The organism is Calothrix sp. CCY 0018 (genome assembly GCF_963920925.1).
GTDB lineage: Bacteria > Cyanobacteriota > Cyanobacteriia > Cyanobacteriales > Nostocaceae > Rivularia.
The window spans coordinates 1-48,636 of record NZ_CAWUDI010000057.1; the positions used below are offsets into that span (position 1 = coordinate 1).

43 protein-coding genes and 1 tRNA gene are annotated in these 48,636 nt (G+C 37.6%); 12 read left to right on the top strand and 32 right to left on the bottom strand.

Annotated features, from left to right (window positions below; all coding sequences use genetic code 11):
* Positions 1–1,428 (bottom strand): DNA N-6-adenine-methyltransferase (locus tag ACM03V_RS29560; protein WP_414624381.1); only part of this gene is annotated, 1,428 nt, incomplete at its 3' end.
* Between the two features lie 287 nt (positions 1,429–1,715).
* Between ACM03V_RS29560 and ACM03V_RS29565 the strand changes: the two genes are divergently transcribed.
* A complete protein-coding gene (locus tag ACM03V_RS29565; RefSeq protein ID WP_414624382.1) occupies positions 1,716–2,063 on the top strand; it encodes a hypothetical protein in 348 nt (115 codons plus the stop codon).
* 35 nt (positions 2,064–2,098) lie between these two features.
* Here ACM03V_RS29565 and ACM03V_RS29570 read toward each other — a convergent pair whose 3' ends face one another.
* The 16 genes from ACM03V_RS29570 to ACM03V_RS29645 form a co-directional block, all read right to left on the bottom strand.
* Complete coding sequence (locus tag ACM03V_RS29570; RefSeq protein WP_414624383.1) at positions 2,099–3,700, bottom strand: AAA family ATPase; 1,602 nt, start codon at positions 3,698–3,700, stop codon at positions 2,099–2,101.
* A gap of 26 nt (positions 3,701–3,726) precedes the next feature.
* Positions 3,727–5,130 carry a hypothetical protein gene (locus ACM03V_RS29575; protein WP_414624384.1) on the bottom strand — a complete coding sequence of 468 codons (1,404 nt, stop codon included), beginning with the start codon at positions 5,128–5,130 and terminating at the stop codon, positions 3,727–3,729.
* A complete protein-coding gene (locus tag ACM03V_RS29580; RefSeq protein WP_414624385.1) occupies positions 5,130–5,450 on the bottom strand; it encodes a hypothetical protein in 321 nt (106 codons plus the stop codon). The genes ACM03V_RS29575 and ACM03V_RS29580 overlap by 1 nt, the downstream gene beginning before the upstream one ends.
* Before the next feature lie 56 nt (positions 5,451–5,506).
* Positions 5,507–7,330, bottom strand: coding sequence for a type IV secretory system conjugative DNA transfer family protein (locus ACM03V_RS29585; protein WP_414624386.1), 1,824 nt, complete (start codon positions 7,328–7,330; stop codon positions 5,507–5,509).
* A gap of 118 nt (positions 7,331–7,448) precedes the next feature.
* Complete coding sequence (locus ACM03V_RS29590) at positions 7,449–9,275, bottom strand: hypothetical protein (protein ID WP_414624387.1); 1,827 nt, start codon at positions 9,273–9,275, stop codon at positions 7,449–7,451.
* On the bottom strand, positions 9,259–9,936 hold the full coding sequence (locus ACM03V_RS29595) for a hypothetical protein (RefSeq protein WP_414624388.1): 678 nt from the start codon (positions 9,934–9,936) through the stop codon (positions 9,259–9,261). The genes ACM03V_RS29590 and ACM03V_RS29595 overlap by 17 nt, the downstream gene beginning before the upstream one ends.
* Positions 9,937–10,007: 71 nt before the next feature.
* Complete coding sequence (locus ACM03V_RS29600; protein ID WP_414624389.1) at positions 10,008–11,834, bottom strand: TrbI/VirB10 family protein; 1,827 nt, start codon at positions 11,832–11,834, stop codon at positions 10,008–10,010.
* A complete protein-coding gene (locus ACM03V_RS29605) occupies positions 11,831–12,625 on the bottom strand; it encodes a hypothetical protein (RefSeq protein WP_414624390.1) in 795 nt (264 codons plus the stop codon). Before ACM03V_RS29605 ends, ACM03V_RS29600 begins: the two co-directional genes overlap by 4 nt.
* Positions 12,626–12,639: 14 nt before the next feature.
* Positions 12,640–13,662, bottom strand: coding sequence for a hypothetical protein (locus ACM03V_RS29610; RefSeq protein ID WP_414624391.1), 1,023 nt, complete (start codon positions 13,660–13,662; stop codon positions 12,640–12,642).
* A 15-nt stretch (positions 13,663–13,677) separates the two neighbouring features.
* Positions 13,678–14,388, bottom strand: a complete 711-nt coding sequence (locus ACM03V_RS29615; RefSeq protein ID WP_414624392.1) for a hypothetical protein — start codon at positions 14,386–14,388, stop codon at positions 13,678–13,680.
* A gap of 22 nt (positions 14,389–14,410) precedes the next feature.
* Positions 14,411–17,137, bottom strand: a complete 2,727-nt coding sequence (locus ACM03V_RS29620; RefSeq protein ID WP_414624393.1) for a hypothetical protein — start codon at positions 17,135–17,137, stop codon at positions 14,411–14,413.
* The gene (locus ACM03V_RS29625) at positions 17,134–17,472 is read right to left on the bottom strand and encodes a hypothetical protein (protein WP_414624394.1); all 339 of its coding nucleotides are present in this window, start codon (positions 17,470–17,472) and stop codon (positions 17,134–17,136) included. Before ACM03V_RS29625 ends, ACM03V_RS29620 begins: the two co-directional genes overlap by 4 nt.
* A 75-nt stretch (positions 17,473–17,547) precedes the next feature.
* A complete protein-coding gene (locus ACM03V_RS29630) occupies positions 17,548–18,135 on the bottom strand; it encodes a hypothetical protein (protein ID WP_414624395.1) in 588 nt (195 codons plus the stop codon).
* Between the two features lie 388 nt (positions 18,136–18,523).
* Positions 18,524–19,864: a hypothetical protein gene (locus ACM03V_RS29635; protein WP_414624396.1), complete on the bottom strand. Its 1,341-nt coding sequence runs from the start codon at positions 19,862–19,864 to the stop codon at positions 18,524–18,526.
* A gap of 55 nt (positions 19,865–19,919) precedes the next feature.
* The gene (gene dnaB / locus ACM03V_RS29640; RefSeq protein WP_414624422.1) at positions 19,920–21,266 is read right to left on the bottom strand and encodes a replicative DNA helicase; all 1,347 of its coding nucleotides are present in this window, start codon (positions 21,264–21,266) and stop codon (positions 19,920–19,922) included.
* A 48-nt stretch (positions 21,267–21,314) separates the two neighbouring features.
* Positions 21,315–22,037, bottom strand: a complete 723-nt coding sequence (locus tag ACM03V_RS29645) for a hypothetical protein (protein WP_414624397.1) — start codon at positions 22,035–22,037, stop codon at positions 21,315–21,317.
* A 321-nt stretch (positions 22,038–22,358) separates the two neighbouring features.
* On the opposite strand from ACM03V_RS29645, the gene ACM03V_RS29650 reads away from it, so the two are divergent.
* Positions 22,359–22,685 (top strand): hypothetical protein, encoded by a 327-nt coding sequence (locus ACM03V_RS29650; RefSeq protein WP_414624398.1) that lies wholly within the window; start codon positions 22,359–22,361, stop codon positions 22,683–22,685.
* A 119-nt stretch (positions 22,686–22,804) separates the two neighbouring features.
* On the opposite strand, the gene ACM03V_RS29655 is transcribed toward ACM03V_RS29650, so the two are convergent.
* Positions 22,805–22,945 carry a hypothetical protein gene (locus tag ACM03V_RS29655; protein ID WP_414624399.1) on the bottom strand — a complete coding sequence of 47 codons (141 nt, stop codon included), beginning with the start codon at positions 22,943–22,945 and terminating at the stop codon, positions 22,805–22,807.
* Between the two features lie 1,093 nt (positions 22,946–24,038).
* Here ACM03V_RS29655 and ACM03V_RS29660 point away from each other — a divergent pair.
* Positions 24,039–24,266, top strand: a complete 228-nt coding sequence (locus ACM03V_RS29660) for a hypothetical protein (RefSeq protein ID WP_414624400.1) — start codon at positions 24,039–24,041, stop codon at positions 24,264–24,266.
* A 44-nt stretch (positions 24,267–24,310) separates the two neighbouring features.
* On the opposite strand, the gene ACM03V_RS29665 is transcribed toward ACM03V_RS29660, so the two are convergent.
* Entirely contained in the window at positions 24,311–25,447 is a 1,137-nt protein-coding gene (locus ACM03V_RS29665; RefSeq protein WP_414624401.1) for an integrase, read from the bottom strand.
* A gap of 252 nt (positions 25,448–25,699) precedes the next feature.
* Positions 25,700–25,771 (bottom strand) — tRNA-Cys (locus tag ACM03V_RS29670).
* Positions 25,772–26,215: 444 nt separating this feature from the next.
* Here ACM03V_RS29670 and cpdA point away from each other — a divergent pair.
* A complete protein-coding gene (gene cpdA, locus ACM03V_RS29675) occupies positions 26,216–27,007 on the top strand; it encodes a 3',5'-cyclic-AMP phosphodiesterase (protein ID WP_414624402.1) in 792 nt (263 codons plus the stop codon).
* A 58-nt stretch (positions 27,008–27,065) separates the two neighbouring features.
* Here cpdA and ACM03V_RS29680 read toward each other — a convergent pair whose 3' ends face one another.
* Entirely contained in the window at positions 27,066–27,656 is a 591-nt protein-coding gene (locus ACM03V_RS29680; RefSeq protein WP_414624403.1) for a chromophore lyase CpcT/CpeT, read from the bottom strand.
* Between the two features lie 190 nt (positions 27,657–27,846).
* Between ACM03V_RS29680 and ACM03V_RS29685 the strand changes: the two genes are divergently transcribed.
* Entirely contained in the window at positions 27,847–29,067 is a 1,221-nt protein-coding gene (locus tag ACM03V_RS29685) for a tetratricopeptide repeat protein (protein WP_414624404.1), read from the top strand.
* 84 nt (positions 29,068–29,151) lie between these two features.
* On the top strand, positions 29,152–29,379 hold the full coding sequence (locus ACM03V_RS29690) for a hypothetical protein (RefSeq protein ID WP_414624405.1): 228 nt from the start codon (positions 29,152–29,154) through the stop codon (positions 29,377–29,379).
* A 141-nt stretch (positions 29,380–29,520) separates the two neighbouring features.
* Here ACM03V_RS29690 and ACM03V_RS29695 read toward each other — a convergent pair whose 3' ends face one another.
* Positions 29,521–30,318 (bottom strand): PEP-CTERM sorting domain-containing protein, encoded by a 798-nt coding sequence (locus ACM03V_RS29695; protein ID WP_414624406.1) that lies wholly within the window; start codon positions 30,316–30,318, stop codon positions 29,521–29,523.
* A gap of 699 nt (positions 30,319–31,017) precedes the next feature.
* Here ACM03V_RS29695 and moaA point away from each other — a divergent pair.
* Positions 31,018–32,004 (top strand): GTP 3',8-cyclase MoaA, encoded by a 987-nt coding sequence (gene moaA / locus ACM03V_RS29700; protein ID WP_414624407.1) that lies wholly within the window; start codon positions 31,018–31,020, stop codon positions 32,002–32,004.
* A 413-nt stretch (positions 32,005–32,417) separates the two neighbouring features.
* Here moaA and ACM03V_RS29705 read toward each other — a convergent pair whose 3' ends face one another.
* The 4 genes from ACM03V_RS29705 to ACM03V_RS29720 form a co-directional block, all read right to left on the bottom strand.
* The gene (locus ACM03V_RS29705; protein WP_414624408.1) at positions 32,418–33,458 is read right to left on the bottom strand and encodes an ABC transporter ATP-binding protein; all 1,041 of its coding nucleotides are present in this window, start codon (positions 33,456–33,458) and stop codon (positions 32,418–32,420) included.
* Between the two features lie 248 nt (positions 33,459–33,706).
* Positions 33,707–35,293 carry an ABC transporter permease gene (locus ACM03V_RS29710; RefSeq protein ID WP_414624409.1) on the bottom strand — a complete coding sequence of 529 codons (1,587 nt, stop codon included), beginning with the start codon at positions 35,291–35,293 and terminating at the stop codon, positions 33,707–33,709.
* A gap of 254 nt (positions 35,294–35,547) precedes the next feature.
* Complete coding sequence (locus ACM03V_RS29715) at positions 35,548–36,549, bottom strand: iron ABC transporter substrate-binding protein (RefSeq protein ID WP_414624410.1); 1,002 nt, start codon at positions 36,547–36,549, stop codon at positions 35,548–35,550.
* A 745-nt stretch (positions 36,550–37,294) separates the two neighbouring features.
* Positions 37,295–38,266: a CobW family GTP-binding protein gene (locus ACM03V_RS29720; RefSeq protein ID WP_414624411.1), complete on the bottom strand. Its 972-nt coding sequence runs from the start codon at positions 38,264–38,266 to the stop codon at positions 37,295–37,297.
* A gap of 527 nt (positions 38,267–38,793) precedes the next feature.
* Between ACM03V_RS29720 and devC the strand changes: the two genes are divergently transcribed.
* The 5 genes from devC to ACM03V_RS29745 all read left to right on the top strand — a co-directional run bounded on the left by devC (position 38,794) and on the right by ACM03V_RS29745 (position 42,331).
* Complete coding sequence (gene devC, locus ACM03V_RS29725; protein WP_414624412.1) at positions 38,794–39,960, top strand: ABC transporter permease DevC; 1,167 nt, start codon at positions 38,794–38,796, stop codon at positions 39,958–39,960.
* 99 nt (positions 39,961–40,059) lie between these two features.
* Entirely contained in the window at positions 40,060–40,713 is a 654-nt protein-coding gene (locus ACM03V_RS29730) for a MotA/TolQ/ExbB proton channel family protein (RefSeq protein ID WP_414624413.1), read from the top strand.
* A gap of 128 nt (positions 40,714–40,841) precedes the next feature.
* Positions 40,842–41,246: an ExbD/TolR family protein gene (locus ACM03V_RS29735; RefSeq protein ID WP_414624414.1), complete on the top strand. Its 405-nt coding sequence runs from the start codon at positions 40,842–40,844 to the stop codon at positions 41,244–41,246.
* Between the two features lie 120 nt (positions 41,247–41,366).
* Positions 41,367–41,579: a glycogen debranching protein gene (locus ACM03V_RS29740; protein ID WP_414624415.1), complete on the top strand. Its 213-nt coding sequence runs from the start codon at positions 41,367–41,369 to the stop codon at positions 41,577–41,579.
* A 194-nt stretch (positions 41,580–41,773) separates the two neighbouring features.
* A complete protein-coding gene (locus ACM03V_RS29745) occupies positions 41,774–42,331 on the top strand; it encodes a methylmalonic aciduria and homocystinuria type D protein (protein WP_414624416.1) in 558 nt (185 codons plus the stop codon).
* A 108-nt stretch (positions 42,332–42,439) separates the two neighbouring features.
* On the opposite strand, the gene ACM03V_RS29750 is transcribed toward ACM03V_RS29745, so the two are convergent.
* The 6 genes from ACM03V_RS29750 to ACM03V_RS29775 form a co-directional block, all read right to left on the bottom strand.
* Positions 42,440–43,519, bottom strand: a complete 1,080-nt coding sequence (locus ACM03V_RS29750; RefSeq protein WP_414624417.1) for a potassium channel family protein — start codon at positions 43,517–43,519, stop codon at positions 42,440–42,442.
* 260 nt (positions 43,520–43,779) lie between these two features.
* Positions 43,780–44,505, bottom strand: a complete 726-nt coding sequence (locus tag ACM03V_RS29755) for a Uma2 family endonuclease (RefSeq protein ID WP_414624418.1) — start codon at positions 44,503–44,505, stop codon at positions 43,780–43,782.
* A gap of 288 nt (positions 44,506–44,793) precedes the next feature.
* A complete protein-coding gene (gene leuD / locus ACM03V_RS29760; protein ID WP_414624419.1) occupies positions 44,794–45,399 on the bottom strand; it encodes a 3-isopropylmalate dehydratase small subunit in 606 nt (201 codons plus the stop codon).
* 342 nt (positions 45,400–45,741) lie between these two features.
* Positions 45,742–47,148 carry a 3-isopropylmalate dehydratase large subunit gene (leuC, locus tag ACM03V_RS29765; RefSeq protein ID WP_414624420.1) on the bottom strand — a complete coding sequence of 469 codons (1,407 nt, stop codon included), beginning with the start codon at positions 47,146–47,148 and terminating at the stop codon, positions 45,742–45,744.
* A 158-nt stretch (positions 47,149–47,306) separates the two neighbouring features.
* A complete protein-coding gene (locus ACM03V_RS29770; RefSeq protein WP_414624421.1) occupies positions 47,307–47,876 on the bottom strand; it encodes an HPF/RaiA family ribosome-associated protein in 570 nt (189 codons plus the stop codon).
* A 429-nt stretch (positions 47,877–48,305) separates the two neighbouring features.
* A complete protein-coding gene (locus tag ACM03V_RS29775; RefSeq protein WP_414623138.1) occupies positions 48,306–48,437 on the bottom strand; it encodes a ribbon-helix-helix domain-containing protein in 132 nt (43 codons plus the stop codon).
* Positions 48,438–48,636 lie beyond the last annotated feature (199 nt).

Here is a 48,636-nt window from a genome sequence, read left to right on the forward strand (position 1 = left end):
TGAGTGTTCCTCCGACTGAGTACTACTGGTTCGCTCAACAGGTAGTACCGATGGTGAGTGTTCCTCTAACTGAGTACTACTGGTTCGCCCGACAGGTAGTACCGATGGTGAGTGTTCCTCCGACTGAGTACTACTGGTTCGCTCAACAGGTAGTACTGTATCCTGCGTAGCGATATTGTTATTAACCGAAACAGATGCTGGTGGATAAACCACACCATAAGGGTCAAAGATTTCCTTAAACCTTTCCCAATTCTCACCCCAGTAAACAAGACAATGCGCTTGCCGTGCGGATAATCTCGGCTTGTAGCTGGTATCTAAGAACTTTATTCGACCAGTCCAAAAACAAACGGGTTGAGATTTTAGTATTGGAGATAACCACTTAGTATCCGTAGCAGCAGGAACTAACACGATAGCTTCTGTTACTCGTCCTTGGGCAATCTCAGCTTGCAACTTTTTTATCCACACACCTGGTTGAGAGTAAGGAGGATTAATGAATACGCGCCCGTTCCACTCTTGAATCAATCCATCATCCATCGCGGTATAGTGCAGTGCTGCGGGTATATGTTTCCCTTGATCCGCGCAAGGGTCGAGCGTAATTTGTCCAACTACCTTAATAACAAGCTCAAATATATGAGGTGGAGTGTACCATTCATCCGATGATAATGATTTATTAGTGGCTCCCTTAGTTTTTATTAATTCTGCTACTTCACAATTGGATAGGAAAGTATCAATACAGATATTAAACAGTCCTTGTTTACCCTTAACAGCAAACGGTTCTTTTATAGGTTGAATATTTTCTAACTTCCATGCATAACGTCCAACTTCCCAATCACCACAGAGTATTTCTGTTTTTGCCTGCTGGGCAACAAAAGATGATGTCATAGGTATGCAATCTACTAAGTCGCAAATGGCGATCGCCTTCCCACATGGAAAATTAATTTCGTTCCAAACTGGTAATTCGATGCTATTACCAATCTTTAGATATTGTTGATATTGCTTTTTAGTAACTTTAGCTGTAGAGCAAATCAATAGTTTGCCTCTATAGCTGGTTTTCCAGCTTCTAGTCTCATACTTTTTTAGACCCCAAGTAATCAAAGAGCAATAAGGCTGCCACAAACTGATTGCTTTTAATGAGAGGTCTTTATCTTTTGATTGTTGAATAGAGCTTTGAGAAGTTGAAGTTAATTTTTCTGTATCTGCCGATTCAACTGCTATCGATTCAGAAAATTTTGATTCAGATCGTGCCAATGAATGTTTGTTCTGAGGGGACAAAGTTTCCTCTTCCTCTCCCAAAACTTTATTTTGCTCGATTTCGGGAAGATAGCTTGGTTCGTCCCAAGCAGGGTCATAAAAAACTTTATCCCAGTCGCGTTGACAGCTTTGTTTTTCAAAGTCCTGATATAATTCAATGTCAAAAAGAGTTGTCATTTTTATATCCTTATCTTACGAATGAATTCTCTACGAGCCAAGAGCAAACACACTTAACCCTTAAATAGAAGTAAAAAAAAAGAATCTTGTTATATAGCTATCAACGATTTAACCCGCTATTGTAAAGGTTTGAGAGTTTCACAGTAAATTTATTGGCAGAGACAGAACATTAAGTCGCAACCGGATTAATCTGGTAGCATTAAACTATCCGCCTTCTATCTAGGCTTTTGTGCTTATAGATTAATAATACAATTTAATTAGCATAAATTGTACTTTTATATATAAAAATGCATTATAGAGAAGCTTTTAACCAGACATTAAAAAAATTCGGTATTCAGGCAAAAGTCCTAGCTAAGAAAAGTGGGGTGCAGGAGCGTCAAATTAGCCAGTTTAGGAACGGTAAAGATTTGATGGCTGAAACTCTTTTCAGCTTGATAGCCGCTTTGCCTTCAGAAGCTAGGATTTACTACTTTTCCTGCATAAATGGGGAGTCAATGCTAGACGCGGTTGATTTACGTTCGCTTATTAACTCTATGTCAGTAGAGTGTAAATCCGAAGTATTAACTTTAATTGCTAATTCCCTAGTAGAAAATCAAGCGAAAACTGAGTCTGCTTCATTAATACAAGCAGTATAGGTTATTAGGGCTAGCTATTATTTTTAGTTATCATTTTATACTGCATCACCCCAGAAAGAAGTAATAACAGGAGCAAACTCAGACGTATCTTCACTACTAGCAGGTTGTGCAAAATACTTAGCTCGGTTGGCGATCGCCAAAATTCTATCAGTATCCCTGACATATAACGGCACCATCGAGTCCCGTTGTTCCAATAATTCTTCTAAACCAATATTCATTTTTAGTCCTTGGTGAAACAATTTACGTGCAGCCTTCTCCACCATCCGAGCTAGTTCTGCACCAGTACAATTAACAGTTTTATTGAGAATAATCCGCCATTGCTTTTGTGTTAGCACATCACTATTCTTATAGCGCTTATCAAATCTTGCCAAATGCATCATTAAAATTTCCTTACGCTCGTAGGCTTGAGGGAATCCCACATAAAATATTTCATCAAATCTTCCCATCCTGGTTAACTCAGGTGGTAATACATCAATTCTATTAAGGGTAGCAACCACAAATACCGCAGTCTTTTTATCTTGTAACCAGGTAAGTAGAGTTCCTAAAATCTGTGTAGAATTATTATCTTCCCTACCTGTATCTGATGTAGAAAACAATTTATCTAATTCGTCAAAATAAAGCACTACAGGAGCGCAAGCTTCTACCCGCTCCAAAGTACGCTTCAAATATGTAGCACCACCGCTGACAACGGCTGCGGTATCCACGCTGACAAGGGGAAAACCTAGAAGAGAAGCACAGACATTTGCTGCTAGAGTTTTACCAGTTCCGGGTGGTCCCACTAACAAACATCCCTTGGGAAGAGGAATATTCGCTTTCCTAGCTTCCCTTGAAAAATCCCGCTTGGCTTGGAGGGTGAACTTCTTGAATAAATCCAAACCGCCGAAATCGGGTACGCTTGGCTGTGAAACAAAATTCAAATTGAAAGAACCAAAGCGGTTAATTTTATAAGCTAGAAGTTGTTTGGATGAATTACTAATATTTAATGGTAACTCAGGACGAATAGCAATTGCTAACCCCAAACGAATCTCTTCAATAGTCAAACCAGAAGCAGCATTTACCAGATTTGATATATTATTTTCCTCCGTCAAATATGGTAATTCTTTTTTAAGGTAATTAGTGATATCTTCTCGTGAAGGTAATGGATTAATCAAAGTCGGAATTAAACTAGCAAGAGTTGAGGGTATTTCAACATTATCTGTGGTCAAAATAATTAGTTTTTTGAAGAAACTATTATTTTCAAGTTCATAGTAGATATTAACTATCTTTGATATGAGTTTGTGAGAAAACAATTTATCTTCTTCTGACGCACCATTTTTTAAAGAGAACAAGTTTTCAAATACAAAAATTCCTTCTCTTTCAGAATCCATTAGAAACTCAAAAACATCAAAAATATCTTGGTCGTGCTTACATAAACAACTAGAATGTATAGCAGAAAAATCTATTTTACCTAATTCATTACAATCAACTTGTTCCATGCATCCCCAACCAGAATTCCATAAATATACAGGAACATTTTTTGGAGAAGCACTGTTTCTTATTATCAACTCTAAAACAGTTGCACGTTCTCTGGTTAAAGCAGTTACGTTAACTACAGGAACGCCTGAATCAATCAATAAATTCAAATAAGATAATTCCATTGTTAATCCGTTATTAATAAAGGGTACTAAGCTAATTCAAAATATTGGTTATTCTTGGATTCAGACTCTACTAAATTTTGTTGTGAGGGCTGTAGCTTTGGTAGAATTTGTTCAAAATACGTTAAATCTTTCTGGCTCATATTACTTTTGAGCTTTCCCCCATCCTTTTCTAACAACATACCGCGTCCATCTTTCGCTTCAATATGCACACTACCTTCAGGACTAGCTGTCCATTTATAAGAAAAAACACCATCTATTTCAACTTCTCTTTGTTGAGCTATAGCATACTGCACTAAAGCATTAGTCACTGTTTCTACACGAGAAAAATATTCGGCTTCCTGTTTACCTATAGGAGTAAAATTTGTAGGTAGAGGTTCATTTTTCTTCAGAGAATGTTGTAAAGAACTAATGTCTTGAATTTGTGTACTATCTAAATTACCTTGTTCAACTTTCAACCCTAAAGGAGTTGAACGAAACTGCATTAAAAGTTTCCCTGTTGAAGAGTTGGAAACTTCATACTTTGAACCTTGACGTAAAATTTGGTACTTATCAGCAGTGTATTGATTTGCTCCAGGTTGCGTTTGGAGATGAAATAAAGTTTTTAAAGATGCAGCGCCTTTATGTTGAGCAGAATTCTCTTTAAACTCGCGCATCCCTAGTTTAATAGCAGAAGATACACTTTGAACCACAGTTGAAACATTATTAATAGCTTGCTGCCACCATGAAGTATTGGAAGGTTGCTGTAATCTTTGTTTGATTAACTCCTGATAAAAATTACGTTCATCAGCTAATGCTTTTAGCTCAGTTCTTAACTGTTCAACTTCAGATAAAAGGATATTCCTTAAAGGACTGTCCTCCAACGCTTGAATCGACTCTTTAACTCGTGTCGTTCCAGTAGCTAATGGTAATTCTTCATCCTCTTTGATTAATGATTTTTGATTATTATAACCATTATTTAAAAAGTTGCTTTCATCAATTTGATTTGAGTGTTGCCGCTCTTTACCATAATTATTTTCTTTGATAACTTCTGGTTTATTTTGACTTAAATTTGCCTTAGCACCCATTAGGTTGTTAATAAGTACTTTACCACTCTCATCACTCTGTAAAATGACTTTTCCGTCCAATTCTACCTTTTTATTGTTTACTCCCGAAGCGACATCACCAACAGGTGTAGAGCGTAATTGTTGAAGTTCGGTAATCAGTTGAGGATTTAAAAGCTGTCCCGAAACCCCAGAAATGTCGTCTCTAAATTGATTATTATCTCGTCCGTAAACTAACCTATCACCATCAAATATTTTCAAATCTTGTTGCTGATTATCTCCTGAATTTTTGACATCTAGTAACGTTCGCAATAAAGTTTCAATTATCTGCTCGTAATGCTGTTGAATTGCAGTAGCATCGCCGGAGTTTAAAGTAAATATATCACTCATTATGTTAACTCCTCCTGTGTAGCAATACGATTAAGAAGCATATGCGAATCTACATAAAAAATTGCTAACTCTCCATCAAACATCCAAGCTATGAATCTACTGACATCTTGGCTATTTCTCGTGCATTCGTAGCATCCAAACTTATTAACTCTGCCAGCTAATAAACCGTGTTGGTCAAATATTTCTATAACGAAAGGACAGTAACCTGCATCTAATTTCGGTTTTTCAATAGCGGATAGCAGCATTTGCTGCCATTTGGGATACTTCGCTAAAAGAGATGAAATTTCTGGATTCCAATTTGTTTGTTTTAGCTGTAACATTTGCATAAATAATAAATTATGGTTATTACATTTCCCCCTTCTTGCTCCCTACCTGCTTAAAACACGCTTGCAAGCTCTTGGGGAGAAGGTAAAACACCTGGTTGTTCGGGTAGTGGAAATAATTCTTCTGCTAAATGAACCCGTTCCAAAAACTGATTAGAACGCTCTGAATCACTAATAATAACTCCATTATTTTGAATCAGTCTTTCTCGTACAAATTCCCATTTCTCCTCCGACCAATTCATCTGTTGAATATCTGATAATGGAACCTTTATTTTTTGCAACAGCGGAACATAAGCTTCCGTACCCCTCTGGTAAGCTGGGTTGATAATTACTGCCCTCCCAGTACCCATTTTGGCAAACTGGGCTGGTTCTAATAGATGCCTTTTTTGATGATGTTCGTTAGTGCTGCGAGAGCCTCCCCCTTTCCCCGTACTGCGAGATTTAGAATTAAACTGAATTTCCATTTCTCCCAAATAATCACTGAATAACTTTGCAGATTCGGGATCTTGGGGATTAAATATAAACTTAGTTGCAGTACCACCCAAAATAGCCCTTGTCAGTTCTTTTCCGTAAACTTTCTCTAATTGAGCAATATTTTGGTATCCCAAAATCCCCACCATCCCATCTTCTCTATTTTCGTTAAGCCAATTTACTAATGCTGGTAGGTACAAAGTTGGTAATTCGTCCAATGCCACAATCAAAGGGTCAGAACGCGGTACGGTACGCGATACATTGCGGGTGACAATCATGTGCAAAATAGCCGCAAGTAAGGGACCTACAATGTCTCGGTTATTTCTGTCTAACCCAAATACAATCAACTGCTTTCCATCCAAATCCAGCGGTAGTGTCGTTTTACCGCAAAATGCCCCAACAAAATCGCGTTTGAGGAAACGCTGAAACATTCTTTGTGCGGTACCGATAATTGATACTGCTGTTTTTTCTGAATCTTTAACGCTGATAAGTTGAGAAAGTGGACGAGAAGTCCATACCTTGAGTTTATCTTTGGAAGCGGCTTCCATACGTGCCGACAAATTTGGTAGAGATAAAATTGCCTGCGCCATCATCAAATCGCAATATTTATCATCCCCAGTTAAAGTTTTAACTGCCTTTGTTACCAGTAAAATACCTTCAACCAAACTATCGCCAGCTTCTTCAAAGAATTTATCGCTACTATTGTTACTGCGGTCAAAATTGCGAGATATAACTTGTGTCATTTGTCCGGCTGCAATCGCGTCTTCCTCATCTTTTAATAAATCCAAAGGATTACAAGTTTCACTTTCGGGGAATCCCGGCGCAAATACCCGCACTTTGTAACCACGTTTCATCGCATAAGCTACAGCTCGTTTAGTCTGCGCGGGGTACTTGAAATCATAAAGACACATTGGAAATCCTTGGTCAAAAGCGCTACGGAGCAAGGGGTCTATAACTGAGAATGTTTTACCAGAACCTGCTGCACCAATAGCAGAAATTCCTCTTTGAGCATCGGGGAAATATAACGTTTTGTCTGGCTCCTTCCACTTATGCAGTTGTTGAGAGAAGGCGGGTTTATTTTTCATTAAACCTTTGGAGCGCCATTGTTTTTCGATTTGCGAACGTATATCGGGTGGAGTGCCAACATAAAGGGCAACTGAGTTGCGGATTGGTTTAGCAATCTGCTTTTTAGCTTTGCGTTTAGCTTTCTGTTTTTCGCGTTTACCTCCCCAGTAGCTGGTTGCTACTTTACCTTTATGATTACTGCCGGATAGGAAATTGAAAATGGCGATCGCAATAAAACAACCTATAAGCGTCAGCCCAGATTGGGACTTCATCAAATCAGCCAGTCTTTCAATCTGTAAAGTCGGTGGTGTCGCCGTTGTCTGTAATTTAATAGTTGTCATTTTTCCGTTTTTTGTTCGATAGTTGTCCAAGCTTCGTTGAAGCGCATATATCTACCAGCATCAAAGCAATATTTATTAAGAGATACCATAGAATTCATGGTTGTCTTTTGAGTGAAAGTTATGCAAGGGAAAGCTTTATTGCAATACCATGTTTCTTAACAGAATCACTCTCGTTAGCATTGCTAACTTCTGAATCAATTGGAATACTGGTACCACCAAAATGCATTTGACCAACACGTTCGATTAGTCTTTCTTGACTAAATGCTTTTCCTGTAGTTGGGTCAATCTGCTCTGATGCATTATCTAATAATTGATTGGTATCGGATGCAATTAATTTTTGTTGTTCAGTAGGTGAAAAATATTGCACCATTTCTTCACTTGTAACTTCTTCACCCTCATCTAATTTGCTCAGAAATTTTGCTCCGCCAGATTTACTATTAATAATTCTTCTCACTTCAGGACGGTAAGACATGAATTGCATCGCACCAAGAGAGCGGCCGCAATTACCGTTCCCATCACAAACATAATTTCCTACCGAGTCGTAATTATCTTTAATCTCGGAAAGCGCAGTACCCAAAGCATCAATATTCGTACCTTTGGAATGTCGCTTACTACAACTACCTTTGTTTGGTGGTAATAAATTAGATAAATTACTACTTGAAATTATGGGAGAGCTATTAAAAGTAAATCCGCTACTTTTCAAACCTGTAGGAGTCGAAGTAGAATTTTCACCACCTCCATTTATAAAGCCCAAAAATATAGGGTCTTTCTCGCGATAAGTCATAAATGGAACCGGACCGATAAAATAAGGCGTACATCCCAAATCAACAAAATTATTTCGCATACAAACCCGAAAGAATAAAGCTTGGGACATCATTCCATCGACTTCTGACACATCCCAAACCGCTACCTTAAAAGCCTCGCCAAAAAGATGTCTGCCTGTAGGTTCTTTTCCGCCATTAACAGAACCCAGAATTCCTCTACCACCTTTAACTAATTGATATTTGCCGCTAACCCAAGCTTTACCTTTGACTGACTTGGAGCCAGATAGTTCTACATGAGCGCAGTCTTTTTTGCAGGGTACGGCGAAACCTTCTTGTTTACTTCCAGAAATTGTTCGTTGTCGCTGCTGTTCGTCAGTTCCAAAAGCAACATCAACTATTCCCACTTCTCCACCTATAGCGTTTATGGGATTGGGGAATTGGGAGAAGGGAACCGACTCCAATCCTGGAACTGAATCAACATAAACCCCTTGCCATTTTTCAAATTCTTCAATTGCCGTTGTGGATAGTCCAGGTATGGAATCGATGCTATAGGAATTTAAATCAATTTGAGAAAAATCTAATTTACCTAAATGTGGCGATAGCGAAGCGCTGCTGCCAGCAGAACGCCCTAATAAATTACCAATCGTTTGATTACCATCTACTGAGCCAGATAAATTTTGAGAAAGTAAATACTCTACGGGCTTGACTTCATTAATAGGAATGTTTTCTAGAGCAGGAATTGCAGAAACTAAACTACCTAAAGTTTGTAACTTCATAATGCCAAATTCTTCTAAACTAATCTCACTTGCATCGGAATTTGTAATTTGATAAATATCAGCCAGCGAAAACTTTTGTAACTCAAAAGAGTCCTGAAAATCACCTAACATCATAAATTCTGAAACGTTTTGTCCTTTTTCCCAATTGCGATTTGGATTGTAACCTAACTTTTCTTCGACACCTTGAGGTGCTTGGAATGAACTATCTGTATTGATGGAAGGCATTGTAGAAAAAGTCATTTGATTCCAATCTGGTATACGAGTATTCTGCAAATCAACAGTTTTTATTTGAGTTTTATTATTAGATATATCTTGAGCCTCGGATGAAATAATAATTGTACCGGAAATAATTATTGATAATCCTATGCAAGCTATTAAACTAAATTTTTTATTTGATAATTTCATAACTTTCATTTCCTAATTCCATTAAGCGGTTTACTAACTGTAACGAAATTCCATTATTTCGAGCAGCTACGTTTATCTGTTCTCCTAAAGAGGCTGAAACTAAAAAGCTTTTAACTCTCGGAATTAAAGGAGATTTTAGAGAAATTAAACGCTGCTGTTGTGCAACAATAAGCCCCCGACTTATTAACTGTAAATTATTGATATCTTTCTGTCGAAATCTATCAGTATTAAACTCTTCTTGAGTTGGTGTAATCTCAATTGTGTGGAATTTGCGTGTTTTATCCCCCATTGCTACCCGAAATAAATAAACCCTTCGTTTATCTTTGCCTTTTGCTACTACCGTTAATAAGCTGCTATTTGATGAAGGTAACTGCTTAAAATCTAAAGGTTTAATTTGACGTAAATGCAATACAGTTGCGCCATTATCTGACTCGCATTCTTTTCCTAACCCAGATAAGCAACCATCAACATCTAAAGAAGCAATAGCAGGGTTATCCAACCATACCTTCTCAACTTTCTCACCAGTAGCAATGAATGAAATATTTACTCCATATCCAGGTGATAATTCAATCAACGGTATTTCACTTTCACTATTACCAGTTGCAACTGTATTGCTTATTCGCTTTACACCATTTCTCATCTCACCAGCAATTACTTTCATTGAAGTACTGGTCAAAATTAGTATGGTATAAATTGAAAAAATAATAGTTTTCTTTACAACATTTTTCATCGTTATCTCAAGATAAAGGATTGATTTACAAATATCTCTACTTGCGTATTAGCGGGAACATACCAAAGTTTTTTTCGTTGTTTAATTTCCGATATTTTTCGTTTATTTCGTTCTTTAATCTGTTCGGTAAGTGGCTCAAATCCACCTTCTAAAACAGCACCTAAAATATTAGAATTACCTCGTCTGGTAGAAGAAAAACTATTAGTACCACCAAAGCCACTCGAAGTAGAGAATTGCTCGGTTTTAGGTTGATTAAGCACTTTACCTATTTTGGCAAGAGAACCAACTACGAACGTTTCTGCATCGCGTGCAGCAATATCGTCGCCTTTATTACCGCGTTTGGATGCTACCAAAGGTTTACCTGAATTACCACGAATACTAATTGCTTGTTGGGGAAGGATGTATTGCTTACCGTTAATAATAATCTGTTTTGCTTGGAGTTGTACTAAGCCTGACTCTTGAATGTTTTTTATAGTCGCAACAATCTGAGTATTTTTAGGTAATGTTATAAAACCACTTCTATCTTTAAATGCTTCGGTAGTTTGAACTATAAAGTTTTCTTTCTGATTAAAGTTAGATTGTTTGGGATTGTTTTGATTGGTTGAACCTTCATCCCACATTAAGGGTGTAATCAATTTTCCAGCAATGGTGGAACCTAGTTTTAGTTGCCTGACGTTTTGTAAAGGTATAGGACAACTTTCATTATAGAAACAAGAAACATTTAGAATCCGAGCTTCTTCTCTATAAAGTGGTTTAGGATAAGTGGTATTTTCGTAAGTTTGACTAACCATTAAAGGTGTAGCTGATGGTATTGTCGTAGGTAAAACTGGTTTTTCTTGTACAGCGGGTTCAACTTCCTCCTCACTTTTTTGTTTGTTCTTCTCTTTAATAAAAGGTGTAATTCGTGCAGTACCATAACTACCCAATTGATTTACAGCTAACCATTGCTGTGTTGGGTCAATTTCGGATGGTTTTTCAGTTTTAGGTGGTGGTGATATTCTTCTTACGGGAGAAGTTATTAGTGGAGGATTGGAGGTGATTGTAGCTTTGGGAGGAGCGGGAGTTAGCGCTCTATCCGTCCTGTTATGTCTTGGTGCAGGATAATAATTTTGTCGTATAGGAGGACGAGGAATTGTTCTATAAACTGGCGTTTTACTTACAACTGGCGTTCTTTCAACTGAAGCTATGTTTTTCCTTGGAGTATTAATATTCTCTTTGTTCAATTTTTGTGGAGCTTGAGAATCAGTTTTTGGAATAGGTGTTTTAGTATTTTTTGACTCTTCTTGTGATTTAATTTTTTCTGCTTGAGTTGAAAGAGCCAATGAAGCTTTTAATTTTCCATTTTCTACTTCTGCTGGTTTAGTATCTTCTCTAAAAAGAACCTTCGGTTTTTCAGATTTGCTATCTGCAATAAGTGGTGCAGTTCTTGGTTTACCGGAAATAATACTATTTAAAAAAGTTGCCCCCGTACCAAATACAACCAGTAATATCAAACCTACTGCACCAAACTTAGCGAAAGGATTAGTTGCAAAAGTTGGCTGAGTTTTACCATCATGCGGGTGATCAAATAATTCGTGAGTATCAACTACATTATTATTTGAATCAACAACTTCTGTATCATTTACAACTTGACTGTTATTGCTTGTTTTCTCTGAATCACTAATCGTTTCTATTTCAGTTTCTTCAGCAGTATTATTATTATCTTCGGAATCATCATAGCCAAGCAATTTAGCTAAACTTTCTTCATCCCAATTAGTTGAAGATTCTTGTAAGGATTGTTGATTTTTTTCGTCAACAACATTTTCACTCGAATTTGGAATATTATTCATAAATTTTCCTGTGGTAAATCTCGTATTGCATAAATCTCTAAACCGCTCGAACGTACTTGATAAACTACTGCTGCTAGCTCATCAATCTTCGACGGAGATGAAGGTGCTTCTACTGCTCGGACAAATATTTCTTTATTAAAAGGAATCACTTCCCCTAACTTATTACTTTGTTCAAACATGGTAAGGTTAGCAACCATTCTTACTTTCCATTTACCTTCAGCTATTTTTACTGGTTGTTGAAAATATTGTGGAACAAAAACTACTTGTGTTTTTCTTTTAAACACTCCTGAAGGTGTAATTTCAGCAAGCAGTTCTAAAAACTCTTTCCGAAAATCCGACGATAAAGCGTAGGATGCTTGCCATGCTCCGTGAGTTACTTTACCTCTACTATTACTAATTGAATTAATACCTATACCACTGTCGGGTTTTGGTTCTACCGCATCTTCAACTGTTGTGGCTGGTAGATTTCCCGACCAATTCATCATTAAAGTCATTGTATCGGAAACAAAGCGTAATACTACTTGAGGAGTACGTTCCAAACTTCCTAATTGAGCAACTTTGATTGATTTTCCACTTTCCAATTGAACCAAAGTTGGAGGTGCTTTTTTACTTAATTGGGAATAGGAACCATATAACAAAAATAGGATTACAAAAACTAGAAGATGTAATAAGAAAGTACCAACAGTAAATAAGGCTAGAGTATCACTTCTAGAAAAACGGGTTGTAGTACGATTCAAAAACTTTAAACGTTTATCTTCTGTTTGAGAATTTATGTTTTTATGAATTGACATATATTAAATATTCTTTATGGTTTTTTCATGAATCCAGTTACAACAGAAGAAAACCCTAAACTAGCAATACTTGAAAAGCTTCTTAAAACTGCCATACCTCCACCAACTGCTAATACAACAGATAAAATCGGAGCCAAAATACCAATTGCAAACGCAAAAATCATTGGGTCATTATTATCGGCATTCATAACTAACGTAGCAACCAAACCAGAAATTATATTGAAACTAAGTTTTACCATTCCTACCGAAAATAAGCCCGTTAACCAAGCGAAAATAGCTTTATTTCCTACAGGTAATAATGAACCTCCGACAGCAAGAGGTCCAAGTAGTGCTGTTAGCAACATAGAAACTTCTACAATCCATTGAAAGGCAATACTAAAAGCTAATAACAATCCTCTTACTGTTAATTGAAAGATATTAGTGTTGAAAAAATCATTGATACCTTCAAGAAAATTGGAATCGTTATTATCAATTTGAGATTCGATTTGTTGCGCTTGTTTCTGGGCATTTTGCAAGCATTCCGTTTGTTGAGTCGGGTCGGCTATAGCGTTACATTGAGTAACTAATGTTCTTATTGCTTCTGCCTTACCATTTTTGAGCATGACTCTTTGATAAGCTTCTTGTAGTTGGATAGAAGCAGATGTAGTCGAGAGCAATGTTTGATTTGTTTGATTGATGATAGCTCTAAGTCCAAGAGTCGCTGAAGATAGAAGTTTGGCGTTATTAGTAAGTAAAACTATTACGACTAGTGGCCAGATGATTTCTGAGAAAGCTTTGCTGTTATCACCATCAACCATCTCTCTCGTCCACTGCACCATAAAAATCAATAAAGTTCCGACAGCAAAGAAAATTCCGAGATTGGCGATCGCACTATACAATCCCCCACCAAGTACGTCATTCCAAAGCTTATCCATCGATTGGGTAACGGCTTCGCTTGCGGCAATTCCATCTTCTGTAATTGTGGAAGCTGCTTGCCCAGGATTTGGATTATTGACTTGGACGAGAATTAGTCCCCACCGTAATAGTAAGAATGACATACTATAACAACGTTCTTAAAACAGTTTTGCTTGTGCAGCAGTTCTTAGATTGCTAAAACCTTGACCAACTATCTCCTTATTACGCATTTGATTTTGTCCATCCAAGGAACGAGATATATTTGTAAGGTTTAAATTAGCTAAATCTTGAGATTGTTTCGATTTCAAACCATCCGCACGCATTGCTCCTAAAATTGCTGCGGTTGATGTATTTTGTTGAGCGATTCGCTTCATTACGTTCTGTGTTACTACCTCGTCTTGCGCTGCGGCTGAGTAAACTTGAACTCTTTCAATAGAATTTTGGGTTTTTTCAACTTCTTCGATGGTTAGTAGTTGACCATTTTTACTTAACGTACTATCTACTACAGCACGAGTAATCTGGCGGTCAACTTCATTTGTTGCTTGTTCTACGGTATTAATTGCAGTATCTGAACTTGCTGCAATATTTTCAACTTCCGTGCGAGCTTCTATAGCGTCCGGTAAACCCAATACACCAAGTGTCTCGTTAATAGCCGCCTCAATATCTTTTCCTAAAGATGAAGCTAAAGGTTCAAGTTTACTTTCGAGTACGGATTCAACATAGTTATCTATTGACTTTAACTCCTGTTTCAGTTGGTTAATAGTATTGAAAATAAACGGTATGGATGATGCGCTCGCGTGGCTTATTCCTAAAATAGAAATAACAATTGCTCCTCCTAATCCGAAAAATACTAGTCTTCTTTTTTTCATAATTATTCTTTCCTTTATAAATTTACAATGTTTTTAATAATTGCTTGGAGAACTCTGTCACAGCTACAAATTTATCTGAGTATTTCATCATTGCAGCAGTTCTGTACTCTTGTTCTATTGGATTATTTGCTACTATCGCTAATAAATTAAACGGTGGATAATAACGGGTGCCTGTAAAAATGCCATTATCATCTAACAACCATTGAGAATAAAATCCTTCCTTTTTTGGGAAAAAACTTTCTGTTGCATTACAAGCAATTATCTCTAAAGGATATTTCAGAATCGAAGTGAAACTATCCACAGCATTGGGTTGAATACGTCCAATCAGTCGCGTAGTTAGATTCTGAAAAATTTTTGCTCCTGATGGAGATTGAGCAATACTTTCTGGGTCTTGGGCTGATAATATTACTCTTATCCCTGCTTTCGCTCCGTTAGCACATAGTCTTCCAACTAGTGCTGCAATCGAATCATACTCAAATAAGATAGGACTTTCATCAATAAAAAATACGCTTGCTTTCTCTGACAATGCTCGTCGTAATGCAGCACTATAAGCACTCAAACTTAAGATTGCAGCATCGTCATCGTTGGAAAGGTTACGTAATGCGAATATCAGAAGTCGCGCATCGCTACGAAAAGTAGAAGGTTGGGCTAAGGATTGTCCGACCCTTGATGAAAGCCAAAACCGCAAACGCAGTAAAATCGTTTCTAATGCAGCTTTGGTGTCACCAGTCATGGAATCCAATCGCAGCCGTTCGTGGGAGCAATAACTTAAAAAGTCATGCAGGGTAGGTATTGTAGACCATTCGGGAGAGCCAAAACCGTTAACATATGCTGCGGCATATCTATCGCGTATCAAATCGTCTTCAAAAAAAGCTTTCAATGCTAACGCTAGGATAGAACGCACAGTATCGGTTAGTGTTTGTGAGTTTGCACTACTAGAACCTCTACGGCTACCCACAATCATTGTTAGTAGAGCAGTTGCAAGAAAATCTTTGTAATCGGAAAATCTTTCTTGCTGCAATTTGGGTGGAAGGGAACGTAAGTTGGGCAGTTCAAATAAATTACTTGATTCTTTACCGATATCGAAGTAAGCGCCATCTTCGCCCATAAATTTGGTGTAGTCAGTAAAGGTACTTGTTCCATCAGGTTTGGGATAATCCATTGCGACTACAGGCATTCCATAAGCTAAAGCCTGGGTGATGATGCCCGATGCCATTACGCTTTTTCCGGCGCGGGTGGTAGCAAATAATCCCAAATTTTTATGCTGGGTGTATAAGTTAAGAAATACTGGTGTTCCTCCAGCAGAAGCAATCAATTCAAAACCGTCATCGTCACCTTTCCTTGTCCTGACTAAGGGTAAAAGTCCAGGAACTTCACCACTTAGGTAGATTAAGCGGCGATTAAAAGGAACTGTCATCAAACGTTCCCAGGCGATAGGTAAAGTTTGCAGCCAAATCCTCCAGGGATATTCAGTTTCTCTTACCACCCATGCAGGACGAAGAAAACTTGATTGTAAGTAACGACAAGCCTCATCTAATTGTTCGCGGGTATCACGATAAACCAAAAATACCACCGCAGTATGAATGGGGACGGCTCCTTCATATAGCTCTGACTGCGCGTCGATTGATTTTTTGATGTTGAGTAAAGATTTTACGTCAACCGAATTTTTCTGTTGAGCAATAGCAGCACTTGTATTTGACTGTTTTGTAAGACGCTGCATATTGGTTTTTACGAGTGTTTCATTTGCTCGCATTAATTGACAATAGATTTCGGTATCGTAAATTCTTTCTTTTGATAAAACCTCCCATAGATACTGCATTTGTCGTTCTTTGTCAGTCCAGCCACCGGGTTTTTCTACAAAGGTTAATGCTCCTATATAGTTATTTTTAAGATGCACCCAACGTTTATCTGCTATGGGGACAGAAGAATCGGATTCCATCAGAAGAGATTTGGGGGCAATGTCTGAGTAAATTTCTTCGTGTAAACCTTCTTCATTCAGAACTAAAAGCTGGGGAATTTGACGCGGTGGTGTGTCGTTAAAGCGGTGCCATAAAATGTTCCAAAGTTCTTCTGCATCTAGGGGACGGATATCCAAGCCCATCTTGTTGGAAAGTAGTTGCTCCCAAAGTTGGAAACCATCTGTAAAAGAAGAATATAGCAAACGCTCGATGCGGACAAACTGTAACTCGTTAATTTCGCCGGTGAATGATTTCCATAAGCGTTCTAATTTGGAAAGCCCTTTTTCTATTGCATCGTTTGCACCATTAGTGTCTTGTTCTACGGTGTAAGTGCAGTACAGACGCAGAGTTTTGGGTTTGCGGATGCCCTTTTGTGTTAATTGTTGGATGCGAGTGCGTTCGCCCATTAACAAGTATTGTAATTCTAGATTGGGGGCGTTTTCACTCAAGTTTTTGAGTTGTTGCTGTCTCGGAGTATCGTCGGTAAAAGAGCTTAGATGAATTGTTAAACGTTCCCCTGATGGTAAATCTTTCAACCCTGACTCAATAGCATCAAATACTGGCGAAATTTGTTCTGTCCGTAATGTTGAATGAATACCCACGCACTCGAAACCGAAATGAATCATAAAATTGTTGATACCCTTTCTCAGAACATAGGCACCAACAGAGCGTCCTTGGAGATTTATCTGTAGCATTGACACTAAAGATAAAGCGTCTTCTAACGGTGTTAAACGGACTTTATCCGTACCATTATCGACTATTTTTTTACCAATTTTTGATTGAACGCTCATTTTTTGTGTGTTCTCTTTGAATTAACTTTTTTAGTTCTTGTATTTACAAGCTGCTCATAGCGTATACCAACCCTATTCCAGTTAGGAGTTGAGACAAATTTCGATAAAATTCTCCAAGCACCATTGGCAGTCAATACCCACCAGGTAGAAATTCCCCAAGCTGCAATAGAAATTGTCCAAACCCAATTTAAACGTAATAAACCGTGGGCGAGGTAATAAGAACTTCCACAAATAATTGCCCAGGGAACTAACTGGTCAGCAGGGAAAGGTCCGATTGATGGTTGTTTACCTAAAGTCGCATTTACCTTACGATACTTTGATTTTTCTGATTCCATATTTTTTAATTGTGCTGGTTAATTACGAATTACGAAGCTTTAGCGTCACCCGAAGGGTGATATTACGAATTAAATTTATCCTCCTGGTGCTGCACCACCTCCGCCACCACCAATAATCAAATTCGCCAAAATATCGCCCACTGTTACCGCAATTAAAATAATCATTGGTGTACGGGCTAAATTTTGCCAATCTTCATCCTGCCTTGAGGCCTGAATCACCTTTACTAAAGAGATTCCCAAGTAAATTAAAAACAAACCTCGCAACACATTGAAGACTAATGGAATTGCTTCTCCTGCACCTGTAAATTGTCCAGTCATCCAGGTTTCTGCGTTTTGAAAAAACTGTGCTTGTGCTGGTGTTGATAGTGCGTTTAGCAGAAAAAAAGTACCACATATTACAAATATAGGTGTGGATAATCGATAGTACCGAGAAAGCTTTTCTAAAAAAGTAAATAGACCATTCAAATTATGTCGCCAAGCTATTGTAATTGTTGCAAAAATACCCAAGATTAGTATTGCGAAGCTTGTAAAACTTGGATTAGTGATTGCATTAAATACTGCGATCGCAATTGCAACAATCCATAAAGATAAATTAGATATTGAGTTTGATGAAGGATAGCGTTTTGGGGATATCGAAAAAATACGGGGTGTTCTCAAAGACATGATTTTTCAAACCCAATCATTTTCTATATCTTTGATAACCCGTTTCATCTTCAAATTTAATCAGCCGATTTAGGTAAATTAAAATCGCTTTTTCTCTGATTAAATATTATTAAACAGGACTAGAAACATTACATTGTTAAAATAGATTCTTATGTATTAATACGCTTTTACATTTTCCGAAAGTATCAAATTGTTATTTATAAATTTAATATGGCTATGAAATTACATAGATTTAGAATTAAATAAATACTAACTATTTATGTATAATACTTAATTAAATCGCCATGCCTAATGTTATGCAAATTAAAAATAGCCCAAACATTATAAGTTTTGGGCTACAAATAGAATTGTTAGTATTTGCTGTAGTTATCATTACTTACAAAATTTTTTATAGGTCGTACTCACCTTCCAAAAAAGACAGTATTCGTTCCTGCTGAGTCGTAAGACTAGCAGGGTCATGTATTCTTGAAAGCGCCTCAAGCACAGCTATATGAGTAGTTTCGCCACTCCTATAAACCTTATCTGCTAATCGCCGGATACGTTGAGAATTACGATCGGCAATTTCTTCAGATGCTGTATATATTGGTTCCAAATTTTCTGGTTTAACTGTGGGTAAGTCCATTTTCCACATCCTAATAGCACAACTATGAAGATTCACCGCATTAATTATGCACCAACATCCAGAATATTGTTTTAAATCTGGGTCGCCTTTAGAAATAATTTGGCATACTTCACCCACAATTCTTGGGTTGGGAACGCGCTGCTTGTCCTTGATTTGTTGAACAATACTTGTCTTTCCTTGTTTATTGTCGAATATTTGTTGAGCTACAGTGCTTCCTTGAGTATGCACTACTTGAGCTAGGGATAGAATATCTTCCTTGGTCATCTTGGGGCTACGAGATAAAATTGAGTGCTTAACTTTTTCTCCTAACGCATCCCCTAAACAATCTAATGCTTGGCTTAGTTTTGCATCATTCTTAATCGTTCTAGGGCTGACCTTGTATTCAGCCGCTAAAGATTTAGCTTTATCCATCGAGATAGCATCTTCTACTTCTTCTTCCGAAGTGCAAGTTTTGCATTTCGAGGAATTCTGCTTTAAATTATCCTCACGATTACCTCTTAAATGCAGATAGCGCTTACCTCTGAGGTAACTTGCTACTTCTGGTGTAGTGTTGCGTCTTCCCAGTTGATTATTGACAATCCAGCAAATAGCAGCATCTCTAGATACCATATCAATTTCTACAATTTTGTACGAAATTTGATTTTTGGTACATAGGTCGTAGCGGTTATGTCCATCTAGAAGAATAGACTTATCTTTCCAAACTACCAAAGGGTCAATACAGCCAAATTCTTTCAAATTTGCTTCCAATTGCAGTTTCTCTTCAACAGAGAGTGGAGGAATCAGATTTTTAAATTCAGAGTCAATTTGAAGTCCTGAGTCAAATGAAGGCGTGATCACTTTTTCTTCGTTTACTTCTTCTGAATCAGCCAAAATTAATGAAGAGAGTTGAACGTTTACTACATGAGGCTTATAGGCGTGATTCAATGGTTCATCAAGTAGTACAGATGCTATATTGCCGTTTATTTCTTCAATCTTCCCCCTAGCATAAGCGAGATACTCTTGACGAGGGCTAAGATTATCCGGTTGAATGGTTACATAAGAGCCGACAGTTTTTAATTGTAAATTCTGTTGTTCGTCACAAATTGTTGAAGCTGAATTTATACTCATAGCTATTCTGCTCACAAATTCTATTTACTGGACGCGAAGATTGTTGTCGTCAGTTTCATTCAGCTAGAGACGCAATAGCTCCAAAGGATTTGTCAAATAGAACAGTGGCTGTACCAGTTTCACCATGTCTTGCTTTCGCCACAATCAGTTCTAAGATTTTTTGGTCTGAAGTATTCGGGTTATAGTATTCATCTCTGTATGCAAAGATAATATTATCGGCAACCATCTCTAATATTCCCGATTGGCTAAGGTCGCTCATGATTGGACGTTTAACTGGTCTACTTTCGACAGCCCGATTAATTTGGGAAAGTGCCAATAGGGGAACGTCTAGATCGCCTGCCATTTTGTAAAGTTCCCTTGCGACACTTCCTAACTCATAACTGCGATTGGCACTCGAATCTTCAGCCATCATCTGTAGGTAATCAATTACTACTAAGCCTATTTTCCCTTTCTTAGTTTTGATTTGACGACATTCATGGGCAATGTCAGAAACTTTAATTTCCCTACTATCACTAATGTAGAGTGGCAAATTTGATGCAATATTGACAATCTTGTTGATATTGCTTAATTCCCAATCAGCCAAGCTTTCACTCAAAGCTCGGTGTCTGCGGATGCGGTCACTTTGTATCGGAACAAGGTCGCAATTTTTATAATCGGAAGCAATACTGATCAAACTCCATAAGCGATATTCCAATTGCTTTTTAGTCATCTCTAATGAAAAAAATATTACCGGGAGAGAATGGCTTAATATCATCTTCAATGCAAGGCTTAGGGAAATGGCACTTTTGCCCATTGACGGTCTACCTGCAATTAAAGTCAGCGTACCTGGTTCAAATCCTACTATCAACTTATCTAATTGGTTAAATCCGGTCGAATAGATCGGATTAACGTTTTCAATTTCCTCGTAAGCAGCAACGGCGATCGCGCTATTATGTTCAGTATTTGAGCAAAGTCTTTGATTGAAAATTTGAAAAATTTTTTGTTCGGAGCTATCCAATATCTGTGGTAAGTCAATTTCTGTCTGATAGCCGAGTTGAACGATTTCATTACCCGCTCTTATCAATTGCCTCCTTCTATACTTTTCCATAATTAAATCGGCAAGAAAATCAATGTTTACAGCCGATACCGTTCGGTCTACAAGTGATGCTAATTTATTCCTACCACCTACCCGAATAAGTAAATTATGGTCATCTAACCAACTGATAATTGTGAGTAAATCTGTTGGTTTACCTTGATTATCAAGTTCTAATGCAGCATCATAAATTTCTTGGTGAGCTTTGATATAAAAAGCTTCTGGAATTAAGTGAGAACGAACTCGTACAATAGCTTGGGGGTCTAGAAGTATTCCGCCGAGGACAGCTTCTTCGGCTTCTATATTTGCAGGGGGCATTTGATCAATCATTTTATTCACACTCATTCTTAAGATTGCAGTTCAATTTTTTGTACGATTTTAAGAAGAACTTTCTTGTATCAGCGATTCCTTACAAGCAACTGTAGCTGCAACGGTTTGTTCTTCTAGCTCACGTTTCCATTTTTCTACTTGCTCTCTTGCTTGTATGCGAGAAAGTTCTTCTTGATTCCTAGAAACTTGCGAAGCTTTATAAAAACGGTATTGAACTTCCCAGCGATTTTCTCCAGCTTTAGTCTTACTTGCTAACCACGCTTCTAAGTCAATCACCTCCTCGCTAAGATTCTTCGTTCTTTCTTGACAAAAATTTAAAAAACTCGCTCGCTCCTCATCTGAGAGAGTCTTTATAAAGTCTGAATAAGTCTTAATAGTCTGAGGAGTTCTCAAATCGCCATCTGGTAAAGGTTCTGGCTGTTGTTCGTTTCCTATAGGAAATTGTGGTTTCCTATAAGAAACCTCAGTTTCCTCTACGAAACTCGGATTTCCTATAGGAAACCGTGGTTCACTATATGAAACGTTGTTTCCTATAGGAAACTCAGTATATTTGTATTGGTCAGTGGTTATTTTGATTTTGACTTTCGATATTTGTGCCTCAATCAAACCAATTTGGTCTAATTTCTTGACTGCTTTTGATGCTGCTCCTTTCGAGATATTTAGTTCTTTCGCCATTTCTGTAATGCTGTATTCGAGATGGCGATCGCCAAATGGGTCGAGCGAGCGTAAGTAATACAGCACTTTGATTTCGGCTCCAGTCAAGTTTTTCACAGTCTCCACCCATTCATTGTGAGTTAGTCGATAAAAAAGAGGTGTCTTTTGTTTACTTTCGATAGAGTTATCGTTTACGCAGCAATTGCTCTGGGTCATAATATATAAAAATCTGAAACATTTAAGCCGAGCTACTGATCTACTAATTCGGCACTTGAAAATAGATGTCTCACCTTTTTCTGTTGGTGCTATTATGTGGGTACTCAAAGCTAACTCATCCATCAATGAGGCATCTTTGTAAAAAAGTAAGCATTGCTGAAATAGCAATTACAAAAATATACTATTGCTAACTTGGCAATCATTAAGTAAAGAAATGTTGCGATGAGCCAGCACAGAGAAATTTTTAATCAGCTATTGTTGGCTTTTGATTATTCAGCCAAACAGGTGAGTGGTTGGACTGGAATTCATCAAAGTCGTCTCAGTCGATTTCGCACGGGAAAACTCGATTTAGAAGCAGGAGAATTTTTCAGCTTACTTACTTGTATGCCAAAAGAATTTCAAGATACTTTTTGGCTTAAGATTCGTGTGGAAGAAGCAGATTGGCGAACGAGAGTTTTATCTGCTAGTGATAACGAAATTGAAGAAATTCTTAGAGGACTAGCAGATAGATGGGCAAGCAGTGTGGGGCCTTTCAAAGTCGCTTCCTGACTTGTCTGTACTAGGCTCAAGATTACTATTATCCTGCGATCGCCTATCGTTTAAAGTTTATCGAACTGTTGAGAAGAACAACAATTGAAACGAAAAAGAGCCGTTATTCCTTCAAAAGTTTAACTATGTGGAGAGTCGTAAATTTTATCTTTGAACGACGCAACTAAACGCATTTTCAGCTTAAATAATCGCTGCACTAAACGTAAACCTTGTTGCGTTATTAAAATACGAATCGCAACTACACGATTTTTTTCACTCATAACTGTGGACTCCGAGTGTGAATAAATAGGGAATCAATTATCACGACGGTAGATGCCCGCATAATTTCAACCTATGCGGGTATTAAAATCCATCAACAAATTTTCTGATGGTTTTAACTGTAGCCGAAGACACCTAATAAAGAATGATGACTAAATTACACAGAAAACAAATCTACCTAAAGTGATAATTGTTTTTCTATTATTAACTTCCAAAATTATTTTTTTACGCTCAACAAAAAAGTTTTTATACAAATATTAATTTCAACAATCTATATAATTACGTAATCAGCTTTTAAATTCCTAACCGTTAAACTCATATTGAATAATTGATTAACTATAAATGTAAGCTACTCTACAAAAACAGATGTGTAGAAAATAAAACATTTTGAGCGAGCAAATATTATTTTACTTATTCAATTTTTCTAATTCATTATGCATTGATTATTATCTGAAATATTGATAAATACGAGATTTTCAACAAATAAATCAAATTTTGTTGAAATTTTACTGAATTTCAGTATTCGGTTATCACTTTTATTTATGGATACTACAGCTTTTAACATTGATGTAGTCGATTATTATTCTTGAGTATTACTATGAGCGGATTTGAAGCAATATCAACTTTTATCTATTTAAGTAGCTGAATATTTACTTATCATCTTTTATTATACAGCTTGATATTAACCTGTAATTCTTTATTGAATGAAAAAATTGTCAAAATAGAAATAAATGTGTATAAATAGTTCAAAGAGCTTCTCGGACTAATAACAGGTCTAATCGCATTAATCAGGCGCGAAATTGTATGATAAACAACATTTTTTCTGCATTTGCATAGTGGGGGCTTGCAATCAGAAGTAAATTTTGTTTGGAGAGCGCTGTGGGCGGATTAATTTCTTATGGATTGTCTCAAAGTTTATAAAAAAGGAGACATATCCAAACTTTAAATTGTTTCCAATTGCAATAGTTTTAATTACGGTAAGTCCGAAAAGGATGGAAGGAAAACTCGCGACGAAAAAAAAGCACGAAAAAGTAATTCATTGCTTGCTGAAAAATAATAATAAGAAGTGAGGTTAGTAACTTGGCTAAGCGAACAATGTATAAGCTGCCACCTGACGCAGAACTTTTGACGATTCAAGAAGCATCAAAAAGGTTAGGAAAAGGTTTTAGCCGTAGTTCGATTTTGAGACGAATTAGGTCTGAACAATGGAAAGAAGGTTTGCATTGGGTTGATGCAAGGCGCAATGATTCAATGAATCGCCTTATAAAAATCAATATCACTGCCGTGTTAAACGGATTTACAACTCCAGCAGCTTTTCGTTAAATTTTTTTTGGAGGGACAATTCAATCCCTCCAGACAGTTTTGAGTTAAGGAGCAGGTGGTCTACCTGTTCTATTAATTAATGTTTCATACACTTTGAGGTAGGTTGCTTCATCAATCCAAGCTCGATATGTCTTGCAATGAGTGGTAACTGAATGTCCCATCAATTTTGCTCCAAAGTCGGGAGTGAATCCGAACTCGAAGCACCTACGCGCATAGCAATGACGTAAGTTGTATGGGGGAAATGGGATTTTAAAATCGTAGAAAAATCCGGATACCTTGGTTCCGAGTTTGGCATTAGGGGAATCTTCGATTGCTTTTAAATTCGGTAAGATGATTTCTTGAAGATTCCAACTGTATGCCCATTCGGGATAAAGCGGATAAATAAATCTCTCTCCCGTTTTAGTTTCATCGCTAACTCTTGCGGTGGGGAAATCTAGCATATCAACATGAAATGCTTCATGGGGACGTAAACCATATGCCGCACACATCCCATATATCCACTTCCAACCGGGACTGGTAATTCTGTCTCGCCATTGGGCTATTTGCTCATCAGTAGGTAAACTTCTTGGTGATACAGTTCCAGGTGAATAACCACCAGTTAATTCTTTGATTCCTTCTAAATTTTCGAGCTTGGCGAATTTAGCAAGTCTACCTAGAATGTCACATACTCTTTTACGACTCCGGGTATCGGGTTCGCTAAGGCTAGCGAATTCGATCATTAAGTCGATAGAAAGTTCTGCATCGTCGGCGAATTGTGCGAACTTAGGGAAAACAACTTGATAATCTTTCTTCCAAGTTGTCTCAGTCTGCTGGTTGCGCGATCGCCTTCTCCAATATTCTGCTTCAAACTTTTCTACCCAATCCGATACAGTTTCAGGTTTTGGCGCTTGGCTCAATTGCCACTCTGCCCAGTCAAACTTACCTTTATCAAGCTCTACCCTCAAAGCACGAGCTTGTTGTTCTGCATACTGCAATCCTGCAATGGTAGCTTTAACTCCTTGAGGATTTTCTTTTGTTCTTAAAGAAAGCTTCTGTTGGTAAGGTTTAGTTTTACCCGAATTCGGTTTTGGTGGAAGCGTTCCCCTTAACCATAAGGTTCCTCCACGTTTCTCAATACTGATGCCAGTATTAGAAGCTCGCAATCTACCATTTGCTTGAGCAAGACGATTATTAATATCCATAAAAGTTTACCCCAAAGTTTTTAAGGGACTGTTTTTTATAGAAGATGTCACCCAATTTCAAACGGACGAACGCGCAATACTCTACTGAGCAGCTTTTCTCAGATTTTAAATGGTAGCTAAAACTGTGACTAAATTTGTGACTAAAATTGTGAGTTGATTCTACCCAATTTGACCTAAAATGGTACAAACGAAGAATCCGCTCCTCGAACCTAGAAGGTGCTTGTGGAGCGGGAAAGGACGGAATATTCTTAAAGGCGACACCCGGATTTGAACCGGGGGATGGAGGTTTTGCAGACCTCTGCCTTACCACTTGGCTATGTCGCCGCACAAGAGTTTTTATCTTACCAAAATTTTATCTAAAAATCTACCCCTTCATACCATCTTTTTTCGTCCTATGCCTACCCATTGTATTACCTCATATTTGTGCTAGGATTTTCGGTTACGTATAATACATATTTTTCTCTATAGGAACAGTATTTATACTCCTTAAGACAAGGGTACTGAAAAACATAAAATATAAGAGATTTATATCTTAAGATAGATGAAAAACATTAAAAAGACATATTTTAGTATAATAAATTGAAGGTATAATTCGGTTTATACTTACGAAATTAAAAAATTAGTAAATATACATAACCTTGAAAGTATTGAAGACTTGATAGTATGAATATGCTATTAAAGAAGCATTAACTACCAGTATCTAAGGAGCATTATGACTACAAAGGAGAATTGGATATTAAGACTGGTATTAGATTGGTATCACCAAATATGAAAGAAGTTTCGACCATAACTATTGCTCAGGTAACGGATATGCATCTATTTGCCTCGGAACAGAAGCAACTGCTGGGAATGCCTACCACAAAGTCTTTCAATGCAGTTATCGAGCGCTTAAAAAAATTACGAGACCAACTAGATTTGCTGTTGTTAACGGGAGACTTGTCAGGTGATGGTACGTCACAATCTTATAGTAATTTGCAAAATTTGCTGAGTCCGCTGTTTCTTCCTAGTTATTGGCTACCAGGAAATCATGATGATTTTACAATCATGAATGAAGTCTTAAATCTGGGCTTGGTTTCTCGTCGTAAATGTTTTGAGCGCGGTGGATGGAATTTTGTATTGTTAGATTCTTCGGTACCTGGTGAGGTACATGGTTATCTACGTCGCGAAACTTTGGAATGGCTAGATTTACAGTTAAGTATGACGGGCGATCGACCAACAGCGATCGCACTTCATCATCCTCCCTTCAATATAAATTCTGGTTGGTTAGATAACAGTAGCTTGCAAAACTCCGAAGATTTTTTTGCAGTTTTAGATAAATATCCGCAAGTTAGATTGGTATTGTTTGGTCATATACATCAAGAATTTTTAACTCAACGCCGGGGTGTTGATTATTTAGGAACTCCTTCAACCTGCGTTCAGTTTCAGCCAAGAAGCAAAAAATTTGCTCTGGATCAAAAATCACCAGGATTTCGCTTGATGAAACTTTACCCCAATGGAACTTGGGAAACTTGGATTGAAAGAGTTCCGTATTTTCACGCTGTAGAGTTAGCAGCCTTCTAGATATTAACAGTTACCAATTATCAGTTATCAGTTGTTAGCTATTAATAATTGATCATTGTTAAACTTTTACTTCGTCGGCAAAGCTGTGCCAGCGGACAAATTGAAATGCTCCTGCTACCGAACCCCAAATGTGTTCGTCGGTTTCTAAGTCTCTTCCTTTGTCTCTGCTGATAAATTTCTCTCCATCAATTTCAAATTCGCTGTCAAGGTAAGTATTTTGTCCTTTGCGAAATACGATGCAGCTTTTACCCGGTTCTACCATTCCTTTGAAGCTGTTACCCGTCCACTCTACAATCATGTTACAACCGGATAGTTTTTCCAAATCCGAAGGCTCTAATGCTTTGAGGCGTTCTAAATCGCGAGATGCGCCATAAAATTTTTCCGCATCTTTAACTCTATAATTCTCAATTTCTATATGGTTTCCCGCATCAACTAATTTATTAACTGCAACACGATAGGGGTCATTTAGCATATAATCGTAAGCTTGCTCAACATAAAAGCTTACTCCCGATAGCAAATTATACGGTAGAGGACGCATACATACTCGAATGTGAGCGAAAAAAGGTGGATTTTCAAAAGCTTGTTCTTGATTGCTAAAATCAGAAGCCATCCAGCGAGCTAAGGTTGGTATATCGGTAGAGTGCGACATTATATAGATATTGGATGCAAATTTTTAGATAAAAGTATATTACCAATTGATGTAGCCGCTTAGTAAGCTACGCACGACGAATTTAAACAAGTTTGGAGAAAGATGAAGGGGATATTCGTCACATAATTGGTTAGTATTTGATAGTTTTTATAATTGTTAATTGCGATCTCCCATGCTAATTTCTAAGAAAATGTTAAATATACAACGCTTTAGTATTACATTTGCTACAGCTATTACAATTTGTTTGCTTTCGACTTCGTTGACGTTAGCGAAAGAGAAAAAGCCCAAACCACCGAAAGAATTTCCACCTTCTCCTTTAGAGATTACCGTACCTGACCCATTGCTACCAGCTTATCGCAATCAACAATCTTTAAATAGTGAAGAAAAGCGTTCTCTAGAAGCGGCTTTGGATCAACTAAATCGAGAAGCAATTGCACAACTCCAAGCAGGAGATACTCAAGGAGCGTTTGCAACTTGGAACCGAGAATTACGCTTGCGTCGCTATTTGGGCACATTAAATGAAATTCAGGCACTACAGCGGGTTGGTGGAATTGCTTACACTAGAAACAATCGGCTTCAAATAAGGTATATTACCGAGCGATTGCAGGCAATTCAAAAACAAGTTCAACTAGAGCAAAGACCGGATTTACGGGTATTGCAGGCTTTAGGTGAAGCTTACCGTCAAGTGCGATCGCCATCATTAGCAATAGAAGCTTACAATCAAGTTTTGATAATTGTCCGGGAAAATTCGGATGTTGCAGCAGAGATAGACACGCTGAAAATTATCGGCAATATTCAACTTGATTGGTTTGATTATCCGGCTGCTGCAACAACTTACGAACAATTACTAAGTTTAGTTACGCAGGATAACGATATTGAACAATCTTTAAAAGATTTAGTTTACATTTATGACCGTACAAAACAGCCTCAAAAAGCAATAGAAGCACGTAAAAAGTTATCGTTAGTTTACCGTCAAAGAAATGATATTGCACAGTTATCGGCATTAAAATTAGCTATCGGTTCGGATTACGAAACTTTAGCTAAGGAGAATTCTAATTTTGTCGATGAAGCCTTTAAAAACTATCAAGAAGCCTATACTATGGCTTGGGAATTTCAACAGTACGTGCCTGCTGCGGAAGCTTTACAAAAGTTAGTTTCATTATATGTTGCAGAAAATCAAACAGAAGATGCTTTGCAAACCTCTCAAATTTTATTGCAAGCAGAAGAACGAGCTGCTAATTTTTACGGGATGATGAATGCTTACGAGCAAATAGGTAAGATTCATTTACAGCGTCAAGAAAATCAATTGGCTCTTGCAGCTTTTCAAAAAGGATTAGAATTAGCGCAGCAATTAGGTTCTGAAACTAAGGATTTACTTGAGCAAATTCAAAAAATATCGGGAACAACTTGAAGCTAATGAAATTATGCCGTTTTGATTTGCTACAGCAGCCCCTTTTAGAAGCCGATTATCTTAGATAATTATTAAAAGTTAAGCTTGAAGTATAATTTTGGTAGTTTTTTTGGGGATTATAGCTTAATCGGAGACTTTTTTCACTCTCCAGATTTAGTATCTTCTCGCGGATGGTTGGTGAGTTTTCATATTGTTTTAGCAAGGCTATTTCTCTGCGGACATATATGGCACGCTAGCCGCCCTCGTTTAACGGAAGCTGGATTTGATTTTAAAAACGACGATATGGTTAACCCTGCGAAAGTTGTTAGTTGAAAATTGGAATTAATTAAATTCGCAAAAACAAAAACCTACTACCTAACATAAGCTTAGGTAGCAGGCTTTTATATTTTCAGATAGGTTTAAATTCTAATAGCTTGTAGAAGTGATATGAAAGAGACTTTTAAAAATTACAACTTATTTTACTACAGACTTTTTTTCTTTGCGCTTACCTAAGAGCATACTACCACCAAAAGCTAACATTCCTAAAGCGATGCTTGATTCCGGTACGCTTGCTTGTACAAATTTGCCTGTACCGATGCGGAATGTGTGGTTGTCAGTCTCAAAACCACTACCACCACCTGTAAGTTGAGAAATTACAATCCTGTCAAAGTTATCAGCCGTACCTTCAGAGAAGAACTCGAAGAAACCATTTTGTTCATCATTGTTTTTAGTGGGAGCAAGTGCAGTTAAGATGTCGTAAGTTAATATGGATGCAGATTTCTTGTTACCTGCTGTATCTGTATATTTCAATTCTACTGCTGTATCTCCATTGAAGAATTCGAGGGTGTTTCCTATACTTAAAGCACCTAAATTTATGCCAAAGTAATTGAAAGTATCGCCTTCCTTAGCTGTTTCGATAACAGCACTCATACCTTTAAACACCTTTAAATACGCTGATGTATTGTCCTCGCCATTCACCCCAGCAGGTCCGTAGCTCCCAGTACCAACTGAGGTGACACCTTTTGATTTGGAATCGTCACTGCCCACAAAAGAATACTTAACTCTGCCATTACCTGGCAAGCTGACATCATTAAAATCGAATGTCTCATAAACTGGGTTATTAACATTCTCTGAAAAAGCACCTTGGTTTGTTACATTGCTATCGCGAAAAATACCAGAACTATAACTAAAATTAGCAGCTTGTGCGGAACCAGCGTAAGTAACGGTAGCGATAGCAGATAAAGCAGCAATAGAAAATAACTTTTTAAACATTAATTTAATTCCGTTCTCTTTTTTTCTTCTCTTATCTGCATTGTGTCCTGTATCTTAAAGAAAAATTAGGTGAGATTCACTGAAATCTGAAATCTTATTTATTTGAGATCTGCGAGTATATTATTTGACACCATACTCAAGTAAGCTTAGTAATTAACGATAAAAAAGAAACTTTCTTCATGGACTATGTAAAAAACAATCCAGTTTTTCTAGCTATAATTGTGAAGAAATGACATCACCGCTCGTTTGTGCCACGTTAATGCCAATTGCTTCATGAGTCATTCAAATTTGAAGCATAAATTTGAGCTTTAAATAAAGAAGAATTCTCAATCTACCTGTATTTGTAATGGGTGAAAATTCATCTCAAATATAACTACAATAACGATTTGAGCCACATCATCTAAGTTAAGCCATGACTGGTAGTATTTTATACAGAATACTTATCCTCAGTTAATTACTTATGTATATAGAAGGTAGCTGCGTTCCCGCATGAGCTATTGAGCGCTTGTATCTTCAAAACTGAGAGTTTTTTCAGGGAATAGCTGCAACCTGGGAATTAAAGATTACCCAGCAGATTTTTTAAATAGTCGTATGATATATGTTCTCTGTATTGGTGCGCTTTTCCGATTCTTAATTGACACCACAAGCTTTTACCTATAATGTTTAAGCAATTTGAGAATAAATTATTAAAATAAGTATATGAATAAAATTGATTATCTGCGTATTAGTTTAATAGACCGCTGTAACTTTCGCTGTCATTATTGCGTACCCGAAGGTGCAAAACTCGATTATCTTCTACAACAAGAATTATTAAGTTATCAAGAATTATTAAATCTACTAAAAGAAGTATTTATTCCATTAGGATTTACTAAATTTCGTCTAACCGGAGGCGAACCATTATTACGTCCGGGGGTAGTTGATTTTGTAGGAGAAGTTGCTTCTCTTTCTGGATGCGATGATTTAGCTATGACGACTAACGGTTTTTTGTTAGATAAATTAGCAAAACCACTTTATGATGCTGGTTTGCGACGTATCAATATAAGTCTTGATTCGCTCAATCCAGAAATTTTTGACAAAATGATTGGTAATGGGGGAAAGTCGCGCTGGCAGCAAACTTGGCAAGGGATTCAAACTGCTTATGAAGTGGGTTTTAATCCTTTAAAGTTAAATGTAGTAATCATCAGGGGCGTAAATGATTCAGAAATTTTGGATTTAGCTGCTTTATCTATTCAGCGTAATTGGCACGTTCGTTTTATTGAATTTATGCCAATTGGTAATAGCAAATTATTTGACGAATCTACATGGATTCCTTCAGAAGAATTGCGTCGAATGATTTCCCAAAAATTTGGCTTGGTTGAATCCAGTATAAAAGGAAATGGCCCGGCAGACGTTTTTAAAATTCCCGGTGCTAAAGGTACTTTGGGATTTATTTCGCAAATGTCAGAATGTTTTTGCGACAAATGCAACCGGATTCGTTTATCTGCGGATGGTTGGTTGCGCCCGTGTTTGTTAAATGAAACAGGTCAAATTAATTTAAAAGATGCTTTACGCAATGGAGTTGATTCTTCTCAATTAATTGAACAAGTAAGAGATTTACTGTTTCTTAAAGAGGAAATTAACTTTAAAGAACGAGATAGAGGAACAGTTGGTAATTATGGTCGTACTATGTCACAAATTGGAGGTTAATTAATTTTATATTTTTGTTTTTGACATAGATATTGGATTTTAAATTAGGAGTTAAGTAGGTGGGCGGGGAAATTTACAATTATGTAACAAAATGTAAATAATCTGAAACCCTTGCGATTGCTTCGTCGTGCCTCCATTCCCTAGGAGGGAACACTCCGTGAACGCAATGACAAAGTATAGTTCTGTTTATTTACGCCAACCTACTTAGTTAGTAGGTTGGGTTAGATAGGTTTACCAAATGTTAGTTGTAAAGAAAATCTTTATTTATAGTGTCGTAATCCAAAATCAATTTTATGTTGGGTTACGGTTCAAATGTAAATTATTCGCTTTTAACTATATCTTGTGAACCTAACCCAACCTACAAGCTAACCCAACCTACAAGCTATTACCTATTATCTATTACCTACACAATATCACTCCAAAAATATTTTCATAGCATCATCTGCTATTGAGATTTTGACAAATGTTCCTTCAGGTATTATTGTATCGGTCATTGTTCTGGCATGAATTTCTCTACCGGAAGGAGTTTCTAAACAATAGCGGTATTCTCTTCCTAAAAATCGCCGTTTGGTAATCTTTACTTGAGAATCTGTATCTGGTTGTAAAATACAATCTTCTTGGCGAATCATTATTTCACCTTTATCGTGGCTATGATTCCCTTGAATTTGAAAACAACCAATTTCAGTTTCCCAATTACTACCCTGACGACGGGCTGGTAAAAAGTTGGCTTGAGTAACAAATTCTGCTACAAACCTGGATGCGGGATGAGTGTAAATTTCTTCGGGTAAACCTATTTGTTCTAAATGCCCCTGACGCATCACTCCTACTACATCGGCGATCGCCAGGGCTTCTTCTTGATCGTGAGTAATAAAAACTGCCGAAGTTCCAGCAAGTTTAAGAATATCTCGGATTTCTTCTCGCAACTGCAATCTAACTTGAATATCAAGATTAGACAAGGGTTCGTCCAAAAGCATTAATTTTGGTTTGGGTGCTAAAGCACGGGCTAAAGCGACTCGCTGCTGCTGCCCCCCGGAAAGTTCGTAAGGATAGCGTTTTTCTAAAGTTTCTAGTCTTACCAAGTTTAAAACTTCTGAAACCCTTTGTTTAACTTGATTTTTATTTAATTTTTTTAAGCCAAAAGCAACGTTTTCCGCTACCGTTAAATGGGGAAAAAGGGCATAATCTTGAAACACAATGCCAATATCGCGTTTCTCTGGTGGTATCCAAGCTTCTTGAGAGCAAACTTTCTCTTCTGCAATTTGAACTTCTCCAGTTTGCGGATTTTCAAAACCACCAATTATTCTTAATAAAGTTGTCTTACCACAACCCGAAGGACCCACTAAAGCTAGTATATCTCCTTCTTGTAATGTTAAAGAGACATTATTCACCGCAGGAATTTTACTTTCGGCAAAGCTTTTAGTGATATTTTGTAAGCTGAGAATTTCTTGTTGCATTTTGGTAATTGGGAATTGGGAATTGGTAATAGACAAAAATAAGCTAGTATACAGGTTCTTTTATCTAAAGACTAAAATTGAATAATTCAAATCAAATATGAATTCAGAGTTTTCAAGGAACCAATATTACTAAAACAAACTATTCTTTGGTAAAAAAAACTATTTATTATATTTTCAAAAAAAATATTCCAATAATTGTGTAAGATAGAATTAATTATAATTGTTATAAGCAGAACAATAAACTTTTATCATGCTTTTTGATTAGCTTTCTCTTGGGATAATACAAAAAAGGTTGATACCATAGATACCATTAATATCATTAATGAAGCTGCTGCGGCATCGGCAAAATCTACATTTTCTGTTGCTTTCCAAATTTCTACTGCAAGAGTATCAAAGCCGATTGGTGATAGCAGCATAGTGGCTGGTAATTCTTTCATTGCTGTAAGAAATACCAATACGGTACCGCTTAATATACCCGGAGTTACTAAAGGTAAGGTGACTTCTTTTAAAGTCTGCCAGGATGATTTTCCCAAACTACGCGCAGCTTCTTCTATTTGAGGATTTACTTGTAATAAAGAAGTACGCACAGTTCCGATTGATTGCTGTAAAAATAATATCAAATATGCAAAAATCAACATCGGCAAGGTTTGGTACAAAAACGGTAAATAATTAGCACCAAAAAATACTAATGATAAAGCTACAACAATTCCCGGTACGCCAAAACAAATGTAAGTTGCACGTTCAACTATAGCAATAATTTTAGAAGGAAATCTTACCGACAATATGGCAATTGGTAAAGCAAATAAAGTCGCAACAATTGCTGCTAAACCGGCTGCGGTAATTGAGTTTACGGTTGGTTGTAATAAGTCAATAAATTCGTATTCAGTTAAAAATCCTTGAATTAACCAAAATACTATGGTGATTACGGGTAGCACCACACCCAAAAAACTAATTACCGCGCAAAAAATAAGAGCTGGTAACTTCCATTTTCCTAATTTAACCAGTTTCACCGGACGAAATGATGAGGTACCGCGAGTGTAGTAAGCAGCACGGGAACGCATTCGAGATTCCAGCCACAGGATAAACATTACTATCGTTACCAACACCAAAGATAAAGCCGCAGCTGCATCACGGTTAAAGCTGGCTTGATATTGGATAAAAATCGCCTGGGTAAAAGCATCAAACTGCATTAACGAAGGGGTACCAAAATCTCGCAAAGCATATAAAGATACTAATAATCCCCCAGAAATTAATGATGGATACAATTGTGGTAAAACAACTTTGAAAAAAGTATCTCTACTGTTGTAACCCATGCTGCGAGAGGCTTCTTCCAAAGAAGGGTCTAAGCCTTGCAATGCCGAACGCAGACTTAATAACATATAGGGATAAGTAAACAAAGTCAACGCCAAAATTGCCCCAAACCAACCATAAATAGAAGGCAATTCTTCTACACCCAAAGGTGCTAGTAAAAGTTGGAGAAAACTACCCCTCGGAGCAAAAGCGCCAATTAACGCAAAACTGCCAACGTAACTGGGAACAGCCAAAGGTAATGTGGTAACAATCAACCAAAAACGTCGCTGTGGTAAATCCGTTCGCACCGTCAAAAATGCCAAAGGCACAGAAATTAAGCCAGATAATAGCGCTACAGCCACCATCAGAACAATACTATTGAACAAAATAACGAGATTTTGCTGGCGGGTAAATAATTGCAGTAACTCTTCCCCACCAGCATAGGCAGCGCGTATCACCAGATAAAACAACGGTAAAGCAATAGCAACTGCTACTACCACTGCCGCAACAGTTAGAAATAAGGGAGGGCGAGCCGCCTTTGACACTTTTTTGATACTCCTATTTTGGGGAATTGGGGAGATGGGGGGATGGGGAGAGGGGGAGAGGGGGAGAGGGGGAGAGGGGGTGAGATGGGGAAATATTAATTCTTAACTCCTAACTCCTAACTCCTAACTCCTAACTGTATAGACGTAGCAGTGCTACGTCTCTACACTACTAACTCTTCATTCCCAATCCAAAATCCAAAAGAATGTTAAAATCTAAAATCTAAAAGAAACGCATCCGTTGTTAAAATCTAAAATTAAACGACTCCTGCTTTTTGTAGTAGGTTTAAGGTTTCATCCAAGCTATTAAGTTTGGATAAGTCGATGTTGGGAGGGTTTAATTTTTCTAAAGGTACTAGGGATTTGTCGGCTTCTACGCCTTTTGCTAGGGGATATTCGTTAGTCTCGGAAGCGAAGTATTTTTGCGCTGCTGGACTTACCATATACTTGATAAATTTTTGAGCATCTTCTGGTTGATCGGTGGATTTGAGTATTGCTAATCCTGCAACGTTAACCATTGCTCCAGCATCCCCGTTAGTGAAGTGATGTGCTACGGGAAAGTTTGGATCGTCTTTGGTAAAGCGAGGTAGATAATAGTGATTGACTAATCCTAATTCAACCTCACCCCTTCCTAAAGCTTCAACTATTGCCGTATTGTTACCGTATTTTTTGACATCGTTGGCTTGCATCGCTTTGAGCCATTCCAATGTCTTTTCTTCACCTTCAATAAGCCGCATTCCCGTCACAAATGACTGAAACGAACCATTTGTAGGTGCCCAAGCAACTTTACCGCGCCATTTTGGTTGGGTTAATTCCCAAACATCTTTCGGTAAGTCGCCGATCTTAACCAACTTCGTATTATAATCAACAACGCGAGCGCGTCCGGAAACTCCGATCCAATTCCCCGTAGGTGAACGGAAACGAGAATCTACTTCTTCAAGTATCTCCGACGGAATCGGTTGAGTACGTTGCTTCACCTCCAAAGCCCCCAAAGCTCCCGCATCTTGTCCCAAGAATACGTCAGCTTTACTATTTTCGCCTTCTTCTAAAAGCGCGATCGTTAACTCGGAAGTATTACCGTAACGCACTTTAATATCTAAGTTTAGGTCTTTGGAAGCTTGTTCGAGTATGGGGGAAACTAGCTTCTTGTTTCTACCGGAATAAACAATCAAATCTTTAGAATTATCGCTACCGGGCGTACACCCCGCGCAGATGGTTAAAAAAGCAATCAATCCTGTTAATAATAATTTTTGTCGCATTTTTTTATCTTTTTCTCTAATAAAATAATCAGTTGTTTGCAGTTAAGTTATATAGACATTACGTATAATATCTATGCATTAAGTAGTACATCATAACGCTAAAGGCACGCCATTACTAGCATAGAAGCATCAATAAAGGTTAGTGCGATCGCCATTGTAGTTTTTGCACAAGCGCGATCGCCCTCGATATGATTTTTCTATAGCTTCACTTAATCACTGTAGTTAACGATAACATTTATCAACTATTCTGTAATGTATAACGAGTAGATTTGATTGTAAAGCCGCGTTAGTAATTGTCTGTCTTAAAAAAAATGCCGGGAGGGGGAGAGAGGGGGAGAAAAAAATTTCCGTTATTATTTATTCTTTCAAAAAATATCAGCAGAAATGAAAACTATCTTACGTTTGTTAAAGAGAAAAACGCGAGTTTAGTGGAAAATCTTGAGTCAGCTTATCAAGCCTGTGTGAACGACTTAATATTTTAGGCTATAGCCGCACTTAGTATGCTAAAAAAACATTCAAAAAAAAGGGCACAGGGAATAGGGAACTCTTAACAGCGAAAAAAATCTTTTCTTAAATAAATTTAATCAACAGAGCGGATAATTTTGTTTCAGAGCAAGAGTTTCAGCTTGATTTTTAGAAAATCAAGCTGAAACTACTGATGAACGATATTTTACCTCCAGGTAATTATAATCAAATTTATCTTTGCTTCTATTTTTTATTTAGCTTTATTTAGAAAACTCTGCAATTAGATAACAACAACACATTCTTCCAACTGACTGATAATTTTTTCAGCATCTAAATTTTGTCCGATAAAAACCAGTTGATTAGATGGATTTGTAGTCCATTCATCTCTTTGAAAATTACAGCGTTTACCGCTAAGTTGAAAAATATGTCGCAGTTTACTTCCTTGATACCAAATAATTCCTTTTCCTCTAAATACTGTTTTCGGTAATTGTTCATCTAAAAATTTATTGAACTTCTCTACACTTAAAGGTTTATCGCTTTTAAAAGAAACTGACATAAAATTATCTTCTGCCAAGCCATTGATAGAAGGTGAGTCAATATTATGTTGTAAAGACGAACGCGAAAGCATTTTAAAATTAAATTCACCTACATCTAATATTAAAGGTAAAGAAATTTGTCCGTATTCCGAACGGATAATTTTAGCACCAATTTTAACTAAATTAATATATTCTTCTATTTGATGAAGTTTTGCTTCCGAGACTAAATCTATTTTATTTAATATAATAATATCGCCATAAATAACTTGCTCTATAGCAATTTCATTCTCAAAATGACTGGAATTAAAATTTTCTGCATCGACAACTGTTAAAATCGAATCTAAACGAGTCATATCTCTTAAATGACTGCTGGTAAAAGTCATCATTAAGGGTACGGGTTCGGCTAAACCAGTTGTTTCGATAACTATATAGTCGATATTATCGCGTTCTAAAACTTTATTTACAGCATCGATTAAACTAGCATTAATAGTACAACATATACAGCCGTTACTGAGAAGCATCATATCTTCATCGATAGATACTAAAAGCTGACTATCAATATTTATTTCCCCAAATTCGTTGACTAAAACAGCTATTTTCAAATTTTGGCGATTGGTCAAAATTTGATTTAATAAAGTAGTTTTACCACTTCCGAGAAATCCCGTGATTATTGTCACGGGTGTTTTTTGTTGGGGAAGTTGAATAATTGGGGTCATAACTATAAAAATTCGATTTAATTCGTGGTAATTACTTTTATTGCTGGGAGTAGGGAATATAAAAATAGGTCTATCTCAATACTATATGATTTGCAAGAATTTGATATAATTATAAACTTGGTTTTTTGAAAAAAGCGGGTTTTTAATTTTTAGCGAAATCAGAAAAATCATGCTTCCCCAAATTTAGATCCCCCCAACCCCCCTTAAAAAAGGGAGGCTTTTCGTCATAATGTTCGGATTTTAAGTAACGCTAATCTTAAAAGTGCCAAAAAGTTCACGCGCTTATCAAGTAAAAGCAGTTAATAACTGGGTTAAAGCAGACTAAGAACCATAACGCCGGCAAACAACGCCGATTTATCCGAATTAAAAAATAGTGAAATAAATAGCGAAATAGAAATATCAAAAAAACCTTTCCAGTAACTGTTTTTAAAGATTAAACGAAATATCATGTGCTTGAAATGCAGTTTTGTGAAACTTCTATAAAGTTGTACGAGCAAGACTGAGCCTTGAGAAGGAGACAGCAGTAGATGCTTCGCCGTATATTTACTAAAACTCCCATAGCTCTGAAACAGTTGATGAAAGAAAAGAACTGTTTTGGAATTGCTGTGGCCGGTATTGCTTTCGCAAATATTCTAATGTTCTCCCAAATGGGGTTTGAAGCTTCATTATTTGATAGTTCAACCGCACCACACAAAAGTCTAAATGCCGATATCGTCATAGTTAATCGCTATTTTGAGTCTATATATTCAGTTAAAGATTTTCCTCGACGACGCTTACATCAAGTTTTAGGATTTGAAGGAGTAGAATCCGTAAGTCCGTTGTACATTAATTCTGGAAAGTGGAAAAACCCGCAAACCCTGCACAGTCAGACTATTTTGGTATTCGGTACAGATCCACGCACCACAGCATTTAACTCTCCCCAAGTCAATCGAAATATTTCTGAATTACAAAAGCCGAACACTGTATTATTCGACCAAACATCCTTACCAATATTTGGTCCTATAGGCACTTTATATCAACAACAATCCAACGTTGAAACCGAACTTAATAATATCAAAATTCGAGTTCGTGGCTTGTTTGACTTAGGTGCATCTTTTGCAGCGTATGGTAACGTAATTACCAGCGATACAACATATCTATATTTATTCCCTCAGTCTTCTGTTGCTCAAGTTAAACTTGGTTTGGTCAAACTTAAAAGCGATGCTGATATTAACCAAGTCCGTAAAAGCTTAGAAAATTCTTTACCTAAAGACGTAAAAATTTTCACAGTACCAGCTTTTGAAGCCGCAGAAAAAGCTTATTGGGCAAAAACTACACCCATTGGTTTTGTATTTGGCTTTGGTGTAATTATCGCCTTTCTTGTAGGTACTATGGTGGTGTATCAAATTATGTATTCCGATGTCGCCACCCATTTACCGCAATATGCCACCCTTAAAGCAATGGGATATCGCGATCGCTATTTAGTCGGGGTATTAATGCAAGAATCATTAATTTTAGCTATATGCGGCTACATCCCAGCGTTCGCAGTATCTTGGCTAATATATGACATTGCAGCTTTTCTGACGCTGCTACCGATTTATATGACTCTTCAAAGAGGTATTATGGTATTTCTGTTAACAGTAACTATGTGCTTAATTTCCGGGTTAACGGCGATAAGAAAGTTACAATCTGCCGATCCAGCCGATGTGTTTTAAATGTAATTTAGATTACATCTAAATCTTGTAGAGGACAAGGTATTCTAAAAAGCATTCAGGTAATAAACAGGAAAGCTTTGTTGAGGAGTGAATAAACATATGCAAATTACAAATCTGCTAACAGCTGGTGGGATAGTAATGATACCACTGCTGTTCTTCTCGATATTAGTAGGGGCACTAATTATCGAACGCATCCGATTTTGGGTAAAGATAAATAGCCGTCAAACCCGCATAGTAGAAGAAGTACTCAAACTTTATCGTCGTGATAACGTTGTTAGTGCCTTGGAAAAACTCAACCAAAATACCGATTTACCCATTGCTCGGATCTTTTTAGCAGCTTTGGAATTAGAAGAAGCAAACCCAGAAGAATTTCGTCTAGCATTAGAAAGCGAAGCTCAAGCCGAAATACCTTTACTAAAACGCTTTCAAAACATCTTCGACACAGTGATTTCTCTTTCACCCTTACTCGGACTTTTAGGAACCGTTTTAGGACTAATTGCTTCTTTCGCTTCACTCAACCTCGGTAACGTTGGAGGTACACAAACCACCAACGTTACAGGTGGAATCAGCGAAGCATTAGTTTCCACAGCCGCAGGATTAATAGTGGCTATTTTTACATTATTATTCGCCAACACATTCCGGGGATTATACCAGCGACAAATCGCATTAATTCAAGAATATGGCGGACAATTAGAATTACTTTACCGTCGTCATTACGAAAGGGAAGATAAGTTAGGAGCTAAAGGATTTTAGATTTTAACAACGGATGCTTTTGTTTTGGATTTTGGATTAAATTAAGTTAACAGGGAACAGCGAACAGTTAGGAGTTATCAGTTACCAATTACCAATTCCCAATTCCCAATTCCCAATTCCCAAATAAAATGAAACTACCAGAAGAACCAGATATTCCAGCTACTATTAATATCGTTCCGATGATTGATGTGATATTCGCTATTTTGGCGTTTTTCATTATGTCATCGTTATTTTTAACAAAATTGGAAGGATTGTCAGTAAATTTACCTAAAGCATCATCAGCACAACAGCAACAAGCAACAGAACCAATTGCGGTGACAATTGACGAGAATGGTACTATAAGCTTGAATCGACAACCAATTACCCTTGATAATTTGGAAACAGAAATCAATTTAGCAGTTAATGCGAATCAAGAACGATTGGTAATAGTTAATGCTGATGAAAAAGTAACTCACGGAAAAGTTGTAGCCGTCATGGATAAATTGCGAGAAATACCTGGAGTTAGATTGGCGATCGCTACTGAAAAACCATAAAACATTCTCTTACAATTTACCTCTGCTTGACGACTGTAGGGAGAAAGTTTGTAAGCAGAAGTTGCATTAATCGGGTAAGAAGACAAAAATATTAAAGACATTAAATTTTGAACTGAACAGATGAAAAAGACTATTTGGGTAAACGAACAAATCGATCCCTCCGGATTAATTTATGCTTGTATTGCCTGCTGCAACGAGTCTCAAGCAAAAGATTGCCACGAATCTTTCAAAAATGACTTGAATGAAATACAGTTAGCAGCCGGTTGGATAGCGCGAATGAGAACAGTAGAATCCTGGGATGAAGTTCCAGTTAATTCTTTAAAACTAAATTAATAATAGGGAGTAGGGTTGGGGGGAACAGGGAACAGTGAGAAAAAAGTTACTGAATATAGCAATCCCGATTAATTAGTAATTTTTTATTGATAATTGTTCGTTGATAACTGATAATTGAAATTGATAATAATTATCCAGAATTATAGTTACTATCTATACTATGGATAAAAATTTGGAAAAACCCTATTTAATTAGTGAGCTATCCAAAAATTTTCTCTTTCAAAAAAGACTATAAAATTAACTTAGTCAGTGAAAGGGGAAAAGAAGTTCAAATTTCAATTCATTCCCCTACTCGGTATATCCGCGAAAACTGCCAACGGATATTACCAGATTGGGACAACAAGTTAGAAATGTCGGTAGCAATCGTTTTACAACAATCTCTAGAATCGCTTACAGAAAGTTCACCCCAAATAGAAGCAGAAAAACAACGGTTGCGAGCAAAATTTATGAGGTTTGCTTGCGATGTCGCATTTGATTTAAGAGATAAACAATATCTGACAGACTTAATAGATCCCCGTACCGGCTATCCATTGCTATCTCGCCCCGGACAAATTCCCCACGACGACACCGCAGTTGTCAAAACATTGCTTAAATATCCAATGATTTGCAACAAATGCCGCGTACTAATTCATCCCAAATGGGGAACCGCAGTTTATCCAAGTATTTTAATCTCAGCAGCACCTAGAATCATCATTGCCCAGACAATTCAAAATATTGCTATCTTACACGGATGGGAAATCAGTGAACAGTGAACAATTATCAATTGTCGCCCGTAGGGTGTGGATTATCAATATTAAATTCATAACTCCTAACTCCCCCATTTTCCCATCTCCCCCTCTCCTCATCCCCTCCCCTTCCATCTAACTCTTCTTCGGCTTTCGCAATGACTTAGAATCTATCGGTCCGATCATCCGATTAAGGGCACGTAACTGTTCGGCTGTTCCCATGCTGATCATTACGTCACCTGTCATTAAAAGAGTGTCTGCTGTGGGGCCACCAATTAGTTCTCCACTAGCACGACGAATGGCAAGAACTAATGCTCCAGTTTGCGCCCGTAATCTTGCTTCTCCTAAAGTTTGACCGACAAAGGGACAAGAATTGTAGTCAATTAAGACTTCTTCCATGTAAAGTTCGCGACCTTTTCCTGATATAATTCCGTCTACGAAGTCCATTATTTGAGGTCTTAAAGCAGCAGCAGCCATTCTTCTACCACCAGTGATGTATGGTGAAACTACTGCATCTGCACCGCCTCGCTGAAGTTTCTGCACTGCTTCTTCTGTGCTGGCGCGGGCGATCGCCCGAATTCGGGGATTAAGTGTTTTCGCCGATAAAACAATGTATAAATTTTCTGCATCAGATGGTAATGCAGCAACAATACAAGTAGCTCGTTCTATTCCTACGAGTATCAAGGTTTCATCTAAAGTTGCATCACCTTGATATATGGTATATCCTTCTTCTGCCTGAGTTTTTCTTACGAGTTCTACTTCCGAATCAACAATCACAAAAGGTACACCTTCTGCTTCAAATTCTTGAGCAATCTGACGACCTGTACGACTAAATCCGCAAATAATATAATGTCTAGATAATGATTCCATTGTTCGCCGCTGTTGTCTGAGTCGAATTCCTTCTTGAAAATATCCTTGAATTACGGCTTCTGTAAATCGATTAACAATATAACCGATGGTAACTATGCCCATTAAAATTAAGGCGATAGTAAATAGCCTTCCCCGGCTTTCTAAAGGTTTAGTTTCTCCATAGCCAACGGTTGATAAGGTAATCACCGTCATATAAGCAGCCTCTTCCCACTTCCAACCTTCTACAAATGTGTACCATAAAGTTCCCGTCAGTAACACGCCACAAAGTGCTAATGTTCCAATCATCAACTCTTGCTGGATGCGACGATATTTTTGCTCTAATATCGAGAAAACGGGTTTTTTCATCGCTCTCCAACTTTACAGAACGTTTGCCAATATAAATAAAATTACGAATAATGTTTGGTGCCTTTGTAATATTAATTACTAATTATTTAATTATCAAGCTTATTAATTTTTGATTTACCGATTGTTAAACTGCTTATAACAATTTGTGTTACCACGACATTGAATGGTAACATCATTTCTGCTGGATATATACTATCTTTGCTACTAAAATCAAATATGCTCTTTCCCGAAACGGTGAGTATAGAGCATAAAAACAATAACTAAGCTAAATCATCAGGATTTACTCCTAACTCACGCAATTTTTCAGCTAATTTTTCTATTTTTCTTTGTGCTGCTTTTACTTCTTCTTCAGGTACTTGAATCAACTCCCCTTCCAAAGTAAACCACCGCAGCCACAATCTATCAATATTGCGAAACGAACCCTGCCATAATCCCAAACTTAATCCTAATTCTGGTATGGGTACATTTCCTTGAGTAATATCTACCGCTTGATAATGTCCACCTACCAAGTGAAATGCCTGCATCTGATTGGTATAGCGGCTAAATACTATATAGTAGGGAATTCGCAAAATTTGTTCGTAAACTTTCCACTTAGTTGGTGGCTTATTCGCTTTACTTTCCGTTTCTCCTAAATCTTCTTCTTCCGTACCCGGAGATAATAATTCAACTACAACAAAAGGATTTACCCCTTCTTGCCAAGTTACATAACTCAAACGTAAATCTCGCCCTTCATATAACTTTGGTACACCAACCACACCAAACCAATCCGGACGTTTATACCACTGCGGATGTCTGACATCATAATATAAATTGAGGTCGGCAGCGCTGTAAACTTCTTCTGGATTCCAATTAACGGGAAGAAACGTCAAAAACAGCAATAAGGGTTGCAAAAAGTGGAAATCGTCTTTCTCACTAGGTAAATCATACATCGTTGGCAGAGTTTCTTTTGGAGGAAGCGGGGGTTCGGATTGAGGTATTGAAATCATTTTTAAATTAGGGAATTGGGGATTGGGCATTGGGCATGGGGCATTGTAGAATTAAAATGCCTTATTTATTAGGGTATCTTGTTTAACTAAGACTGTTTTAAAACATCGGTAAATTACGTTGCAACCGATATTTATCCCAATAACCAATCGGAATCGCAATAATTGAAACGGCAAGTTGAAATAATATTGTAAAAATCATTGCACCAAATCCTCTTAAAAATCAGAATTTAAAAAAACCCGGTTTTTTGGAAAAACCGGGTTTATAAATTATCAAAAGTAAACTATTATTTAACTCGCAGCCAACTGACTCCAACTCACATAAGGTAAATTAGCAGCAGTCTCTTTAACTTTCTCGGCATTACTTACTAATTGTCCGCAAGCATCCCAAGTGCCGGAAACAAACATATTTTTCGCACCTTCACCCATGTTTACTGCTGCGGAAAAATCACCGCACTGTACTTTCATTGCTTGCAAATCTACGGTTATTTTTGCTTGAGGATTATCTGTTAACATCACCTGCAATTGCTGAACGGTATCGGAATCAGCAGTAACGCAAGGAACGCCCATCGCTACGCAATTACCGAAAAATATTTCTGCAAAGCTTTCACCAACTACAGCCTGAATTCCCCATTTAGCCAGGGCTTGAGGTGCGTGTTCTCTTGAAGAACCACAGCCAAAATTACGATTGACTATTAATATATTTGCATTTTGATACTGCGGTTGGTCAAAGGAATGTTTACCTTCAAGTCCTTTGCGATCGTCTTCAAAGGCGTGTTCTCCCAAACCATCAAAAGTAACGCAACGTAAAAACCGCGCCGGGATGATTCTATCTGTATCGATGTCATTACCTACTAAAGGAATACCGTTTCCGGAAACTGTTTTAACTACACTCATAACGATTTTGGATTTTGGATTTTAACAACGGATGCGTTTCTTTTAGATTTTAGATTTTAACAACGGATGCTTTTGTTTTGGATTGAGGAATGGGGATAGGGCATTGGGCATGGGGCATTAGACATCTCCGGAAAACATTTGTATGGTTTCAAATTACACATAGACCTAACCCCCCTACCCCCCCTTCCCTACTAGGGAATGGGGGTTTTTAAGCCTCTCAGGGGTGGGGGAGAGGTACTCTACGAGAAAACGCTCCGCGTTCATGGAGAGGGGTTTTTTTCATTTCCGGAGATGTCTATTGGAAATTTCTACCTTCTCTTCCCCCTCTACCCTCTCTTTCTTTCAACTAACAAACTCTCGTACATCTGCAACGGTACCTTTTATTGCAGCAGCAGCTACCATTGCGGGACTCATTAATAATGTACGTCCGCTTGCGGAACCTTGTCTTCCTTTAAAGTTGCGGTTGGAGGAAGAAGCGCTTATTTGTCTTCCTTCCAATTTGTCGGGGTTCATTGCTAAACACATGGAACATCCGGGTTCTCGCCATTCAAATCCGGCTGCTTCAAAGATTTTATCTAAACCTTCGGCTTCGGCTTCTTTTTTTACTCTTTCGGAACCGGGAACCACAAAGGCTTTTACTCCTTGAGCTACATGATTTCCTTGGGCTATTTTTGCAGCTTCGCGTAAGTCGCTAATTCTACCGTTGGTGCAGCTGCCTATAAAACAAACATCTATTTTAGTACCTTCGATGGGATTGCCGGGTGCTAAATCCATGTAGCGGTAAGCTTCTTCGGCAATAAAACGGTCTTCTGAGGGTAATTCTTCCGGTAACGGAATAGTTTGATTGATTCCTATACCTTGTCCGGGAGTAATTCCCCAAGTAACGGTAGGAGAAATATCTGCGGCATCAAATACTACAATATCATCATATTCTGCATCCGCATCACTACGGATAGACTCCCACCAAGTAACGGCTTTGTCCCAATCTTCTGCTTTCGGCGCAAAGTCTTTACCTTTGAGGTATTCGTAAGTAACTTTATCTGGATTAACGTAACCGCATCTCGCACCGCCTTCGATGGACATATTACAAGCAGTCATCCGTTCTTCCATGTTCATTTGTTCAAAGGTGGTACCTGCAAATTCATAAGCGTATCCGACACCACCTTTTACACCGAGAGTACGGATTATGTGCAAAACTACATCTTTGGCATAAACCCCTGGTTTTAAAGTACCGTTGACTTCAACTTTGCGGACTTTTAATTTAGATAGCGCCAGGGTTTGCGAAGCTAGAACATCCCGCACTTGAGAAGTACCAATACCAAAGGCGATCGCACCAAAAGCACCGTGAGTTGAAGTGTGACTATCTCCACAAGCAATAGTCATTCCCGGCTGAGTAAGTCCTTGCTCTGGAGCAATTACGTGAACGATACCTTGATTTCCCGTACCAATATTGTAAAAAGTTATGTCATTCTCTTGACAATTTCTTTCCAGCGCCTGCATCATCTCTTCTGCCAAAGTATCGACAAAAGGACGCGCTTGATTATCTGTAGGTACGATATGGTCAACCGTTGCCACCGTGCGTTGCGGGAACAATACCTTTAAACCCCGTTCCCTAAGCATAGCAAAGGCTTGAGGACTCGTTACTTCATGAATTAAATGCAGCCCAATAAACAGTTGCGTTTGTCCGGAAGCAAGCGTACCAACTGTATGTAAATCCCAAACTTTATCAAATAACGTGCCTTTGCTCATCTCAATCCGTTTGCTAAGAGTTAGGTTTAATGATGTTATCAAAAAATGGTAACAGACGGTAGGGAGGGGAGGGGGAAGATGGGGTAAAAATTACCCATTAACCATTACCAATTACCCAATCTAAAATCTAAAATCCAAAATCCAAAATCAAATAACTCCTAACTGTTAACTGTATCAACAATTCTCACGGTGGTTGCTTGAGGTCCCATTTGCCCCATTGTTTCGCTAAATTGTACGCCAGTACCAATTTCTATACGGTCAAAATCTCCATGAGTGACGCTGTTGCGGTGAAAGTAAATTTCTCTTCCGGTATCTAGGGTTTTGATAAAGCCGTAATCTTGTTCTGGAAAAAGTTTGTGAACAACTGCTACCATTGCTTGTTGCGGATGTTCTTTAACATCACCTTGCTGTCGCTCATTAAGTTCTTTCAATTGACGCTCCATAGCGTCGAAAGCATGACGAATTACTGCATCTATGGGTTCGTACTGATTACCATTATCGGGGCTGCGGTCTACTGCTAGTTCGTGGGATGGTGGTACGGTAATATCTAAACGCACTCGATAAGGAGAACCGCTACTGGGATGGTCGTGTGCTTTTTCTATAGCTACGCGACAACTGCTAATATGGTCGCAAAATTTTTCTAGCTTAGCAATTTTGGAATTTACTAATTCATCTAAAGCTTGTGTTTTTTCTACACTACGATAAGTAATTTCTGGTTGTATGTTCATAAAATTTTACTTTGTATATACGCTTCCAATTAGTCTCTGCACAATTTAGTGCAAGTATCCTTCTTTTGACTTCTTTCGGGGGGAATGAAAATTTTGGAATACCCTTCTATCTTTCGTAGGATATTTTTGATTGGAAAATAGGCGATCGCAGTAAGTAGGCAGGTTTAATTAAATGTAAAACGTCATTGCGAGGAACGAAGCAATCCCAGTTATTGCGATCAGCCGCACATAAAGGTGATTGCTTCGTCGTTCCTCCATTCCCTCTCTAGGGAACACTTCGTGTTCAGCTTGCTGACCCGTTAGGGTAACGCAATGACAGAGCGTGTCATAGTTATTTGTACCCATTTGTACCCACCTACTTATTATTTTATAAGGAGAATGCTGAAAACCCCGTCAATTCATTGCGGGGATGAAAGCTAATTACGGGATTTATCCCGCCTTGTATTCTCTAATCAATCTTTTCATAGCTGCCGATTGACTTACACCCCAATCGGCAGCTAATTTAGTTAGTTTTTCTTTTTCATGACTGTCTAAATAAACAGGTGTTTGCTTCTTTTTCATGTTGTTACTTCGAGTACAATGTGTTAGCATAATAATAACATATAAAATTCACAAGGAGGTGATGTAGATGCTGGTTCTAGAATACAAAATAGTTGCGTCGGAGAAGCAGCATCAAGCCATAGAAGAGTGCGATTCGTTGCTTATTGAATCACGGTAATCAGTCCGTACATAACTAAGCCAGTGAAACTTAGGTAAAACT

Coding starts and splice junctions, on each gene's coding strand:
- ACM03V_RS29565 (WP_414624382.1), top strand. CDS start 1,716: ATGCATTATAGAGAAGCTTTTAACCAGACATTAAAAAAATTCGGTATT.
- ACM03V_RS29570 (WP_414624383.1), bottom strand. CDS start 3,700: ATGGAATTATCTTATTTGAATTTATTGATTGATTCAGGCGTTCCTGTA.
- ACM03V_RS29575 (WP_414624384.1), bottom strand. CDS start 5,130: ATGAGTGATATATTTACTTTAAACTCCGGCGATGCTACTGCAATTCAA.
- ACM03V_RS29580 (WP_414624385.1), bottom strand. CDS start 5,450: ATGTTACAGCTAAAACAAACAAATTGGAATCCAGAAATTTCATCTCTT.
- ACM03V_RS29585 (WP_414624386.1), bottom strand. CDS start 7,330: ATGACAACTATTAAATTACAGACAACGGCGACACCACCGACTTTACAG.
- ACM03V_RS29590 (WP_414624387.1), bottom strand. CDS start 9,275: ATGAAATTATCAAATAAAAAATTTAGTTTAATAGCTTGCATAGGATTA.
- ACM03V_RS29595 (WP_414624388.1), bottom strand. CDS start 9,936: ATGAAAGTAATTGCTGGTGAGATGAGAAATGGTGTAAAGCGAATAAGC.
- ACM03V_RS29600 (WP_414624389.1), bottom strand. CDS start 11,834: ATGAATAATATTCCAAATTCGAGTGAAAATGTTGTTGACGAAAAAAAT.
- ACM03V_RS29605 (WP_414624390.1), bottom strand. CDS start 12,625: ATGTCAATTCATAAAAACATAAATTCTCAAACAGAAGATAAACGTTTA.
- ACM03V_RS29610 (WP_414624391.1), bottom strand. CDS start 13,662: ATGTCATTCTTACTATTACGGTGGGGACTAATTCTCGTCCAAGTCAAT.
- ACM03V_RS29615 (WP_414624392.1), bottom strand. CDS start 14,388: ATGAAAAAAAGAAGACTAGTATTTTTCGGATTAGGAGGAGCAATTGTT.
- ACM03V_RS29620 (WP_414624393.1), bottom strand. CDS start 17,137: ATGAGCGTTCAATCAAAAATTGGTAAAAAAATAGTCGATAATGGTACG.
- ACM03V_RS29625 (WP_414624394.1), bottom strand. CDS start 17,472: ATGGAATCAGAAAAATCAAAGTATCGTAAGGTAAATGCGACTTTAGGT.
- ACM03V_RS29630 (WP_414624395.1), bottom strand. CDS start 18,135: ATGTCTTTGAGAACACCCCGTATTTTTTCGATATCCCCAAAACGCTAT.
- ACM03V_RS29635 (WP_414624396.1), bottom strand. CDS start 19,864: ATGAGTATAAATTCAGCTTCAACAATTTGTGACGAACAACAGAATTTA.
- dnaB (WP_414624422.1), bottom strand. CDS start 21,266: ATGATTGATCAAATGCCCCCTGCAAATATAGAAGCCGAAGAAGCTGTC.
- ACM03V_RS29650 (WP_414624398.1), top strand. CDS start 22,359: ATGAGCCAGCACAGAGAAATTTTTAATCAGCTATTGTTGGCTTTTGAT.
- ACM03V_RS29655 (WP_414624399.1), bottom strand. CDS start 22,945: ATGAGTGAAAAAAATCGTGTAGTTGCGATTCGTATTTTAATAACGCAA.
- ACM03V_RS29660 (WP_414624400.1), top strand. CDS start 24,039: ATGTATAAGCTGCCACCTGACGCAGAACTTTTGACGATTCAAGAAGCA.
- ACM03V_RS29665 (WP_414624401.1), bottom strand. CDS start 25,447: ATGGATATTAATAATCGTCTTGCTCAAGCAAATGGTAGATTGCGAGCT.
- cpdA (WP_414624402.1), top strand. CDS start 26,216: ATGAAAGAAGTTTCGACCATAACTATTGCTCAGGTAACGGATATGCAT.
- ACM03V_RS29680 (WP_414624403.1), bottom strand. CDS start 27,656: ATGTCGCACTCTACCGATATACCAACCTTAGCTCGCTGGATGGCTTCT.
- ACM03V_RS29685 (WP_414624404.1), top strand. CDS start 27,847: ATGTTAAATATACAACGCTTTAGTATTACATTTGCTACAGCTATTACA.
- ACM03V_RS29695 (WP_414624406.1), bottom strand. CDS start 30,318: ATGTTTAAAAAGTTATTTTCTATTGCTGCTTTATCTGCTATCGCTACC.
- moaA (WP_414624407.1), top strand. CDS start 31,018: ATGAATAAAATTGATTATCTGCGTATTAGTTTAATAGACCGCTGTAAC.
- ACM03V_RS29705 (WP_414624408.1), bottom strand. CDS start 33,458: ATGCAACAAGAAATTCTCAGCTTACAAAATATCACTAAAAGCTTTGCC.
- ACM03V_RS29715 (WP_414624410.1), bottom strand. CDS start 36,549: ATGCGACAAAAATTATTATTAACAGGATTGATTGCTTTTTTAACCATC.
- ACM03V_RS29720 (WP_414624411.1), bottom strand. CDS start 38,266: ATGACCCCAATTATTCAACTTCCCCAACAAAAAACACCCGTGACAATA.
- devC (WP_414624412.1), top strand. CDS start 38,794: ATGCTTCGCCGTATATTTACTAAAACTCCCATAGCTCTGAAACAGTTG.
- ACM03V_RS29730 (WP_414624413.1), top strand. CDS start 40,060: ATGCAAATTACAAATCTGCTAACAGCTGGTGGGATAGTAATGATACCA.
- ACM03V_RS29735 (WP_414624414.1), top strand. CDS start 40,842: ATGAAACTACCAGAAGAACCAGATATTCCAGCTACTATTAATATCGTT.
- ACM03V_RS29740 (WP_414624415.1), top strand. CDS start 41,367: ATGAAAAAGACTATTTGGGTAAACGAACAAATCGATCCCTCCGGATTA.
- ACM03V_RS29750 (WP_414624417.1), bottom strand. CDS start 43,519: ATGAAAAAACCCGTTTTCTCGATATTAGAGCAAAAATATCGTCGCATC.
- ACM03V_RS29755 (WP_414624418.1), bottom strand. CDS start 44,505: ATGATTTCAATACCTCAATCCGAACCCCCGCTTCCTCCAAAAGAAACT.
- leuD (WP_414624419.1), bottom strand. CDS start 45,399: ATGAGTGTAGTTAAAACAGTTTCCGGAAACGGTATTCCTTTAGTAGGT.
- leuC (WP_414624420.1), bottom strand. CDS start 47,148: ATGAGCAAAGGCACGTTATTTGATAAAGTTTGGGATTTACATACAGTT.
- ACM03V_RS29770 (WP_414624421.1), bottom strand. CDS start 47,876: ATGAACATACAACCAGAAATTACTTATCGTAGTGTAGAAAAAACACAA.
- ACM03V_RS29775 (WP_414623138.1), bottom strand. CDS start 48,437: ATGAAAAAGAAGCAAACACCTGTTTATTTAGACAGTCATGAAAAAGAA.